Here is a 54,035-nt window from a genome sequence, read left to right as displayed (position 1 = left end):
TTTGACCAGTGTTATCCAAGTTGATACGGTCTCTCAACTAAATCGACTGCCAGAATTGGGGAAAGGGCAGCCATGAGCAAAAGCGCAACATTCTTGTCCACGCAAACACTTCTTTTGGGCACTGCCGGCGTTGCCGCCCTGATCGCGGGGCTTTATTTCGGTGGCGTGTTTGACCGCGCAGCGCCGACCGCGCCAGAAGCGATGCCCGCCGCGCAACCCGCTGAAACCGCTGTCGAAAAACCGCAAGAGACGATGGCAGAGACAGCCGCCAAACCCGCAGAGGCCAAACCCGACGCGCCTGCTGTTGCCCCCGAAAGCGCAGAGGCCGAAGCGCCAGCATTGGCCGAACCAGAACCCGCCGAGGCGGCCCCAGAGATGGCAGAGACCGCCCCAGCCCCAGCCCCAGCGCCGCGTTTTGACGTGGTACGTGTTGAGGCTGACGGCACCGCGCTGATTGCGGGCACAGGTCTGGCCGAGGCAGATGTTCGCATTCTTCTGGATGGTGATGTGCTGAGTGAAACACGCGCCGACGGGCGTGGCAATTTCACCAGCTTCGTGTCGATCGCGCCCAGCGATAAAGTGCGCGTTCTGAGCCTGGTTCAAATGCAGGGCGGGAGCGAAGTTGCCTCAGATGAAACCGTGATGATCGCGCCGATTACCCCGGTTGTGGTGGCAGAGGCCGCACCGGCTGCGGACAGCCCCGCGCCCGTTGCCCCAGCGCCCGCGGAAAACACCCCAGACAACAAGGCAGATGACACGGCACCGACGCAACGGGCCGAGACCGCGACAGACGTCGGGCTAGAGGCTGGGACGCAGGCTGAGGCAATTGTAGTTGCGGATGCGCCTGCGCCAGCCGCTGGGGAAACGCAAAGCACGCCAAGCGCCACTGCCCAAACAGCAAGCGCCGAAGGCGAAACAGACATTGCGCAGGCCGCAGAACCACCGGCCCAAGACACTCAACCCGCTGCAGAGACCGAGCAATCGGTGACCACGGATATGCCCACAGAGCCCCCAGCGGCAGCCGAGGCAAGCCCGGCACAAGCCCCGGCGGTCATCGTGACCAGCAAAGAGGGCGTGCGGGTTTTGCAGGCCCCGCAGGCCGCTGCTGCAGAGGCCGCGCCCGCCAGTGAAATTGCGCTCGATAGCATCAGCTATTCCGATGTGGGCAGCGTGGATCTTGCCGGGCGCGCCGGAAGCGGCGGCTTTGTGCGGCTTTATCTGGACAACGCGGCAACCGGCGAAGTGCAGATCGCCGAGGACAACAGCTGGGCGTTGGCCCTCAACGACGTGGCCGCGGGGATCTATACGCTGCGGCTTGATCATGTTGATGCGGCGGGCGCAGTGATTTCGCGGCTGGAAACGCCGTTCAAACGCGAGGCGGTGGACGAATTGGCTCCGGTGGCAGATGCGCTGGAGACAGAGCAGGTGGTTGTCACGGTTGTGGCGGGCAACACGCTTTGGGCCTTTGCTGAGAAATACTATGGCGACGGCATTCAATACGTGAAGGTCTTTGAAGCCAACAAAGATCGCATCCGCGACCCGGATCTGATTTATCCGGGCCAGATTTTCAACGTTCCACGCTAAGGCGCGCGCCGCAAAATTTACCATTGGGGTTTTCATTGCTGCGCAAGCGCTTAGGTTACTGAGCAACGTGCGCGAGCGGCGTGCGCCCCCAAATCAAAGAGGCGAGCATCCATGCAGAAATGGCGGACCGCATCCCCCGAAGAGCTTGAGCGCGCCAAGAACCGTTCTGGCTGGGACATTTTGCGCAGTGTTGCGCCATATCTTTGGCCGCAAGAGCACCCCTGGGTAAAACGTCGGGTGGTGCTGGCGATGCTGGCGCTGATCCTGTCCAAGGCCATCGCGGTCTATGTGCCGCAGATCTACAAGATGGCGGTGGATACGCTGGCCGAAGAAGGGACTTCGGTCCTGATGCTGGGTGCCGTGGGGCTGACAGTGGCTTATGGCATGGGGCGGCTGATGACGGTTCTGTTTCAGAACCTCAGGGATGCGATCTTCGCCAAGGTCGGGCAGCGGGCGCTGCGCCGCCTCGCATTGGAAACCTTTACCCATATTCACAACCTGTCGATGCGCTATCACATCACGCGCAAGACCGGTGGCCTCAGCCGCATTATCGAGCGGGGCGTCAAAGGCGTTGAGTTCCTGCTCCGGTTTATGCTGTTTTCCATTGGGCCGCTGATCCTTGAATTGCTGCTGATTGCCGCCATTCTCTATTTCACGCTCGATGTCTGGTATCTCGTGGTGATCATTGTCACCATTGCCGCCTATGTGACCTTTACCTTCAAGGTGACCGAATGGCGGGTGAAACTGCGGCGGGTGATGAATGACCAGGACACCGACGCCAATCAAAAGGCGATCGACAGCCTGCTGAACTTTGAAACCGTCAAATATTTTGGCGCAGAGACGCGCGAGGCTGCGCGTTATGACAGCTCCATGAAGGGTTATGAGGCGGCGGCGCTGAAAACGGCCTATTCGCTCGCTGGGCTGAATGTCGGGCAATCGTTCCTGATCACCGCCGGGTTGGTGGTTGTCATGGTGATGGCGGCCATGGGGGTTGAAAACGGCTCTTTGACCGTAGGCGATTTTGTCATGGTCAACGCCTATATGATCCAGATCACAATGCCGCTGAACTTTCTGGGCACTGTTTATCGCGAAATTCGCCAGAGCCTTGTCGACATGGGCGAAATGTTTGATCTGCTGGGGCAGCCGGCCGAGATTTCAGATGCGCCGGATGCCAAGCCGCTGAAGGTGGATGGCGGGCGCATTGAACTTGATAATGTCGAGTTCGGCTATGACGAGGCGCGTCCGATCCTGAAAGGTGTGTCCCTGACGGTTGGGGCCGGCCAGAACGTGGCGATTGTTGGGGCTTCTGGTTCTGGCAAATCCACGATCGGGCGGCTGCTGTTTCGGTTTTATGATGTCAGCGGCGGTGGTCTGCGGATCGACGGGCAGGATGTGCGCGACGTGACGCAGCAGAGCCTGCATGACGCCATCGGTGTGGTGCCGCAGGACACTGTGCTCTTCAACGATACCATCCGTTACAACATCGCCTATGGCCGCGATGATGCCACCGAAGAGGATGTGATCGCCGCAGCCAAAGCTGCGCAGATCCACGATTTTGTCATGTCGCTGCCCGAGGGCTATGAAACGGCGGTCGGCGAACGGGGGCTGAAACTCTCTGGCGGCGAAAAGCAGCGCGTTGGCATCGCCCGCACGCTGCTGAAAGACCCGCCATTGTTGCTGCTGGATGAGGCCACAAGCGCGCTTGATACTGAGACCGAGCAATCCATTAAAGATGCCTTGGCGCAAGCTGGCGAAGGGCGCACGGTGATCACCATCGCGCACCGTCTATCGACCATTGCCGAAGCAGACCGGATTGTCGTGCTGGAAGAGGGCCGGATTGTCGAAGAGGGCACTCATGCCGCCCTATTGGCCAAGGAAGGGCGCTATGCCCAGCTTTGGCACCGTCAGTTGAGCGAGGACGGCGTTGCCGCCTGAGCGGCGACGCATGCATCATCGCCCCAGGTCAGGGCAAATCCTTTGGTGCTGAGGCGCGCGATTTTCCAGCGCTCGTTTTGACGTCGCATGATATAGGACATGGTCCAGCGCGGGCCTTCGGTGCCATTGTTCAACGTCGCCTCAACGCGGGTGATCACCAGTGCCTCATCCGCGCCGGTCAGATGCACAAATTCGACAAAGCGATCAATATGCGCGATGCGGCTTGACGCAAACAGGCGGGTCACTGCCGCCATTTCGGTGGTCAGTTCCTGCGCCGTGAACATATGGCGTTTTCCCTGTGGTGTCGCCAACTCGCAGGGGAACCGCCAGAAATCGGCCACCACGGCCGGGTCAAACGCCGACAGGGCGTCATGGTAGGTCCCCATGAACGCCCTGATCTCTTTTTCCGTAATGGCTGCCAATGCTGTCACATCTGCCCCCTTACTCTGCGGCCTTAATGTCAGGCTCCGCGTTGGGGACCGAGGTTACGCGATGACCATCGGTTTCCCAAAGGATTTCTGGTGCCTTGATCTTTTTCGCCGCCTTGCGCAGCGCCCAGTCCTGTGCCGCGCGGCTGCCGCGGCCCCTAGAGAGGCGCGCAAACAGGCGGATCAACCAGCTGACATAGGTCCAGGTCCAGACCCGCAGCGCCAGCATCGATGGGGTAAAGACCAGCGTCAGCACCGTGGCAATGCCCAGACCAAAGACCACCGCAGTGGCCAGCTGTTTCCACCACAAGGCGGTTGGGCTGTCGATGGAATAGCCGCCGCCAACGAAATCAAGGCTGAGGCCAAACATCATCGGTGCAAGACCCGCCATCGTGGTGATCGTGGTCAACAGAACCGGACGCAGGCGGTCCTGCGCGGTGCGCACAATCGCCTCAATCCGGGGCATGAACTGGCTGTATTCCTGATAGGTGTCGATCAGAACAATGTTGTTGTTCACAACAATCCCGGCCAGCGCCACAATGCCGGTGCCGGTCATGATGATCGAAAACGCCTGATCCATCACCAGCATCCCGATCAATACGCCAGTGGTTGACAGGACCACCGCCAGCAGCACCAGCACAGAGTTGTAAAAGCTGTTGAACTGCGCCAGCAGGATGATGAACATCAGCCCCAGCGCGCCCAGGAACGCATTGGCAAGGAAGGCTTGGCTTTCTGCTTCGTCCTCCTGATCGCCGGTCCATTCCCATTCAATACCGGCCGGGAAGGGATCGGTTTCCTCAATCCAATTGGTGATCGTCTCGATCTGGACTGCGGGGGTCAGTGGCACGCCGGTAAAGCCGCGCGCCTCATAATCCTCTTTCAGGGCCGCATCATCTGACCATGCCTCAGCGGACACAAGCTCAACCGCGCCGGTGTCTGCGTTGCGCAGCAGAACCTGTCCCGCCATCACACCCGCTTTGACATCAAAGATGCGCGTCTGGTCCACACGGTTGATTTCGGCCAATTTCGGCACAGGTTTGCGGGTGATAAAATTGGACAGCGGCACCAGCCCATCCTGGGTGCGCACCTTTAGGGTGTCGAGGGTGGACAAGACGCGATCCTGCTCGGGCAGGCGGACGCGGATGTCGATCTCTTCGCTGTTGCCCTGCGGCGTGTAAGTGTCCAGCAGGATGCCACGTGTGACCAATTGCACCATCGCGCCCACGGTGGCCACATCGGCACCGTAACGCCCGGCTTTCTGCACATCCACGTCGATCTGCCAGTCAATGCCGGGCAGGGGGCGGGTGTCTTCGATCAGCTCCAGCCCCGGGGTTGCGTCAAACCTGTCGCGCGCGATGTCGATCGCTGTCAGCAGGTTTTCCCAGTTGTCGCCCTTGACCCGCAGATGCACGGGTTTGGCCGATGCAGGCCCACGGTCAGCCGCTAGGATTTCGATCCGCGCGCCCGGGATTTTTTCCAGCTCGGCGCTCAATTCATCAATGATCAGATCGCCATCAAAATCAGCGGCCTTGATCGCGCGATTGATGGTGATGCCGGTCAGCGGAATGGTGAACCAGGGTTCTCGCGCGTCCGGGCGGTCCTCCCATGGGATGGTTTCAAACTGCACCTGCCCGATGGTATCCTTGGGGGGCTGCGCGCCGCCGGTGTTGTTGTTGAGCCCGCCTTCGCCCGCAAAGCCAAAGGCGGTTTTCACGCCCGGGTGCGCCAGCACGATGTCTTCGGCCTGGCGTACAATCGCATCGCGTTGCTCAAGCGACAGGTTGCCGCGCGCAAGCACATAGACGATGGCCTGTTCCGGCTCGGATTCCACAAAGAATTCAACGCCTTTGTTGTTGGCCCCAAAGTAGGAAAAGACCGACATGACTACAGCCACGACCACACCGATCGACACCAGGGGCATGATCGGGTTGCCGGCAATCATCTTGATGAACCAGCCAAACGGCGACAGTTTGCGGCCCACACGAATGCGGCGCTCGCGGCGTTCATACATCACCGCATCCACGGTGATCGAGGCGGCAAAAGTCCCCAGCATGAAGATCACGAACCCAACCACAAAGGGGCCAAGGCCGCCGTCGGCACCTGCGCTGCCCAGCAAAAACTGCGGGTTCAGCACTTGCATGACGCCCAGATAAATGATGATGAGCGAAGGCGGCACCAACGCGGCCCGCACAATCCATCCGGTGCGCTTGCGCAGCGCGACAGAGGCATTGTGGAACGTGCGGCTCAGCCGCCCGGACACACCGCCCATGACCGGCAGATAGATCAGAGCCACGACCAGCGAGGCCGACAGAACAAAGATCAACGTGACCGGCAACATGCCCATGAATTGTCCCGGCACACCCGGCCAGAACAGCATCGGCAGGAAGGCACAAAGCGTGGTCGCGGTGGAGGACACCACCGGCCAGAACATGCGCTTGGCGGCCTCGACATAGGCGTGCATCGGGCCAACGCCCTGCGCAATGCGCTTGTCTGCGTATTCAACGACGACAATCGCCCCATCCACCAGCATGCCCACGGCCAGGATCAGACCAAACATGACAATGTTGGAAATGGTGATTTCCATCAGCGCAAGCAGCGCAAAACACAAAAGGAAAGACGTCGGGATCGCAAACCCGACCAGCAGCGCCGCGCGGGTGCCAAGGGCGGCCAGCACCACGATCATCACCAGCGCAATGGCTGTCAAAACCGAGCCTTCCAACTGGCTCACCATCGAGCCAACAATGCGGCTTTGGTCATTTGACGTGCCAACCTCGACAGCGGCTTTAAGCCCCTGCGGCCAATCGGCGGCGGCCTCTTCCACGGTCTGGCGCACCAGCTCTGCCGTATCGATCAGGTTGAAGCCCTTGCGCTTGACGACCTGCAAGGCAATCGTATTGACGCCATTGAACCGGGCCGTGCCCTCGCGGTCCTCAAAGGTCAGGTTGATTTCCGCCAGATCGCCCAGCGTCACCACCCGGTCGCCATTGGTTTTCACCGGCAGGGTGTAGACATCCAGCGCTTCGTCAAAGCTCGACGGGATCTTGACGGCAAATTTACCCTGGGCGGTTTCGATTTCACCGGCAGCAATCAGTTGGTTGTTATTGCGCACAACATTGATCAACTCGCCTGCGGTCACATTATAGCTTTCCAGCCGCAGCGGGTCGATCAGCACTTCGAGCATTTCATCGCGCTTGCCCGCGATCCCGGCTTCAAGCACCGCATCCAGAGATTCAAGCCGATCTTGCAGCGCATCGGCCACTTTGGACATGGTGCGTTCTGGCACCTGTCCGGTGAGGTTCACGATGATGATCGGGAATTCTGAAAAGTTGATTTCGTTGATCGAATATTTGTCAAACCCGGCCGGGAACTGGCTTTCTGCCGTGCTCATGGAATCGCGCACGTCGGCCATGATCTTGGTCTTGTCCCAGCCAAATTCAAATTCCAGCGCCACACCGGCATAACCTTCGGCAGCAGTCGAGGACATTTTCTTTAGACCGTCCAGATCCGCCAGCTCGGTTTCCATTGGCTTAACAAGCAGCGTTTCGGAGTCAGCCGCAGAAATGCCGGGGAAGGGCACCGATACAAACAGCGCCGGGATTTCAATGTCCGGCTCACCCTCTTTCGGGAGGTTCCAATAGGCAAAGCCGCCAACGGCCAATGACAGAACAATAAAGGCCAGCACCATGCGGGCGCGGGCGGCTGCCCAATCTACGACGCCAATCATTCGTTATGCTCCTGATAGCTCGCTTCCACCTGCACGCCAGACACGACGTACTCCTGACCGATGACAATCACATCTGCTTTGTCGGGCAAGCCCGTCACCCAGATGCCATCCACCGTGTCGCGCAGCACGACCACTTCGACGAATTCGGCTTGCGATGTGTCGCTCACGACGCGCACGCCAATGCGCCCTTCGTTGTTCAAGGTCAGCGCCGACTGCGGCACCAGATGCGCGGATTTGCCTTCGGCAGCGATCAGGATTTCAGCTGTTTGACCATCGCGAATGCGCAGATCCGGGTTTGGCACGTCCACTTCTACGCGGAAGGTGCGAGTGGCCGGGTCTGCCGCGCGCGAGATAAAGCTGACGGTGCCTCGTACCTCTTCGCCACTGGCCAGCCGGGCCCCGGCGAGCGCGCCGAGTTCCACCTGGTTCACTTCGGTTTCTGGCACAAAGCCCACGAGTTTGATCGGGTTGAGTTCGATGATGGTGGCACAATGCGCGCCGCTTGGCCCCTGCGCTTGCAACAGCGCGCCAAATTCGGCGGTGTCGGTCTCAAGCAGCCCCGCGAAAGGCGCGCGCACCGTCAGGCGGTCAATTTCCTTTTGCGCAGAGGCCACGCGGGCCTCGGCAGACTGAATGGCGGCGTGCGCGCTTTCCAGACCAGAGGTGGCCGATGCCACCGCGGCTTCGGCGGCGCGCACGTTGGCCTGAGCAGAGGCAACGCGGGTGTCAGAGGCGAACCCGCCTTGCGACAGTTTTGAGGCCGCGTTGTCGTTGATCATCGCTTCTTCAAGGCGGGCCTTGGCCTCTTCCAGACGGGCCTGCGCTGCGGGGACGCCAGCGCGCGCTTCGGCCAGACGCGCCTGCGCTTCGTTTAGGCTGGAGCCGCGGGTGCCGGGATCAATCTCACAGAGGATCTGGTCTTTCTGAACAAAGGTGCCTTTGCGCAGTGGGGTGGACACAACCAGCCCCGAGGTTTCCGCCATGACATCAATCTGGCGCTCTGCCTCGGTTTCGCCGCGCACGATAACCGCGCTGTCAATGGTGCGCGCCTCAGAGCGCAGCGCGACAACACGCACCAGCTCTTTGCTTGCGCCATCGCCTTCATCATTTCCTGGGGCGGCACCGGCCGTTTCGCTTTGCGCTGCGGTGTCATCTGTCGACGCCAAAGCCAGAAGCGTGTCCCGCTCAATAATAAACAGATACATGAATGCCGAAACCAGTACGGCGATAACCAGCGGAATGATACGCATCGGGATGACCCTAGTTTTGTTTCTTTTACCTACGCAGATAGCGGCTCAGATCACGTTTACAATGGTTCCGCGAAAAATTCTGAACCGTCCGGTTTAGTTTAGTTTTATAAACTAGTTTATTCAAGGGCGCTTGCTGGGCACTTGGTGCTCTTGGCAGTCGGAGGGCTTCGCGCTATGACTGGCGCAAATTACGAGGGATTGGGCCGTGAGCGACACCGACAGTTTTATTGATGAAGTGACCGAAGAGGTCCGCCGCGACAAGATGTTCGGCTATATGAAGAAATATGGTTGGATTGCGGTTGTTGCTGTGGTCGGCATTGTTGGCGCGGCCAGCTATGGAGAATACCAGAAGTCGCGGGACACGGCGGCGGCGCGGGCCTCGGGGGATGCGCTGCTGAATGCGCTGGCTGAGGATGATCCTGCGAATCGCGTGACCGCATTGCAGGATGCGACGCTTGAGGCCCCGCAGGCCCATGTGATCCGTCAATATCTGCTGAGCGCGCAGCAAGCGGCCGAAGGCGATGCTGAAGCAGCGGCGGCCGCGCTTGATGCTTTTCTGGCCAATTCCGGCGACAGCGCACAGATCTATCGTGATATTGCAGAGCTGAAGGCCCTTACGCTGGGCGCAGAAACCATGGACGTGGATCTGCGTCGCAGCCGTCTGGAGGCCATGGCGCAGCCGGGGCAACCTTTGGCGCTATTGGCGTCGGAACAACTGGCCCTGATCGAAATTGAGGCGGGCGAAACAGAGGCTGCGTTGACACGGCTTCAGGCGATCATATTGGATGCCGAGGTGACTGCAGGCTTGCGTCAGCGCGCGTCTCAGTTGATGGTGGCCTTGGGCGGCGAACCTGAAACCGCGCCGCAACTCAGCGTGACTCAATAAGCGCATAAAAACCGGAGGGCAGGGCGTGGCAGCACAGAACTGGATATTGGCGGCAGCAGTGGCTGGCCTGCTTGCGGGCTGCGCGGAGCGCGAAGTGATCCTGACCGGCGACCGCGAAGAACTGCGGGGGCAAGCACCGCAGATCGAATTGCCTTCGGAAACCCGCGCCATTCGGTTGGCAGCGCAGAGCAGCAATGCCGATTGGACCCATCGCATTGGCACGCCGCGCTATCGTACCGCGCATCCTGCGCTGTCCAGTGCGCCCACGTTGGCCTGGAGCGCGTCGATTGGCGAAGGTGACAAGCGCCGCCAACGCATTTCCACAGATCCCGTGGTGGCTGATGGCCGGATCTTTACCGTCGATAGCACCGCGATTCTGACCGCGACCTCAACGTCGGGCGCACGGCTTTGGTCGCTGGATATGACCCCTGAGGGGGATCGCGCGACCGATGCGTCTGGCGGCGGTCTGGCGGTCGCGGGCGGCAAGCTCTTTGTGTCCAACGGCTTTGGCCGCCTTTTGGCAGTGAACCCCGCCACCGGCGACATCCTGTGGGAACAGCGCCTTGGCGCGACTGGCAACAGCACCCCGACCGTTTATGGCGACCTTGTCTATCTTGTGTCCGGCGATGATCTGGGCTGGGCGCTGGATGTGAACACCGGGCGCATTGAATGGCAATTGTCCTCAACCCCAGATGTGAACAACCTTCAGGTGCCCTCGGCCCCTGCGGTTTCTGAGAAATTTGTTGTCTTTGCCTTTGGATCAGGCGAAGTGCAGACCGCCTTCCGCAAAGGTGGGCTGCGGTTCTGGGATGCGGGCATCCAAGGCGAACGATTGGGCCGGGCGCTGTCCACCATCAGCGATATTTCCGGTGATCCGGTGATCGTCGGTGATACGGTATTTGTCGCCAATCATTCCGGCCGCCTTGTCGCGCTGGATCTGAATACGGGCGAACGCAAATGGACGCTGGAAGAGGGCGCACTGAGCCCGGTCTGGCCTGCGGGCGATTCCGTCTTTCTGGTGAATGAGCAAAATCAACTGGTGCGGGTCGACGCCAATAGCGGCACCCGCATTTGGGCCAAGACCTTGCCTGATTTCACCAAGGATCGTCCGCGCCGTCAGGTGCGCCGCTATGCACATTTCGGGCCGATCATGGCCGGGGGACAGTTGATCGTCGCCTCCTCTGACGGGGTAATGCGCAGCTTTGATCCTACTTCGGGGGATCTGCTGCGGACCACGGAAATCCCGGGTGGCGCGACCTCGAACCCTGTGGTGGCCGGGCGCACGCTCTACGTGGTCAATAAAAAAGGCGATTTGCTCGCTTTCCGTTAAGCAAAAACTCCTGTATGGCGACGCCTTCGGAGTCTCTGGAGAGAAAGATGAGTTTCACACTCGCAATCGTGGGGCGCCCCAATGTGGGCAAATCCACCCTGTTCAACCGGTTGGTTGGCAAGAAACTGGCCCTTGTGGATGACCAGCCCGGTGTCACGCGCGATCTGCGCGAGGGCGACGCGCGGCTTGGGGATATTCGCTTTACGGTGATTGATACCGCCGGGCTAGAGGAAGCCACCGATGACTCCCTGCAAGGGCGCATGCGCCGCCTGACGGAACGCGCCGTCGATATGGCGGATGTGTGCCTTTTCATGATCGACGCTCGCGCCGGTGTAACCCCCACGGACGAAGTTTTTGCTGATATCCTGCGCAAGCGCTCTGCCCATGTGATCCTCGCCGCCAACAAAGGCGAAGGCAGCGCGGCAGATGCCGGCGTGATTGAAGCGTTTTCCCTGGGGCTTGGCGAACCCATTCGTTTGTCCGCCGAACATGGCGAGGGGCTGAATGATCTTTACGGGCAGCTTTTGCCCATTGAAGAAAAATTTGCAAAACAGACCGCGGCCCATGCTCCGGAAACCGATGTCTCGGTGGACGAAGACATTGAGGAGGGCGATGAGGCCATCCCGATGCCCACCGTCGAAAAGCCGCTGCAAATTGCTGTGGTGGGCCGCCCGAATGCGGGCAAATCCACTTTGATCAACCAGATCCTCGGTGAAGACAAAATGCTGACCGGCCCAGAGGCCGGGATCACCCGCGATGCGATTTCTTCGCGCACCGAATGGAACGGCACCCCGATGCGGATCTTTGACACCGCCGGGATGCGCAAAAAAGCCAAAGTGCAGGAAAAGCTGGAAAAGCTGTCCGTGTCCGATGGCCTGCGCGCGGTGAAATTTGCCGAAGTCGTGGTGGTCTTGCTGGATGCGGCCATTCCGTTTGAGCAACAGGACCTGCGCATCGCAGATCTGGCGGAACGCGAAGGGCGCGCCGTGGTGGTTGCGGTGAACAAATGGGACATCGAGGATGAAAAGCAGGAAAAGCTGCGCAATCTGAAAGAAGCGTTTACGCGCCTCTTGCCGCAATTGCGCGGCGCGCCTCTGATCACCGTGTCCGCAAAAACAGGGCGCGGCATGGACCGTTTGCATGACGCGATCATGCGGGCCTATGAAATCTGGAACCGCCGCGTGCCCACAGCCCAGCTGAACCGCTGGCTGATCGGCATGCTGGAGCAGCACCCGCCGCCCGCGCCGCAGGGCAAACGCATCAAACTGCGTTATATGACCCAGGCGAAATCGCGACCACCGGGGTTTGTTGTGATGTGTTCGCATCCGGACAAGCTGCCGGAAAGCTATTCGCGGTATCTGGTGAACGGGCTGCGCGAAGATTTCGACATGCCGGGCACACCGATCCGGCTGTTTATGCGCGGGCAGGGGGATCAAAACCCCTATAAAGGCACGCGCAAGAAAAACGCCGGCGCGCTGAAAAAGCACCTGACCCCGCGCGCGCAACGCAGCAAATAGCGCCGCGCTACAGATTTTGATCAGAATCGCCCCGCCTTGTGCGGGGCTTTTTCTTGCCGATTGACCCGGATTTGATGCGCGGGGAATGGATCATCTGTGGCGTGTATTTGGCCTCGGCCTTTTCCCGCCAAAATCATGCGCGGCATTCTGCGTGACGGTGTCAACTGACGCAGCCAAACGCGGAAATCAGCGCAAAATTTGCGCGGGTTATCGCCCGGTCTAAGCGCAGCTTTGCCGTGAGTTTATTATTTATTTTCAGATGGTTGTGGCGCGATTTTGTATGCGGGAATGTCATGGCACGGCGTTAGGCCGCATATCAACAAGGAGATACACCATGAAGAATTTCGCAGCCCTTTCTATCGCATTTTTCACCGCAGCCACCGCCCCGGCGCTGGCAGATGTGATGGTCGAAGACACCGATGGCAATGGCAGCTTCAGCCTTGAGGAACTGCAGGTGGCCTACCCGGCGCTCACCGAAGAGATCTTTGCTGAAATCGACACCAACGAAGATGGCACCATTTCCGCCGAAGAGCTGACCGCCGCCGCGGATGCGGATCTTTTGCCCAAGGAGTCGTAACCCCAAGCCCCACCAAACGTGTACCGTTTGCCAACTTGCGCCCCGTCATCCGTGTCGGGGCGTCTTTTTGCCGGGGCCGGGCGTTTGCTCATCTGCTGTTAACTTTGTTTTGGTCAGTCTGCCCTCAGCTTGATGTTGGGGGACAAGATGTCGGTACTGAAAGAAACACTGCCTTTTCGCACAATTGACAATCGTCGCGCCGCGGGAGAGCTGGCGCTCACGCTTTGTGCCTATGCCACCGCGCTACTGCTCGCGCTGTTCTGGCGTGGGCCGGGATGGATGGTCGGCCTGCCGGCTGCCTGCGCGGGTATTGCGGCTGTGCGGTTATATATGCTGCAGCACGATTGCATGCACCGCAGTTTCTGTCAGCCCCGCTGGCTGAATGATGTGATTGGCGTGGCGCTCTCGCCGCTGACGCTGACGCCGTTTTACGCCGGGCGCTACAACCACGGCCAGCATCACAGCCATGTCGGCGATCTGGACCAGCGCGATACTTTTGAGATCAACGTGCTGACCGTCGCGGAATATCGCGCGCGCGGGCCATGGGCGCGGCTGGCCTATCGGCTTTATCGCAGCCCTGTCGTGCTGGTTGCTATCGGGCCTATTTTGGTCTTTGGCCTGATCAACCGCTGCCCCCGCAACACGTTCAAAGCCGGGCTGTGGCGCGACGTGCTGCTGCATAATGCGCTGCTGGGGGGCTATCTTGCCGCGATCTATCTGCTTGCGGGCAGCGCCGGGCTATGGACGCTGCTGCTGGCCAATTACATTGGCGTGTCGCTTGGCGCGGTCATCCCCTATGTGGAGCATAACTTTGAAACCGTGGAATGGGGCCGCAAGCCTGAACTCAGCTTTGAGGATGCGGCGCTAAAGGGGTCGGCCGTGCTGGATTTCGGCGCGCTGTTCCACTTTGTCACCGCCAATATCGGCTATCACGATCTGCATCACCTCAACCCGCAGGTCCCCAGCTATCACCTCAAGGCCTGCCATGAGGCATTGGAAGCACGCGGCCATTTGAACTCCCGCAAGGTGGGCTGGCGCGCCGCACTACAGAGCTTTCGCTGGAAGCTTTGGGACGAAGAGGCGCAGCGCATGGTGACATTTGCAGCAGCGCATCCCCGCATGTCGTGGCCGCAAGCCGAATTGGGTTTCGCCCAAGAAAATTATCTTGCTCAACTGGGTTCCCACCGGAAGGGACAAAATAATTAGCGATTATTGACGGTTGGGTGCGATGCCAACTTGCACACTTCGATCTTCTTTAATTGAAATTACACCATAATGGTGCTATATGGCAGATAAACGAAGGCCAACATATGATCTCACGTCCATTCAGAGGTCGGCAGCAAGGATGACGATGACACGCGCAGCGCTTTCCGGTGCGGCGGACATGGGGATGACGCGCCAGGAAATGGAGGACGTCATTTGTGCATTGACGCGAAAGGATTTTTATAAGTCCACAACGAGCTTTCATGATCACAGAGTTTGGATGGATGTCTATTATGGGCGGACGGAAGACCACGAAATATACATCAAGTTTGTGCAGGATGCCGTGACGGAGTTCAGTTGCACGTCGTTCAAGGAGAATGACCCATGACCAACAAGGCTGAAATCAGGAGACACCCGGAAACAGGTGCCGAACTGGCGCGTGGCGTTCGGCCTGTGCGGTTGGCCTTCAAGTCACAGTCGATGGTTGTCGACATGCCTGGTTGGTATTCTAAAGACGACGCCAGCGGCGAGAGCGGCCTTTTTGACAAGAAAGATATGCTGGTATCAGACCGCGCGATAAATTTGATGAAAGCCAAAGAGCTGGGGCTGCTTTTGCCTGAGCAAATCAAGAAGGTCCGTCTGGCCCTTGGTCTTTCGCAGCGGGAGGCCGGGCGCTTGATTGGCGGCGGCCCCAATGCATTCCAAAAATATGAGAGCGGCGATGTATTGCTGAGCAAGTCAGCAGACACGGCGTTGCGCTTGCTGGCTGTTGATCCAAGAAGACTTCAAGAAATCCGGGATTGCGACGCGGCGTGACGAGCCACCATTTCGCTTTTGCTCCCGACGTTGCCCAAGACCTCGGCCATCCGCACTCCGGCGGCGCATAAAAAAATGGCCCCCGAAGGCGGGAGCCATTTGACAAAACTTGTCCGCGAGCGGGTTTAGCTTAGGCTGCCGTCTGCGTTCAGCGTGGTTTTGCCGCCCATATAGGGGGCTAGGGCCTCGGGCAGTTTGACCGACCCATCCGCTTGCTGGCCGTTTTCCAGCACCGCAATCAGGCAACGCCCAACGGCGAGGCCCGAGCCATTCAGCGTATGCACAAACTCTGGCTTGCCGCCCGCTTCGGGTTTGAACCGCGCATTCATGCGGCGCGCCTGAAAATCGCCGGTGGTCGAAACCGAGCTGATTTCGCGATAGGCGTTCTGGCCCGGCAACCAGGCTTCGATGTCAAAGGTGCGGCGCGCGCCAAAGCCCATGTCGCCTGTGCAGAGTACGACGGTGCGATAGGGGATATTCAACGCTTCCAGAATGCCTTCGGCGCAGCGCAGCATGCGCTTTTGCTCTTCGTCCGATTTGTCCGGGTGGGTCACGGCCACCATTTCGACTTTTTCAAATTGGTGCTGACGCAACATGCCCGAGGTGTCGCGCCCGGCAGAGCCCGCTTCGGAGCGGAAGCAGAGCGAATGCGCGGTGTAGCGGCGCGGCAGGTAGGATTCGTCGATGGTGTGACCGGCAACAATATAAGTCAGCGGCACTTCGGAAGTGGGGATCAGCCACATGCCTTCGCTGGTCTGATAGCTGTCTTCGCCGAATTTCGGCAACTTATCGGTGCCATACATTGCCTCATCACGCACCAGAACGGGTGGGTTCACCTCGGTCATGCCGTTGTCAGTGGTGTGGGTGTCCAGCATGAATTGCGCCAGGGCGCGATGAATGCGCGCCACAGCCCCAGACAGCAGCACAAAGCGGCTGCCAGAAATCTTGGCGGCGGTCTCAAAATCCATCGAGGCTGCAACAGATGCCAGCTCGTAATGCTCTTTGGGTTCAAAGTCGAAGCTCGGCACATCGCCCCAACGGTGGATTTCCACATTGTCCGCCTCATCCGCGCCATCTGGCACATCTTCGGCGGGCAAGTTGGGAATGCGTGCCAAAAGATCGGTCAGCTTGGCGTCCAGCTCTTTGGCTTCGGCCTGCATGGCGGCAACTTCGTTTTTCTTTTCGCCCACCAGCGCGCGCAGTCGCTCAAATTCCGCGTCATCGCCGCGCGCCTTGGCGGCCCCGACATCTTTGGCCGCTTTTTTCTGGTCCGACTGCGCCTGCTCTGCGGCGGTGATCTTGGCGCGGCGCTCGGCGTCCAGCTTGAGCAGCGCATCGGACAGAGGGGCATCCCCACGGCGGGAGAGAGCGGCATCAAATGCGGCTGGGTTCTCGCGGATGGCACGAATGTCATGCATGGGATTTCGTCCTCTGGAAGTGATTCATCTTTGTTCTGCTTATGGCGCATTTGTTGGGCTGTGGTAAACCAACTAGCGGTTTTTCTGGCGCGGGTGCGGCCTGACCGATGCCATGGCGGCGCGGCGCGGTTTTGCTGGGCGCAACTTCTCGTTCCTGCAGTGGTTTCCTGCCTTGCATATATGGCCCCGGGCACATAGGTTCCCTGCAAAATTCGCGGCCAGACCGCCCAATAAAGGATCCTCCGATGGAAGCCATGACACAATTCATTCCTCTTATTCTGATCTTCGGTATCATGTATTTCCTGCTGATCCGCCCGCAGCAAAAAAAGGTCAAAGAGCATCAGGCAATGGTGGCCTCTGTGCGCCGCGGGGATGAGGTTGTGACCCAGGGTGGCCTGATTGGCAAAGTTGTAAAAGTCAAAGAAAACAACGAGATCGAAGTGGAACTGGCGGAAGGCATCAAGGTGCGCGTTGTGCAATCCACTCTGGCGCAGGTTGTCTCTAAGACCGAACCTGTCAAATCCTGATCTCCCCTCATTGAAAAGGCAGGCGCATCATGCTGCAAATCGACCTATGGAAACGGGTCCTGATCTGGAGCCTCTGTGCGCTGGGTCTGATCATGGCGCTGCCCAACGGGTTTTACCCGCGGGTAGAGGCGCATAACGACGCAACCGCATCGCTGGAAGCGGGCTTTTCCGGCAATGGGCTGGAAGAGCAGGCCGCGATGTGGCCGAATTGGATGCCATCCGCGCTTGTCAATCTGGGTCTTGATCTGCGCGGCGGTGCGCATTTGCTGGCCGAAGTGCAGGTGGAAGATGTCTATGAAACCCGCATCAAGGCGCTCTGGCCCGAGGTGCGCAACCTTCTGCGCGCTGAACGTGCCACGGTGGGCACGATCCGTCTGCAGCCGTCTGACGTCAGCGAGCTGCGCGTCAAAATCTCAAATCGCGACGCGATCCAAGAGGCCGCCACATTGGTGCGCGGTCTTGCCCAGCCGGTGGTCTCGCTGACCGGGGCGGGCACGACCGATCTGGTTGTCACCACCGAAGGCGACGAGATTGTGGTCACGCTGTCGGATGCCGAAAAACTGGCCACAGATGAACGCACCGTGCAGCAGGCGCTGGAAATTATCCGCCGCCGGATCGACGAAGTGGGCACGCGCGAGCCGACCATTCAACGCCAGGGCGCGGATCGTATTCTGATCCAGGTGCCGGGCATCGGCTCGGCGAGCGAGCTTAAGGATATTATCGGCACCACAGCGCAGCTGACGTTCAACCCTGTGGTTGGTCGGGCAGGCTCTGCCGATGCAGCGGCGGGCGCAGGCAACGAAGTTGTGCCTTCGCTTGACGAAGAGGGTGTGTATTACATTCTGGAAAGCGCGCATGTCGTTAGCGGCGAAGAGCTGGTGGACGCGCAGCCCTCCTTTGACCAAAACGGCCGTCCGGCGGTTTCTTTCCGCTTTAACCCATCAGGCGCACGCAAGTTTGGCGACTATACCGCTGAAAACATCGGCTCCCCCTTTGCGATTGTTCTGGACAGCGAAGTGATCAGCGCCCCGGTGATCCAAAGCCATATTCCCGGCGGCTCCGGCATCATCACCGGGAATTTTTCGGTTGAGGAAAGCACCAATCTGGCCGTGTTGCTGCGGGCAGGGGCGCTGCCTGCTGGGCTGAACTTTCTGGAAGAACGCACCATTGGCCCAGAGCTGGGTCAGGACAGCATCGAAGCAGGGCGCATTGCCTGTATTGTCGCCTTTGCCGGTGTGCTGGTCTTCATGTTCCTCAGCTATGGCACCTTTGGCCTCTTTGCCAATATTGCGCTCATCATCAATGTGGGCCTGATCTTCGGGCTCTTGTCGATGGTCGGGGCCACACTGACCCTGCCGGGCATTGCTGGCATCGTTCTGACGATTGGTATGGCGGTGGATGCCAACGTGCTGGTGTTTGAACGGATCCGAGAAGAGGTCAAGGCTGGGCGTGGCCCGGCCCGCGCCATTGATCTGGGTTATGAGAAAGCTCTTAGCGCGATTGTGGATGCCAATATCACCACCTTCATCACGGCTGTGATCCTCTTTGCCATGGGCTCTGGCCCGGTGCGCGGTTTTGCGATTACGCTGGGCCTGGGCATTCTGACGTCTGTCTTTACTGCGATCTACGTGACCCGCCTCATCGTTGTGATGTGGTTTGAACGCCGTCGCCCCAAAACGCTGGAGGTATGATCATGCGTCTGAGACTGGTTCCCCAAGAGACCAAGATTGATTTCTTCGGCAAGACAAAGCTGAGCCTGGGTTTTTCCGGCCTGATGGTCGTGCTTTCGGTGGTGTTCTTCTTTGTGCAAGGGCTCAACTTTGGCATCGATTTTCGCGGCGGGACAACCATCCGCACCGAAAGCGCGCAGACCGTGGAGGTTGGCGCGTATCGCACGGCGATTGAGCCACTGAATCTGGGCGATGTGAGCATCACCGAGGTGTTTGACCCCAATTTTGACGACGATCAAAACGTCACCATGATCCGCATTCAGGCCCAGGACGGGCAAGAAGCGGTGACAGCTGATGTGATCCGCAACGTCGAGGTCGCGCTGCAGGGCGTCGCGCCCGATATCACTTTTGTTTCCGTCGAATCCGTTGGCCCGAAAGTGTCCGGAGAGTTGATCCAGACCGCGGTGATTGCCGTGCTTTTGGCGATTGGTGCGGTTCTGGTTTATATCTGGCTGCGGTTTGAGTGGCAGTTTGCGGTCGGCGCTGTGGCGGCGCTGGTGCATGACGTGGTGCTGACAATCGGCGTGTTCTCGATTGTGCAGATCCGCTTTGATCTGGCCATTATCGCGGCGCTGCTGACCATTGTCGGCTATTCGCTGAACGATACGGTGGTTGTGTTTGACCGCGTCCGGGAAAATCTGCGCAAGTTCAAAAAGCTCGAACTCAAAGAGGTTCTGAACCTTTCGATCAACGAAACGCTCGCGCGGACGATGATGACCTCTGTCACCACGCTTCTGGCGCTGATTGCGCTGTTTGTGCTGGGCGGTGATGTGATCCGTGGCTTTGTCTTTGCCATGATCTGGGGGGTGGTTGTCGGGACCTATTCGTCGGTCTTTGTGGCCTCGACCGTGCTGCTTAAGCTGGGCGTGAAACGCGACTGGTCCAAGCCGGACGCGACAGTCGGCAACCAGTTCTCAAATATTGATGCCTGAGTTTTTACAGACAGCCCTGGCGACGCCGGGGCTGGTCTGGTTGGCATTGACACTCTTGGCCGCGGGCGTTGTCCGCGGCTTTGCTGGTTTTGGGTCTGCTCTGATCTTTGTGCCCATTGCGAATATATTTTTGCCGGCGGCCGATGTGATCGCGATCATGATCGTCGGGGGCGCGACGGGCACTGTTTCGCTCTTGCCGCGCGCTTTGAAACAGGCCGAGATCAAAGAGGTGGTCAGCATGGCCGCCGCTGCAGCGCTGACCGTGCCATTGGGGCTTTGGGTGCTGAGCATCGCGCCGCAGGACACCATACGATGGATTGTGTCGGGCTGCGCTGCGGCGATGGTTGGCGCGCTGATATTTGGCTGGCGCTACCACGGACGGCTGGATCTGATGCGTATTGTGGCCATTGGCGCAATGGCGGGTGTCATGGGGGGAATGACCGGGCTGACCGGCCCCGTTGTGATCTTGTTTTACCTCGCCAGTGGGGCAAAGGCCGTGGTGGTGCGTGCCAACACGATTCTTTATCTGGCGCTCTTGGATGTCATTGTAATTGCGAGCATGCTGCTTGGCGGGCTCATCGGCTGGCATGTCTTGGGCGTTGCGCTTCTGCTCAACCTGCCATATTTCCTTGGCACACAGGCCGGGCAGGCCATGTTTGTACCGCGCTATGAAAACCTGTACCGCCGGGTGGCCTATGGGGTGATCTGTTTGGCGGTTCTGACCGGACTGCCCATTTGGGACTAGGGGACATGAGATGCTGCTGAACGAAATTGAATATGCCGATGCGCAGCCGATCGAAAGCTATGGCGCGGATTTCTTTCGCATCGCGGGTGAAAAAGTATCCGCCCCCGCCATTGTCCACGCCGAAGGGGCGTATCACTGGGCCGGGCTGGACGACGCCGAGGCTATTCTTGCGCTCAAGGATCGGGTGGATTTCATTCTGCTGGGCACCGGCGATCAATTGATGCACGCCCCGGCGGCGTTGCGCGCCACTTTGGAAGCGGCGGGTATTGGCGTTGAGGTGATGAAAACCGACAGCGCCTGCCGCACCTATAATGTGCTGGTCTCAGAAGGCCGGCGCGTGGCCGCCGTTTTGTTGCCGATGGCCGGATAGGTTATGCTGCGCGTCTCGGATCTTGCAGTTGCACGCGGCGGCGTGCCGATCCTGTCGGGGGTCAGCTTTGATGTCGCGGCGGGCGAGGCGCTGGTGCTGCGCGGTCCAAACGGGTCGGGCAAGACAACGCTGCTGCGCACTCTCGCGGGGTTGCAGCCGCCACTCGCGGGCGCTGTGAGCTGCGCAGAGGACAGCATCGCCTATGCCGCCCATTCCGATGGCATCAAGGCCAACCTGAGCGTTGCAGAAAACCTGGCCTTCTGGGCGGCGGTCTTTGGGACGTCTGGAACACAAGAGGCGCTGAGCGCCTTTGATCTCACCGATCTTGCCACGCGGCAGGCTGGCGCGCTCTCGGCGGGTCAAAAACGCCGCCTTGGGCTGGCGCGCCTGGTTGTGACAGGGCGACCGATCTGGATTTTGGATGAACCGACTGTGTCTCTGGATGCAAGCGCTGTGGCGCTATTTGCAGGCGTTATCGAGCGGCACCTGACCGCAGGAGGCGCGGCAGTGATCGCGACGCATATTGATCTCGGACTGACCGCGCGCACGCTGGACGTGGCCCCGTATAAGGCGCGCGCCGCCAACCTGCGCGCAGATTTTGACGAGGGATTTTTATGATCGCCTTGCTGCTGCGTGACCTCAAACTGGCGATGCGGGCGGGCGGAGGCTTTGGCCTGGGCCTCTCGTTCTTTCTGATCGTTTCGGTGCTGGTGCCTTTTGGTGTCGGACCGGAAAACGCGCTGCTGGCGCGGATTGCGCCGGGTATCCTTTGGATCGGGGCGCTGCTGGCCTGCCTGTTGTCACTGGACCGGATTTTTGCCCTTGATTGGGAAGACGGTTCGCTGGATCTGCTTGCCTGCGCGCCGCTGCCGCTTGAGGCGGTGGCCGCCATCAAAGCCTTGGGGCATTGGATCACCACCGGCCTGCCGCTGACCTTGGCCGCACCCATTCTGGGCCTTCTGCTGCAATTGCCCGCCAGCGGTTATCTTTGGCTGGTGCTCTCGCTGCTGATCGGGACACCCGCGCTGTCGGTGATCGGCACCTTTGGCGCGGCGTTGACGGTGGGGATCAAGCGTGGCGGGCTCTTGTTGTCGCTGCTGGTGCTGCCGCTTTATGTGCCGACGCTGATTTTTGGGGCCGAAGTGGCCCGGCGCGGGGCCGAGGGGCTGAGCCTTGGCGCGCCGCTTTTGTTGCTAGCGGGGATCTCTTTGGGTGTGCTCGCGGTGCTGCCCTTTGTCAGCGCCTTGGTCTTGCGTATGAATTTGCGCTAAACCACATCCATAACATCACCGGGTTTGACCCGGATCAAAGTGCCGCAGTCCACTCTCTGAGATGTGAGGTGCAGCGCAATCAAGAGGCAACTAGAAAGACGCCATGGCTTCTATTTGGGAATATGCGAATCCGGTGAAATTCATGCGCCTGTCCGGCCAGGTTTTGCCATGGGTCAGCGGCGGCGCGGCAGTGGCGCTGGTGATCGGGCTGTTCTGGGGGTTTTTCCTGACGCCGGATGACTTCCGCCAGGGCTCCACCGTCAAGATCATCTATCTGCATGTGCCTGCGGCGCTGATGGCGATCAACGCCTGGTTCATGATGCTGGTGGCGTCGCTGATCTGGTTGATCCGCCGCCATCACGTCAGCGCGTTGGCCGCCAAGGCAGCCGCGCCGGTGGGGGCGGTGATGACGCTGATTGCCTTGATCACCGGGGCCTTTTGGGGGCAGCCGATGTGGGGCACCTGGTGGGCCTGGGATCCGCGGCTAACATCGTTTCTGATCCTGTTTTTGTTTTACTTGGGCTACATCGCGCTTTGGGCGGCGATTGAGGATGCGGACACGGCCGCTGATCTGACATCGGTGCTGTGCCTTGTTGGCTCGGTCTTTGCGGTGCTCAGCCGCTATGCAGTAAACTTCTGGAACCAGGGCCTGCATCAGGGGGCGTCGCTCAGCCTTGATAAGGAAGAGAACGTCGCCAATGTCTTTTACCTGCCGCTGCTGGTCTGTATCGGCGGCTTTATCTTGTTGTTTCTGGCGCTGGTGCTGTTGCGCACGCGCACCGAAATTCGCCAGCGCCGCACCCGCGCGCTGATCCGACGGGAGAATATGGCATGATGCCGGACCTTGGAAAATACGCCTTTACGGTTCTGGCGGCCTATGGCGCGTCGTTGGCGCTGCTGCTTGGGTTGATCTGGATGAGCCTGCGCGCCGCACGCCGCGCCGCGCGTGATTTGGCAGAAGTGGAGCAACGCAATGGCTAAGGTTTCTGCGCTGATGATCGCACCGCCTGCCGTATTCCTGGGCTTGGCGACCTTGTTTTTGGTGGGCATGCAGCGCGAGAACCCGGATGAGCTGCCCAGCAGCATTGTCGGGCAGGCTGCACCGCCGATCACTGTTGAAACCCTGCCCGGGGTCACACCCTTTACAGATGCCGACCTGCGCGCCGGGCAACTGACGCTGGTGAATTTCTGGGCCTCATGGTGCGGGCCATGCCGGGTTGAGCATCCGACGCTGATGCAGCTCAAGGACGAAGGTATCGACATCCTCGGGGTCAACTACAAAGACGTGCCCGCCAATGGCGCGGCATTCCTGGCGGAGCTTGGCAATCCATTTGCCAAAGGCGGCGCTGATCCCAATGGCAAGATGGCCCTGACCTGGGGCGTCTATGGCGTGCCAGAAACCTATTTGATTGATGCGGACGGCACGGTCCTGGCCCGTGTGGCTGGGCCAGTGACCCAACGAGAGCTGACAACCCGTCTGCGCCCCGTTTTGGATGCCGCGCGGGCCGGCGGCGGGTCCTGAGGCAACACCTTACATTCGGTCAAAGATGGTCAGATCGAGCGGCAGCCCGGCACCCAGCCAGATGCCGTGATCGCGATGATTTTCAAGTTCCGCCCCGGTTTCGGGGTGGGCAAAGACGACCAGCCCCTCACGGTTCAGGGCCAGCCAGGGCAACAGTTTTGAAAATTGCTCGGGCGTTGCGCGCAACTGGCAAGAGGGCATGGGGTGCGGGCCAATGGGCCGCGGGATCATCCGCCCCATTTCGACGCCAAAGGCGTCAACGGCCGCACGGCACAGCGTCTCGGCTTGCTCAAACTGATCTTGGCGGAAATAGACATGCGCATGATAGCTGTGGATGGTGTCGATCTGATTCATACCCCCAAAGATGCGCAGTTCCGCGAGGATGTGCAATTGGCTTCTGGGCAGGTTTTCTGCCCGAAGGCGCGGAGATTGGGGGAGGGGGCTGCGTGGCGCTTTCAGAAGGGATCCGAAGAGCTTTTGAACGGGTCGGCATTGTCCTTCAGGATGGCGCGCCAGCATTCGTTGAGCTTGAGCAGCGCTGCCTTTGATCCGGCAAGCGAAAAAGTCGCCAGCCGCCGTTCATCCCGATTGTAAAGCGCAACGGCGCTGCCCTCGGCGATGTCGGTGATGAATTCGCCGAGTTTCGGGCCGGGCTGCATCAGCACACTGACCGCGATGCCGTCGCCCGTGCCATTGATGACCCATCGGCTGTAGTCCACATCAAGGATGAATTCCAGATCACGCGGGGTGAGCGCCCAGTCGTGGTCAAAGACGATCACTGCCAATTCACCGCTTTGATAGGCGACAATCGAAAAGGTCTGCGCAGATTTGTTCTTGGTGCTGGCTTCGCACCAGAAATCGCTGTCGTCATTGTCATAGGTCAGTTCAACCGACCAGGATTTGTGCCGCAAGAGCACATCGGAATCATAACGCTCGGCTCCGGCGCTGCCGGCGATGAAACTGGCCACAAGAAACGCCAACCCATAACGACAAGATTTTCTGGTCAAAAATGTCATAAGCGCTCCGGTCTTTTCGCGCCATGATTGCATGACATCACCGGACTGTGAAGGCATCCCAGGTGGATTTGGCCGGTGAGCCGGTGCAGACTTGGCGCAATCGACTTGGCCACAGAGGAGGAGCCCGCGATGTCAGAGCCGCGCCGCGACAATCAGCAAGAGGCGGTCGATGCCTGGATGGCCGCCTATGATAATCCGCAAAAAGAACTGGTGCAGGCCGTGCGCCTCGCGATTCTGGATGTGGATCCGCGCATTGGGGAATGCATCAAATGGCAGGCCCCGACCTTTACCTACAAGGGCAATATCGCGTCGTTTTTCCCCAAGGCCAAGAAACATGCGAGCCTGATGTTCCACAAAGGGGCCGAGATCCCGGGCGATTTTGCTGCATTGGAAGGGGACGGCAAAGAGGCACGGTCCATGAAATTTGCCGATATGGCGGACCTTGAGGCCAAGCGCGATGAGCTGACCGCTGTTGTCAGAGCATGGATCAACCTGAAAGGCTGACCGCCAAACGAAAAAGAGGCCCCGCAGGGGGCCTCTTTCTATTCGATTTCAAAACCTCTTAGGATTTTGCCAGGTTGCGCAGCACATAGTGCAGAACGCCGCCGTGTTCGATGTATTCGATTTCAGGCGCTGTATCGATGCGGCACTTCAAAGTGATTTCTTTGACTGTACCATCCGCCATGGTGATGGTGCAGGGCACCTCTTGCAGCGGCTCGATTGTATCCAGACCAGAGATCGACACGGTTTCTTCGCCGGTCAGACCCAGTGTTTTGCGGCTGTCCCCCCCGGTGAATTCAAACGGGATCACCCCCATGCCAACGAGGTTGGAGCGGTGGATACGCTCAAAGCTCTCGGCGATGACGGCTTTGACGCCCAAGAGCGCGGTCCCTTTGGCAGCCCAGTCGCGGGACGAGCCCGCGCCATATTGCTCACCACCGAAGACCACCAGCGGTGTGCCCGCTTCTTGGTGCGCCATAGAGGCGTCGTAGATCGAGGTTTGCTGACCATCTGGGCCTTTGGTGTAGCCACCTTCAACGCCATCCAGCATCTCGTTCTTGATGCGGATGTTGGCAAAGGTGCCGCGCATCATAATCTCGTGGTTGCCACGGCGCGAGCCGTAGGAGTTAAACTCCCGTGGCTGTACCTGACGCTCCAGAAGGTATTTACCGGCAGGGGTGGTTTCCTTGAAGGACCCGGCAGGAGAGATGTGGTCGGTTGTGACCATGTCACCGAGGATCGCCAGCACTTTCGCGTCTTCGATATTGGAGATGGTGCCCGGCTCGCTGCCCATACCCTGGAAGTAAGGTGGGTTCTGGATATAGGTCGAATGTGCGGGCCAGTCGTAGGTTTCCGCCTCGGTGGTTTCAACCGCCTGCCATTTCTCATCGCCTTTAAAGACGTCGGCGTATTTCTCAAGGAAGGCTTCGCGGGTCACGGTCTTTTCGACCAGCTCCGCCACTTCCTGTTGGGTTGGCCAAAGGTCTTTCAGGTAAACGTCATTGCCGTTTTTGTCCTGTGCAATTGGGTCTTTGGTAATGTCGATGTTCATGTCACCGGCCAACGCATAGGCCACGACCAGTGGCGGCGAGGCAAGGTAGTTGGCCCGGACATCAGGCGAGATCCGGCCTTCAAAGTTGCGGTTGCCTGACAGAACAGATGTCGCCACAAGGTCGCCTTCGGCGATGGCTTCGGACAGTTCTTTCTGGATCGGACCGGAGTTACCGATACAGGTGGTGCAGCCATAACCAACAAGGTTAAAGCCGATGGCATCCAGATGCTCTTGCAGGCCCGAGGCCTCAAGATAGGCAGACACAACCTGCGAGCCGGGGGCCAGCGAGGTTTTGACCCAAGGCTTGCGGTTCAGACCCAGTTCGTTGGCTTTCTTGGCCACCAGACCCGCGCCGATCATCACATAGGGGTTGGATGTGTTGGTGCACGACGTGATCGACGCGATGACAACAGAGCCATCACGCAGTTCATACTCCTCGCCCGAAACCGGGTGGGATTTGCGTGGATCAGCAGGGGCGGTTGGCGCAGGGCCTTCGTCTGCCATTTCGGTTGCCGCATCAGAAGCATCGACACCGCGGTAGTCAGACACAACCTGTTTGAAGGCATCCGCCGCTTCGGTCAGCGCCACATAGTCCTGTGGACGTTTCGGGCCAGAGATCGCAGGCACGATGGTGCCCATATCCAGGCTCAGCGTGTCGGTATAGATTGGTGCATAGTCAGGACCACGCCAGAAACCGTTTTCTTTGGCATAGGCCTCGACCAGCGCAATGCGGTCTTTGTCGCGGCCGGTGTTTTCCAGATAGCGCAGGGTTTCGCCATCAATCGGGAAGAAGCCACAGGTTGCGCCATATTCTGGGGCCATGTTGGCGATGGTCGCGCGGTCTGCCAGCGGCAGTCCATCCAGACCTTTGCCGTAGAATTCGACGAATTTGCCAACCACGCCTTTTTCGCGCAGCATTTCAACCACTTTCAGAACCAGGTCGGTGCCGGTGGTGCCTTCGACCAACGCGCCGGTCAGCTCAAAGCCAATGACTTCCGGGATCAGCATGGAAATCGGCTGACCCAGCATTGCGGCTTCGGCCTCGATGCCGCCAACACCCCAGCCCAGAACCGCCATGCCATTGACCATGGTGGTGTGGCTGTCGGTGCCAACCAGCGTATCAGGATAGGCGACTTCTTCGCCGGATTGATCGGTGTCGCTCCAGACGGTCTGCGCCAGATATTCCACGTTCACCTGGTGACAGATGCCGGTGCCGGGGGGCACAACGCGGAAGTTGTTGAACGCGCCCTGACCCCACTTCAGGAACTGATAGCGCTCCATGTTGCGCTCATATTCGCGGTCCACGTTCATTTGGAACGCACGTGGGTTGCCAAATTCGTCAATCATGACCGAGTGGTCGATAACCAGATCCACAGGCACCAGCGGGTTAATCTTGGAGGCAGAGCCCTTCAGGCCCACAATCCCATCGCGCATCGCGGCCAGATCAACAACGGCAGGTACACCGGTAAAGTCCTGCATCAGCACGCGGGCCGGGCGATAGGCGATCTCGCGCGGGTTCTTACCGCCGTTCACGCCCCATTCGCCAAAGGCTTTGATATCGTCAACAGAGACGGAAAAACCGCCGTCCTCAAAGCGCAGCAGGTTTTCCAGTACCACTTTCAGCGATGCTGGCAGGTTGGAAAAGTCACCAAGACCGGCCTCTTGCGCGGCGGGAATGGAATAATAAGAAATGGATTTGCCGTTTACCGTAAGCGTCTTACGGGATTTGGCGTTGTCCTGACCGACAGTGATGGGCATTTTGGCCTCCCTCTGAACAGAAAATAGGGTCTCGCTGAGCCTGCTTTTGACCTATGTTGCCGTGGCAATCAAGAGGGATTGTCGTCTTTTGTATACCGTTGCACACAATATTTCACGCAAGAGAACGAATTCTCGCAAATGGTTGATTGGCGTTTCATCTAAAATCTGGGGTAAGCAGGTAGAAAGCCGATAGGAAATCGATTTATGACATACCTTGCACGTTGGTTTGCCGCTGCCGCCCTCAGTCTCAGCGCGGGCCTCTCCGTTTTTGGCACCGGCACCGCCGCCGCAGAGCCCTATCCGGTGGTGGTGGAGCTCTATACCTCGCAAGGTTGCAGCAGCTGCCCACCGGCGGATGCGTTTTTTGCCAAAGATCTGGTGGGGCGCAGTGATGTGATCGCGCTGGCGCTGCATGTGGACTATTGGGACTATATCGGCTGGAAAGATGACCTGGCAGATCCGGCCTATACCAAACGCCAGCGCGCCTATGCCCGCGCGGCGGGGCACCGGTCGGTCTATACACCGCAGATGATTATTGGCGGTAAGGATCACGTGATTGGCACAAAGCCACGCGATGTGACCGCGCATCTGCGCGATCACGCGGCGAAACCCTCGCCCGTCGCGATGCAGGCGACCCTGAAAGACGGGCAATTGACCGTCAAACTAGCCCCTGAGGGCGAGGCGCTCGCGCCGATGGTGGTGCATCTGGTGCGCTATTCGCCTAAGGACACCCGCGACGTCAAACGCGGCGAAAACGCCGGCAAGACTCTCAGCTACGCCAATACCGTTACCAGCTGGGAAACCCTAGGGGAGTGGCGCGGCAACCGGGCCAAGACGTTCCGCAGCAAAGTGGCTGGCAACGCTCCAGTGGTTGTCTTGGTGCAACACAAAAACCACGGGCCAATTGTGGCGGCCGCTGAGCTGCGCTGAGGGCATCGCCCGACCTGGAGGGCGTTGCGGCGTTCTGTCATCGCAGAACGGCGCAGAGAGCATTACTTTGAGAATTTCGAAACCTGGCATAATCGCCCTCCTGGGGGAGGTCGGGCGATGCCCGGCGCTCTGCACCGGGCGGTGGCTTATGTGAGCAACAAAAAGCCCGCCTGATGGCGGGCTTTTCTACGTACAATTCAGTGTCAGCTTAGTCGCCGAAGACACGTTTGAAAATCGTATCAACATGTTTGGTGTGGTATTCCATGTTGAATTTTTCGTTGATCCCATCGGTGCCAAGCGCTTTGACAACGTCTTCGTCAGCCAGCAGCTCTTCGCGGAAATCTGTGCGGAATTCCCAGACCTTCAGCGCGTTGCGCTGCACCATCACATAGGCGTCTTCACGTGACACACCGGCTTGAGTCAGGGCCAGCAGCACGCGCTGTGACATCACCAGACCGGGGAATTTGTTCATATTGTCCAGCATGTTCTCTGGGAAGATCAGCATTTTGTCGATCACACCTGTCAGACGCGCCAGCGCAAAGTCGAGCGTGACGCAAGAATCTGGGCCAATCGCGCGCTCAACAGAAGAGTGTGAGATATCACGCTCGTGCCACAGCGCGACGTTTTCCATCGCTGGGATCACCGACATGCGTACCAGACGCGCCAGACCTGTCAGGTTTTCGGTCAGCACCGGGTTCTTTTTGTGCGGCATCGCAGAGGAGCCTTTTTGCCCCATGGAGAAGAATTCCGCGCCTTCCAGCACCTCGGTGCGCTGCATGTGGCGAATTTCGATGGCCACGTTTTCAATCGACGAGGCAATCACACCCAGCACCGCAAAGAACATCGCATGACGATCGCGCGGGATCACCTGCGTGGAAATCGGTTCTGGTTTCAGGCCCAGTTTGGCGCAGACATGCTCTTCGACCGCAGGGTCGATATTGGCAAATGTGCCCACAGCGCCGGAAATCGCGCCGGTGGCGATCTCTTCACGCGCAGCTTTGAGGCGCGCAAGGTTGCGGTCCATCTCGGCGTAGAAACGCGCGAAGGTCAGCCCCATGGTGGTCGGCTCAGCGTGAATACCGTGCGAGCGGCCAACGCGGACCGTGTCTTTGTGCTCAAGCGCACGTTTTTTCAGCGCGGCCAGCAGCCCGTCCATATCTTTGATCAGAATATCTGCCGAACGCACAAGCTGCACATTCAGGCAGGTGTCCAGCACGTCAGAAGAGGTCATGCCCTGATGCACAAAGCGCGCCTCGTCAGAGCCGACATGTTCCGCCAGATGGGTCAGAAAGGCGATGACGTCATGTTTGGTGACCGCTTCGATTTCATCAATGCGCGCCACGTCGAACTCAACGTCCTTGGCCTTCCACACCGCCTCGGCGTTTTCGCGCGGGATCACGCCCAGATCGGCCTGGGCATCGCAGGCATGCGCCTCGATTTCGTACCAGATCTTGAACTTGGTTTCCGGGGACCAGATGGCCACCATTTCAGGGCGGGAATAACGGGGGATCATAGCGCAGCCTTATGTCACAGCAGGAAGTCAGGCGCGGTATAGACCGACCCAGCGCAGGGAACAAGAGAGCAAGCTGCCGCGCTGTGCTTCATCTTTTCCTAAATACTCATTCTGCGGTATTTGACCGGGCGCTTGGTCAGCTTTCGGCCAATTCGGTGATCACCTTGCTGGATTTCTCCAAGGTCCGGTGCACCGGGCAGCGGTCGGCAATTTCCATCAGCCGCGTGCGCTGCGCAGCGTCCAGCGCGCCCGCCAGATGAATGACCCGCGTGAAACTGTCGATCCGGTCGCCAGAGCCGGTCCCAGCATCCTGCGCATGCACCTTGTTGTGGCGCACATCCACCCAGACATGATCCAGCGGCCAGCCCTTGCGGCGGGCATACATGCGGATCGTCATCGACGTGCAGGCCCCAAGACCAGAGGACAGGAACCCATAGGGCGACATGCCTTTGTTGGTGCCGCCATAGGCCAGCGGCTCATCCGCCAGCGTGTGATGAAAGGGGCCGGAATTCACATCTTGCAAGAACCCGTTGGGGTCGGCCTCAGAGACACGCACAACGCCTTCGGGCGCGCCAATGGGCGGGGCGGGGGGCGCAAGGTGCAAATAGCGCGCGGCCCAGGCCGCGATGACCTCGGCGGCATATTCCGCGTCCTCGGGGCGGCTGATCAAATGGTCGGCGTCATCCAAGGTAACAAAGCTTTTGGGATGTTTCGCGGCCTGAAATATTGCGGCGGCATTGTCGATATCCACAACGGAGTCGCGCGGTGCATGCATGATCAAGAGCGCGCGGCCCAGTTTTTCTATGATCGGCGCGAGGTTCTGGGCCGACACATCTTCGACAAAGGCTTTGGCGATGGTAAAGGGCCGCCCGCCTAGGCAAACCTCGGCCCGGCCCTTGGCCTTGATGGTTTCCAGCGCGCCATCAAAGTTATGTGTGACGTGGCCGGGTTCAAACGGTGCGCCTAGGGTGGCGACCGCGCGCACGCTGTCCATATCCGCTGCTGCGCGCAGCACCGCCGCGCCGCCTAGAGAATGGCCAATCAGCATGTCAGGCGCCATGCCGCGCTCGGTCAGATAGGTGGCGGCGGCGTGCAGGTCCTGCACATTGGAGGAAAAGGTAGTGTTGGAAAACTCTCCTTCGGAATGCCCCAACCCGGTGAAGTCAAACCGCAGCACCGCCAGCCCCATGGCCGCAAGCCGCCCGGCAATGCGCCGCGCGGCGGGAATGTCTTTGGAACAGGTAAAACAATGCGCAAACAACACCGTGGCCAGATGCGGGCCATCGGGCAGGTCAAGCCGGGCGGAGAGTTTCTCGCCGCTGTGGCCGGTGAATGTGATACGTTCGGTTGTCATGCGCAAAGCTGCCTTTTTCGTCTGTTCCCCCAATTTGGCTGAGAAGGTCGCCCAGTCCAAGGGGGCTGAAACCGGGGTCACGGCAAGGTGAGGGCGCGCGAGCGGGCCGTGCGCGCCATCGCGCAACCTCAGCGCGCGCAATATGGCGCGGATTTGCACGCGATGGTCGCAAAATTGATATAAGCACGATTTCTTTGCTGCGCGTCCCTTGAAAACCCCGCCAGAACGCAGGAATTTGCATGTCACACTAAAGACTATCAGGAGTCGCCATGCCCGTCACAGTCGTCGCGCTGACAAGCATCAATGATGATGAACCGCTTGCTCTTGCGGAATATCTGGCTGTCACGGGGCCATTGCTGGCGCGCGCCGGGGCGCGGATTCTCAAGCGGTTCACCGTGAACGAGGTTGTGGTCGGCCATCGCCCGGCGAAAACCGTCTTTATTGTCGAATACCCAGATCGCGCCGCGCTCGACAGCGTGTTTGAAAGCGCAGAATACCAAAGCATCATTCCGGCACGCGACCTGGCCTTTAATGAATACAGCGTCACGGTCGCCGCAGACGAAAGTGAGGCGCTGGCGACAGCGTTCAGCGCCCGCTAGGGCGTCTTGCGTTTCGGGGGCCGGGTCTCGCTTGCACGTGCGGTCATTTGCATAAGTGCCAGAACGGCCAGCGCAATTACAGCGCCCAGACAGGCAAAATATAGCACGGTTTGAAAGCTTTGGTGAAAGGCAACAAGCCCAACCACCGGCCTGGCGATGAGGCCACTGACCATCAGCGCGTTCCAATAGAGTGCGGAGGCGCGGCCTATTTGGCCCGCAGCATATTTTTGCACAAAGCTGATCGAAAGACTGGCAAACAGCCCGTCATACAGCCCTTCAAATCGAAAGAAGCCCATGAAGGGCACAAAAAAAGGCGCTCAAAAGAGCGCCTTTTTCAAATCTTTTAAGCTGAATTAGCAGCTGTAGTACATGCCAAACTCAACAGGGTGTGGCGTGTGCTCATAGAGTTCAACTTCTTCCATCTTGAGGTCAATGTAGCCCTCGATCTGGTCTTTGGTGAAGACGTCGCCTGCGGTCAGGAAGTCCATGTCTTTTTGCAGCTCGTCCAGCGCTTCGCGCAGGGAGCCACAGACGGTTGGGATACCGGCCAGCTCTTCGGCAGGCAGATCATAGAGGTTCTTGTCCATGGCTTCGCCTGGATCGATCTTGTTCTTGATGCCGTCAAGGCCAGCCATCAGCAGCGCTGCAAAGCACAGGTATGGGTTGGCAGACGGATCAGGGAAACGGGCCTCAACGCGCTTGGCTTTTGGCGATTCTGTCCATGGAATACGGACACAGCCAGAGCGGTTGCGGGCGGAGTAGGCGCGCAGAACTGGGGCTTCAAAGCCCGGGATCAGACGCTTGTAAGAGTTGGTGGATGGGTTGGTGAAGGCGTTCAGCGCTTTCGCGTGCTTCAGGATACCACCGATGAAGTACAGAGCTTCTTGGGACAGATCCGCGTATTTGTCGCCTGCGAACAGTGGTTTGCCGTCTTTCCAGATCGACATGTTCACGTGCATACCTGTGCCGTTGTCGCCGTAGATGGGCTTTGGCATGAAGGTTGCGGATTTGCCGTAAGACTGCGCCACGTTGTGGATCACATATTTATATTTCTGCAGCTCGTCCGCTTGTTTGGTCAGGCTGTCAAAGATCAGGCCAAGCTCGTGCTGACAGGACGCTACCTCGTGGTGGTGCTTGTCCACTTTCATGCCCAGACGCTTCATGGTGGAAAGCATCTCAGAACGGATGTCCTGTGCGTCGTCGGTTGGGTTTACTGGGAAGTAACCACCTTTGAGGCCAGGACGGTGGCCGGTGTTGCCCATTTCGTATTCTGTGTCGGTGTTCCAGGAGGCGTCCTGCGCATCAACTTCGTAAGATACTTTGTTGATAGAGTTGGAGAAACGCACGTCATCAAACAGGAAGAATTCTGCTTCTGGGCCCATGTAGGCCGCGTCGCCGATTCCGGAAGATTTCAGGTAGGCTTCGGCTTTCTGCGCGGTGCCGCGTGGGTCACGCTCATAGGCTTCGCCTGTGTCTGGCTCAACGATAGAGCAGTGAATGCAGATGGTTTTTTCAGCATAGAACGGATCCACATAAACAGACTCGGTGTCTGGGATCAGTTTCATGTCGGAGTTTTCGATCGACTTCCAGCCCGCGATGGAGGAGCCGTCAAACATGAAGCCTTCTTCCAGGAAGTCTTCGTCCACCAGATCAACGTCTACGGTGACGTGCTGGAGTTTGCCGCGGGTGTCAGTGAAACGAATGTCGACATAGGCCGCTTCTTCGTCTTTGATCAGCTTGAGAACTGCATCTGCGCTCATGCTCTGAATTCCTTCTGATATACTTTATAGATTGATTACAGCGCGTCCGAGCCGGACTCGCCGGTACGAATGCGGATGGCTTGTTCGATCGTGCTTACAAAGATTTTGCCGTCGCCGATCTTGTCGGTTTTGGCGGCGTCCACGATGGCTTCGATGGCCTGATCGACCATGTCGTCATCCAGCACCACTTCGATTTTCACCTTGGGGAGAAAATCGACCACATATTCAGCACCACGATAGAGTTCGGTGTGGCCCTTCTGGCGGCCAAAGCCTTTGACCTCAATGACGGAGAGGCCCTGAATGCCCACGTCTTGCAACGCTTCTTTGACTTCGTCCAGCTTGAATGGCTTGATGATCGCTTCGATCTTTTTCATCTCATGGGTCTCCTCGCCTGAGTTCCTTTGTGCTGATCCCACTTTAAAGAAGGGGCCACAATCAGCTACGATGACGCATGCCTTACGGCTGCATGGGTTTCGAATATTGTGACTAAAAATTGGGCAAGTTGCACGTGAAATGTGCTGAATTGAATCGCATAAGGGTGAAGAAATGACCGAATTGCTGACCTCTGCCCAAATGCGCGCCATTGAGCAAGCCGCCATTGATTCCGGGCAGGTCACGGGGCTTACGTTGATGGAACGGGCCGGGGCGGGCGTGGTTCAGGCGATATGTGACACATGGCCCGAGTTTGCTGCGGCGGATGTCAGGGGCGCTGCCCCTCGGCCTGCGGCCTCACCCCGGAGTACTTTGGAAAAGGCGAAACGGGCAGCGGTTTTGTGCGGGCCGGGCAACAATGGCGGCGACGGTTTTGTCGTGGCGCGGCTGCTGGCCGAGCGCGGCCTTACGGTGGATGTCTTTTTATATGGGGATGCTGAAAAGCTGCCGCCTGACGCCAAGATCACCCATGATCGCTGGAGCGCGGCACACCCGGTGGCACCGGCCAGCACACTAAAGGGCTGGACCGGGCAGTGTTATGATCTGGTGGTGGATGCGCTTTTTGGAACCGGCCTGTCGCGGCCGCTTGATGCGGAGGTGCTGGCCATCCATAAATTTCTGTCGGTGCATCCCAAGGCCAAGGTGGTTGCGGTGGATGGGATCAGCGGCATTGATCTGGACAGTGGCAAGGCGCTGGTTGTGGATGAGGCGTTGTTTTTTGCTGCGGCCGATCTGGTGGTGACATTTCACAAAAGCAAACTGGGGCATTTTTTGGGGCCTTATGTCGCCGACCAAAGCCAACAAATATGCGTAGATATTGGTCTTGAAGCTTTTGACGATGGCGCGGGGCAAGTTGCCGTGGTGGACATGTCCTGTGGCGGATTTCAGCTGCGCAAAGGTGGTGAGAGCGGCGGAGCGCATAAATTTGACAGCGGTCATGCGCTGGTGCTGGCGGGACCTGCGGGGCAGACCGGGGCCGCCCGGCTGTCGGCGCGCGGGGCCTTGCGCAGCGGGGCCGGGTTGGTGACGCTGGGGGTGCCGCCGGAGGCGCAGCAAGAGGCGGCGGCGCAGGTGACGGCGATCATGCTCCGGTCCCTTGAGACCGCTGATGATCTGACGGCGACCTTGCAAGATCGGCGGATCAACGCGCTGTGTTTGGGGCCTGCGCTTGGGCTCGATCGTGCCAAGGCGCTTGTCTTGGCGGCACTGGATGGCGGGCTGGGTGCGCGTCCGACGGTGCTGGATGCAGATGCTTTGTCGGCGTTCGCAGCAGCCCCCGAGGCGCTGTTTGACCTTGTGCACGAACAATGCGTGCTGACGCCCCATGGCGGTGAATTTGCGCGATTGTTCCCGGATATTGCGGCAAAACTCTGCGCCGCGCCCCTGGCGGGCCCAGCCTATTCCAAGGTCGATGCCACGCGCGAGGCGGCGAAGCGGGCAGGGTGTGTTGTGCTCCTCAAAGGCGCGGCGACCGTGATCGCGGCACCAGATGGGAGATGTTCTCTTCATTCTGCGCATTATGCGCGCGCTGCGCCCTGGCTTGCGACCGCCGGGGCCGGAGACGTGCTGGCGGGGATTATGACCGGCCTTATGGCGCGCGGTCTGACACCCTTTGACGCGGCCGAAACCGCCGCTTGGTTGCATGTGGAATGCGCACTGAAATTCGGCCCCGGCCTGATTGCCGAAGACATTCCCGAACAGCTGCCAGCGGTGTTCAAAGATTTAGGTCTTTAGGCTACATTTTTCCTCTTACATCCGATTGTGACCTTTGCTAGGAACGCCGGACGAAACGGCCAGAGAGTCGTTTCCACAGGTTGCGGGTGTGGCGAAATTGGTAGACGCACCAGATTTAGGTTCTGGCGCCGCGAGGCGTGGGGGTTCAAGTCCCTCCACCCGCACCACTTTTCATAAAGATTAACAAGTCCTTGGTGCGCCTGTACGCGGGTCTCAGGCTTCGTTTACCCTGCGATTTCATTCTTAGCGCGAGTTTGCCTCTGCAGAAGGATGAGATGATGAAAATCTATGATGAGACGCTGAAGATGAACCGCAGTCTGGCCGGCACATTTGCGGGGCTGCGCGATGTGGTGCCTGATGATGCGGCGGATCTGCCGGAAACCGCAGTTAAGCTTTATGTCGAAACCGCCGGCGCGGTGCGCTTGATGCCGCTGGATGGCACCGGGCCGATCACCGTGCAACTGCCCGATTTTTCCGAACTGCCGCTGAATGTCAGCCGCGTTTATGCCAGTGGCACCACCGCCGCGGGCATCAAGGCGTTTGTGATCTGACATGATTGATCTTGGTTCAGATATCAGCATTCGCGCCGGGCAGGCTGCTCGGCAGAGATCCAACATCGCGCCCGGATTGCTGCCGATCCGCGCCGCCAGCCTCAAGGACAGCAGCCATTTGGTCGATACCTCGGGCAGCGTCAGTTTTGCGCCCGGTCAGGTGACGCTGGGCGAGCTGAGCGGCGCAGGGGACAGCGCCAATTACGAGGGTCACATCTGGGTGCATACCGAGGTGAGCAACCTTTCCGGCACTTACCGTCCGCGGTTTCTGAGCCCGGTCTATGCGCCCGAAAGCACACGCACCCGCGATGGGCTTCAGACCTGGAAATTTCCGGCGGCGAGCGCGCAGACGGGGCTGGAGCTGATCACAGGCACCGGCGGCGCAGCAACGCTGGGGACATTTCAGGCCTATCAGATGGACGATATCCTCAGCCGTCCGGCCTATGTCATTGTGGCGGGCGGACAATCGTTGATGGAATGTTCGCACAATGCATACGGCATTGACCCCGCGCATGATTTCTGGCCGGGGCCGCGCTGCCTTTGTGTGCCGGGCTATAGCTATGCGGGTTTTGGCACCACACGCGGCGCGCTGCACGCCATGCATGCGCCGCTGCTGTTCAAAAGCCAGTCTTCGGGTGTGTCCCCGGCGATCGCCTTTGCGCAGGAACTGATGCCCTTCGTGCCCGAAAGCCACAATCTGGTGATCGTCTGCGCGGCCTATTCGGCGACCACACTGGTCGGATCGGATGGGGATTGGAACCCGGCGGGCAGTGGGCAAAATGTCGATGCCTATCAGAACGCGGTCGACCTGATCGCGGACACTATGGCTGCGCTGCCTGCGGGCAGTGAGATCAAAGCCTGGCTGTGGGCGCAGGGGCAGGGGGATCTGAGCCCGACGATGGATGTGGCGTACCCCGCTGCCTTTGCCGCGATGCGCAATGCGATGGAAAGCGATACAGGTTCTGGCCAAGTCCCGTGGATGTTGTTTGGGCCACCGCCGGATGCCACGAGCATTCATACGGACCTCTTTGTTGAGACATTTGCCAACATGGATCAGGACAGCGGCCATGCCACGGCGCAGCCCATGGCGCATACGGTGGCCCATCCCCCGGGTTATATGGAGGACGCGGCGCATGTGACCGCCTGGGGCAGCCGCGTGATGGGCAAGCTGGTGGCGCGGCGGTTCATTGAAGAAGGCTACCTCTGAAACCGGGCGATTCTCGGACCTCGGATTTGACAACAGACACCCGGCGTTCCGCGCCGGGTTTTTCTCGGGGGGCACCTTTGGCAGACCGGGGGCGCAGCGCGCCGTGATCGCGGGAATAGCCTTGTCAATGCAGCGTCGTATCTATAAGGACCGCAGGCAGCATAATTGGATAGGTGCGCGGTGCTTTTTGACCCGCACAAATGTTGAAAAGAAGGACAACACCATGCAGGTCACTGAGACCCTGAATGAAGGCCTGAAGCGCGGCTATGACATCACCGTGACAGCCGCTGAGCTGGACGCGAAAGTGAACGAAAAACTGACCGAAGCGCAGCCTGAAATCGAAATGAAAGGCTTCCGCAAGGGCAAGGTGCCAATGGCCCTGCTGAAAAAGCAATTCGGTCAGCGTCTGTTGGGCGAAGCCATGCAAGAAGCCGTTGACGGCGCGATGAACGAGCATTTTGAGCAATCCGGTGAGCGTCCTGCGCTGCAGCCAAAAGTCGAAATGAAAAACGGCGAAGAGTGGAAAGAGGGCGACGACGTTCAGGTCGAAATGTCCTATGAGGCGCTGCCTGAGATCCCTGAAGTGGATCTGAAATCCATCTCGCTGGAAAAGCTGGTTGTCAAAGCCTCCGACGCGGATGTCGACGAAGCGCTGGCCAACCTCGCGGAAACCGCGCAGGATTTCAAAGACCGCAAAAAAGGCACCAAAGCCAAAGACGGCGATCAAGTGACCATGGATTTCGTGGGCAAAATCGACGGCGAAGCCTTTGATGGCGGCGCAGGCGAAGACTTCCCGCTGGTTCTGGGCTCAGGTCAATTCATCCCGGGCTTTGAAGAGCAGCTGGTTGGCGTGAAAGCGGGCGAAGAAAAAGACGTCACTGTTTCCTTCCCGGAAGAGTATCAGGCCGAGCATCTGGCAGGCAAAGAAGCTGTGTTCTCTTGCGTCATCAAAGCGGTGAAAGAGCCGGTTGCCGCTGAGCTGAACGACGAGCTGGCCAAGAAATTTGGTGCCGAGGATCTGGCCGCGCTGAAGGGTCAAATCTCCGAACGTCTGGAAGCGGAATACGCGGGCGCTGCGCGTCAGGTTCAGAAGCGCGCTCTGCTGGACGCACTGGATGATCTGGTCTCCTTTGACCTGCCACCATCGCTGGTCGAAGCGGAAGCGGGCCAGATTGCTCATCAGCTGTGGCACGAAGAAAACCCAGAGGTTGAGGGCCACGATCACCCAGAGATCACCCCGACTGACGAACACAACAAACTGGCAGAGCGTCGCGTGCGTCTGGGCCTGTTGCTCGCAGAGCTGGGTCAGAAAGCCGAAGTTGAAGTGACCGACGCTGAAATGACTCAGGCGATCATGAACCAGGCGCGTCAGTACCCGGGCCAAGAGCGTCAGTTCTTTGAATTCATTCAGCAGAACCAGCAGATGCAACAGCAACTGCGCGCGCCACTGTTCGAAGACAAAGTGGTCGATTATGTGTTTGAACTGGCACAGGTTTCCGACAAAGAAATCAGCAAAGACGATCTGCAGAAAGCTGTTGAGGCTCTGGACGAGGAGTGATCCTCGGCCCGCGCCGCCTTTTGCGGGCGGCGCGCTGATCGCAAAATGCTGATTGCAAAAAATAAAGGGCTGCCATCTCTGGCAGCCCTTTTTCGTATTTAAATGTTCTCACTCACGTTTTGAAAAGTCTTGATAAAAAACTGGGTCCGAAATTTCTTCCGGTATCGTTGGGAGGGGGTCGCCCGGAGTTGGGAGGCAACCCCCACCATGTTGCGTGGGCACGCAACCCGCCTGGGGGATGAACAGGCGGTAACTTTACCAGCGATCAGGCGGTGCCTGAAACGCAGGTTTTGGTCTCCTCTTGTTGACGGGACAGGCCGGCGGCGAGGCGCTGCAATTCTGCGACATCGCTTGTGCCCAATTTGTCCTTGAGAACCTCCATCAACATCAGCGCGGCTTCGGCTTCTTTTTTGCTGTCGGCGCTTGCGAGCAGGTCGAAACAATAATTCTGCAATTCCGCAAGTGAGGGGGCGGGCTTGGACATCACTGCGCCGGTTACGCCCATCTCTGCGCGGGCCTTGCGGGCCTGCAGTTTTTCGGCGGCCAGAGTTTCCGGGATAAAGATCTCGCCTTTGATATCAGCAAATTCGCGCACACGCTGAATGCGTTCGTCGGTACAATCCAGGAGCGCTGCAAGGGCTTTCACTTTGCCCATCGGAACCGTTTGGCCAACATAGCCGTGCGGCGCGTTGTTGGAGCGCTTCAGAACGCGGTCCATGATCGGGTCAATCACCGTGATGATGTCAGTGATACCAGAGGCCTGGGCGTATTCCAGGATCCCCAGCATCAACTCGCTTGTCGCGCGGGACACTGCGGTTTTGCTTTCGCGGTTTTTCAAGCGCTCGGTATCGACGCAGAACCGGGTGGATTCCCAAATGTTGGCGCTGCGCACGGGCGGCTCTCCGCAGAGGATGGCGCTGAACACATCGCTAAGCATATGTGGCCCCGTCGTCTGTAGAACCCGCGCACAGGAGATGACGTTCATCTCGTCGTCCACGCCAATAATATAAGCCGGGTCCATGCGATCGAACTGGTCGATCTCCATGTCGTTTTCAATATTCACCTCCCAACCGAGGCGCCCGGAAAAGACCCGAGCCCGCAGCCGAAACATGTCGTCCAGCAGGGGCTGGAAGAGGTGCTTGTTTAGTCCGTCTACCGTAATAATCATGTTAGTCCCCATCCTTTCGAATTTTATGAAAATCATTTCTAAAGTTTCAGAAAATTTTCTCTATTGGGGAAATCCCGTAGTTGATTTGATGGCAAAGATCGCGCATGCGCGCGCCCGCGGTGCGATGCAGGAAGGCACCGCAGCCACGATTTTGCCGCGCAGCGGGGGGCTGCGGGAATCAGATGGTCAGAAAAAAATCAGCTGGGATAGATAAGCGACAGGCCGATGGCGCGCCCAACAGCCTGGGCTGTGGTCAAAGCAACCAGCTTTTCGCGCGCCGAGCGCAGGTGCACCTCGACCGTGCGATTGGAAATCGACAGGATGTCTGCAATATCCTGTTGCGACTTGCCGGCGGCAATCCATTGCAGAATTTCGATTTCGCGCAGCGAGAGGTTCGGATGGTGCAGAATGCGGGTCAGGGGTTCTGACTGCATGATATGGTCATGCACATGCGAAGCCACAGGCTGCAACTCTGCGAGCACATTGCGTTTCAGCTTGGCCCACTCCGCCTCGCTGCATTTGCGCGTGACGCTCAGCATGCCGAATTCGCCATACGGGCCGCGAATGGGAATGGTCAGGCCGCATTCGCCGATGCCAAAGTCCCTGGCCTGATCAAAGACGGCGCGAAAATTGCTGTCATGGCGCAGACGCATCCAATCGACCGGTGCCACACTGCGCATCGCCGCCTGCAGCGTTGGATCCAGATTGTGCAACTCCTGGTCCTGATAGTGGTCTTGCCAGTCTTTGTCGTAGGTCACGATCGCATGCATGGTGCCGCTGGCCGGATTCACCCCTGCATAAGCCGCATCATCAAACTCGAAGGTATCGCAGATCCCCTTGAGGTAGCCTGTGAACCGCTCTTCGGAATGCGGGACATCATGTAGGCTGTGCAGTTTCAATGCGGCTCTCCTTTCGCCCGGTAGGGCGGGGAATTGATTTATGAGCTTGCGACGCTCAACGGCCCATTGCGCCCATCCTGGGCCATGGACCGCATGAAAGCCAGAACAGCGCTGCGCTGGCTTTGCGGCAGTTTCCGGTAGAGTTCCATCATCTCGATCGCTTCACGATCCGAGAGAAACTCCATCTGGTCAATAGGATCAACAGCAACCCCATCGGCATCATCAGTACGGCGAATACCTTCGAAGAAATAGACAACATCCACGCCCAGTTTTTCCGCAACCGCCCAAAGGCGCGACGCGCTGACCCGGTTCGCACCGGTTTCATATTTCTGGATCTGCTGGAACTTCACTCCGATAGCATCCCCCAGTTCAGTCTGGCTGATCCCCATCGCGTGACGACGGGCGCGGATCCGCTTGCCGACCAAAACATCAATCTTATTCATAACTCACCTGCGACTTCACACTACTAGTTCAACGCAACTTTGCACTTCCGCGCAAATCGCATTGAGGCGACATTTACTAACACAAGCCAATCTGCCCTAAATATGGCGCGGGGGCAAATTCTTCGCCTTAAAGTAGTCTTATGCTGAGTTTTTCAGCATTGGCTTGTGTGCGAAGCGCGCCCAGGGCGCGCCTCGCCAGATCATGAACCCGGTCTTAAGACGCGGAATCTTCGTCAGACTCGACCTCAACATCCGCAGCAGCGGCGAGATCTTCATCGTCAGAAGCGGCAGAGCCGATATCGTCGAACAGTTCGGCGATTTCGAATTCTGCAGCGGCTTCTTCTTCAGCAGCCAGTTCCTGAATGGATTTGCCCGAGGCCTGAAGTTCCGCTTCCTCAGCAGAGCGCGCAACGTTCAGTTCAATTTCGACAATCACTTCAGGGTGCAGGCGGACTTCAACCGCGTGCAGGCCCAGGTCTTTGATCGGAGCGATCAGAGCGACCTGTTTGCGGTCAATGGTGAAGCCAGCTTCGGTTGCAGTTTCAGCTGCGTCACGTGGTGTGACGGAGCCGTAAAGTGCACCCGCGTCTGAAGCGGAACGAATCACAACGAATTGCTGGCCAGCCAGCTTTTCGCCCATCGCTTCTGCTTCTTTCTTGGTTTCCAGGTTGTGTGCTTCCAGCTGGGCTTTTTGAGCTTCGAACTGTGCCACATTGGCGTCCGATGCTGTCAAAGCTTTGCCTTGTGGCAGCAAGAAGTTGCGTGCGTAGCCAGGCTTCACATTCACAACTTCGCCCATTTGGCCCAGTTTGGCCACGCGTTCGAGAAGGATAACTTGCATGTCAGTCGCTCCTTATTTCACAGCGTAGGGCAGCAGCGCGAGGAAGCGGGCACGTTTGATAGCGCGCGCAAGTTCACGTTGCTTTTTCGCGGAAACCGCGGTGATACGAGAAGGCACGATTTTGCCACGCTCAGAGATGTAGCGTTGCAGCAGTTTCGTGTCTTTATAGTCGATCTTAGGCGCATTCTCACCGGAGAATGGGCAGACCTTGCGACGGCGGAAAAACGGTTTTGCAGCCATGACTTACAGTCCTTTCTTCACGCAATCAGTTGCGGCGCTCGCGGCGGTCGCCACGGTCGTCACGTTTTTGCATTTGGATCGATGGGCCTTCAGCGTGCTCATCAACTTTGATGGTCAGAATGCGCATCACATCATCATGCAGGCGCATCAGGCGCTCCATTTCCTGGATCGCGGCCACAGGGGCTTCGGTCTTCAGGAAGGCGTAGTGGCCTTTGCGGTTTTTGTTGATCTTATACGCCATTGTTTTGACGCCCCAGTACTCGGATTCAACCAGCTTGCCGCCGTTGTCCGAAAGGACGGTACCAAAATGTTCGATAAGACCTTCAGCTTGCGTGTTGGACAAGTCCTGACGCGAGATGAAAACATGCTCATATAGTGGCATGTGCTCTCCATTTCATTTCAAGCGCATTTCAAAGAGCAGGGCATTAACCTTAATGCGCCCCACCCACGAGAGACTGCGCGGTTCTAAATCAGTGCAAAAAGGATGGCGCTGTATACCCAACTGGCCCGATAAAACAACCCCGATCCGCATCGTCAACAAACTGTTTCCGCCACATTTGGCGGGACAGTGGCCGCATTTCTGCCGCTTTTGCTGCGCAGCTTCGGAATTGCGCATCAACCGCACAGAACACTCAAGAGCAGGACAGGCCCTATGCAGATCAAAATTACACGGACCGCGGCCGCATCAGCGGCGCAGCGTTGGGCCCCCACTTTGCTGCGCTTGACGGCGCTGTCGGCCGCCGCGGTGATCTGCGTTGCGGGCGGCGGGCTTGTGCTGCTCAGCATTTCAGAACCTGCCTTGGGCAGCCTTGTCTGCCTGATGGGGGTCTGCGTTTTCCTTATCGGGCTTATGGTCGCCAAAGCCGGTGGGCGCAGCGAAGAATGCGTCTTGCGCTATGACCGCACCGTTGCGGCCTGGACTGTCACGCGCGGCAGCGCAGATGGCCCGATTCTGGATCGGTTTTCGCAGGCCCGCGCTGACACCATTGAACTGGCCCCGGATCATGCCGTCGTGCGGGATCTTGCATCGCGCCGCCTGGTGCGGTTGCGCTATGCGGCCCCCGTGCTGAGCACGTGACCTAGGCGTCAGGCCCCGGCGCGCCCCGCGCTCAGCGCCACGCTGATGCGCACCTCATGGCCCAGCGTGTCCGCTTCTGGGTGATTGGCCCCAATGCCAAAGGCCAGCCGGCTGACGCGCGTTTCCCCGCGCATCCGGGCCGTGCGCCCATCGCTTTCCAGATCAAAAGGCAGGGTGAGCGGCACCTCAACGCCGCGCAAGGTCAGGGTGCCTTGGGCCAGATACCCTTCGTCGGCAGGCAGGATATCTGCGGCAAATATGGCTGCGGGAAAGGTCGCAGCATCAAAGTAGTCACTGCCCATCGCTTGCCGCGTCACGGACCCTAGGTGCAGCGAGGGGATGTCGATTGTCACCCGCACCCGGCCATGCCGCCCATTCACCAATGTGTCGCGAAAGGTAATCTCGGCCTGCCAACTGGCGAAACTGCCCTGCAACTCTTGGCCGAACTGCGTGACCGTAATGTGTAATGTGCCGCTCTCCACTTCCCAAAGGTCCGCGGCGCGCGTGGGGTTGGCGACGGGCCGTTGCGCTGCCAGTGATGGCGCAGCGCCGCGCTGGGTCGGCAGCGGCGCGGCCTGCGACACCACCAGCGCAATCACCAGCGCCCATACCCCGAGGGCCGCTAACATCGGCCCGCGCTGTGGCGCGCGGTTGGTCGGCAGCGGCGCACCCTGCGCGTCAGGCATGCCGGGCAGCATACGCCGCAGGGTCTGATCACGATCTATCAGCGCATGTTTGAGCGCCCCGGCCACATGGGCCAGAATCGCCGCGCCCAGTGTCAGCATGGCGTAAAAATGCAGCGTTCCCGCCCATGTGGCCACCGCCGCCGCTTTCGGAACGAAGGGCAGGGATTGCCCAAAAGGCCACCAGATCGGTGCAAATCCGTCGGTGGCGGCATGGTGGACCCAGCCGCTGAGCGGCACCAGCAACATCCCGCCATATAGGATGGCTTGCGTCAGCCGCGCCGCAAATATTGCCTTGGGGCGCGCGCCAGGCGGCGGGGCTGGCGCGCCCTCAATCAGGGCCCAGATCACCCGCAGCAGGGCGGTCACAAACACTGCGAGTCCAAGGGTTTTATGCAAAGAGAACAGCTGCGCCTTATGGGCGAGTTCGCTGCCCGTTTCCATAGGGGCTTGGTGGGCGATATAGCCAATCGGAAAGGTCGCGAAGATCAGCAGCGCCGTCAGCCAGTGGAAGGCTTTGGTGATCGCGCCATAGTGGCGGGCCGTATTCATCAGTGGCATAGGCTGTCCCTAGGGTCTGGCGGTGCGCCCGAGGATACTACGGCCCGCTTCGGCAACAAGGCGCAAAACGAAGGGCCATGACGCAAGGTGATTGCGCCTGCGCACAGGGCAGGCTATTCCGGTTCAAACGTTAAGAAATAGGGGGGCTTTCATGAGCCGAGCATTCGTTTTTCCGGGGCAGGGCGCGCAGACCATTGGCATGGGCAAAGCCCTGGCAGAGGCATATCCTGCCGCCAAAGCTGTGTTTGACGAGGTGGATGACGCGCTGGGTGAAAAGCTGAGCATATTGATCTGGGAAGGGGAGCAAGACACGCTGACCCTGACCCAAAACGCCCAGCCTGCTCTGATGGCGACGTCTTTGGCCGCGATGAAAGCTTTGGAAGCGGAAGGCGTTTCCATCGAAGCGGCCGCTTATGTCGCGGGCCACTCTCTTGGCGAATATTCGGCCCTCGCAGCAGCTGGTGCGCTGTCGATCGCTGATACCGCACGGCTGCTGCGCACCCGCGGGCAGGCGATGCAGGCGGCTGTGCCTGTGGGCGTTGGCGCAATGGCGGCGCTGCTGGGCCTTGATTTTGCGACCGCCCGCGCCGTGGCTGAAGAGGCCGCACAGGGCGATGTGTGCCAAGCCGCCAATGACAATGATCCGGGGCAGGTTGTGGTGTCAGGCCACAAAGCAGCGGTTGAACGCGCGGTTGAGATTGCCAAGGAAAAGGGCGCGAAACGCGCGGTTCTGCTGCCGGTCAGCGCCCCGTTCCACTGCGCTCTGATGCAGCCTGCGGCAGATGTGATGGCCGAGGCGCTGGATGATGTTGATATCAACCGCCCGGTGGTGCCACTGGTGGCCAATGTGCGCGCACAGGCGATTTCCGACCCCACCACCATTCGCTCGCTTTTGGTAGAGCAGGTGACAGGCTCTGTACGCTGGCGCGAATCCGTGGCGTGGATGGCCGCGCAGGGCGTGAGCGAAATCTACGAGATCGGCGCAGGCAAGGCGCTGTCGGGCATGGTGCGCCGGATTGAGCGCAGTATTGCCTGCACCGCCGTTGGCACCCCCGAGGATGTCAAAGCTGCCGCAGAAAAACTGGCCTAAGCCAGACACTTAGAGAGTTTCAGGAGACATTATGTTTGATTTGACAGGGAAAGCGGCGCTGGTCACCGGCGCCTCTGGCGGCATTGGCGGCGAGATCGCCAAAGCGCTGCACGCTGCTGGCGCGACTGTTGGCCTTTCCGGCACACGGGTTGCCCCACTTGAAGCGCTGGCCGCTGAACTGGGTGAACGCGCCCACGTCTTGCCATGTAATCTTGGCGATGCCGAGGCTGTGGCTGCACTGCCCAAACAGGCGATCGAAGCGATGGGCAGTCTTGATATTCTGGTGAACAACGCCGGGATCACCAAAGACCAGATTTTCATGCGCATGTCGGATGAAGAATGGCAGCAGGTTCTGGATGTGAACCTGACCTCTGCCATGCGTCTGTGCCGCGCGGTGATGCGCCCGATGATGAAGGCGCGCTGGGGCCGGATCATCAACATCAGCTCCATCGTGGGCGCGACCGGCAACCCGGGGCAGGCGAACTATGCGGCCTCCAAGGCGGGCATGGTTGGCATGACCAAATCCATCGCCTATGAGGTGGCCAGCCGCGGGATCACCGCAAACGCCGTGGCCCCCGGTTTCATTGCCACCGCGATGACCGACGCGCTGAACGACGATCAGAAAGAGGCGATCAACAAGCAGATCCCGTCCAATCGCATGGGCACACCGGCGGAAATTGCGGCCGCTGTGCTTTATCTGGCGAGCGACGAAGCCGGTTATGTCACCGGTTCGACCTTGCACGTGAATGGCGGTATGGCCATGCTGTGATCAGATCGCCGGTGACTCGCGGCTTTGCGCTGCGGGCATAGGGGGTTTGACACCAAGAGGCGCGAAAGCGTTTGCGTTGCCTGTAACATGTGCTATAGGCGGCGCAGTTTTCCGGGTGAGCCATCTGGCACGCCGGACTATCCGGGGGAGCCGGAAATAAGAGCCGCCCAAACGGGCATTACTTAATTTCCTGCCCTGAAGGCGGGAAAATCAAAGGCCAGATGGCCTGTACGAATGAGGAAATGATATGAGCGACGTCTCTGACCGCGTAAAAAAGATCGTTGTTGAGCACCTGGGTGTTGAAGAAGACAAAGTTGTCGAAAGCGCATCCTTCATCGACGACCTGGGCGCAGACTCCCTGGACACCGTTGAGCTGGTAATGGCCTTCGAAGAAGAGTTCGGCATCGAGATCCCTGATGATGCAGCCGAAACCATCCAAACCTTCGGCGACGCAGTGAAATTCATCTCCGAAGCTTCCTAAGTTTCGTCTGAGAGAATTTTGGAAAACCCCTCGCGCAAGCGGGGGGTTTTTTGTTTGGGTCAAGCCGCTTCGTTGTTTTCGCTGATCGCTGGCAAGGGTTTGATGGCAGACACGTCGACCTCATCCTTTGCCATGGCAAGGTCGTAAGTGTTCTGCATGGTCAGCCACATTTCCGGCGTCGTTTGCAGGGCCTTGGCCAGACGGAAGGCGGTATCAGGCGTGATCCCGCAATCACCACGCACCAACCGCTCAACACGGCTGCGTGGCACCTGAATGGCTTCGGCGAATTTGATCGACGAAAGACCGAGTGGCTTGAGGTATAGCTCTTTCAGCACCTCTCCGGGGTGCATTGTGAAGTCTAGTAAGCTCATATCACGTTCCTTACGCCGCCAATCTTAGTGGTAATCGACAATCTCAACATCTGCTGGGCCATTCTCCGTCCAGACAAAACAAATGCGCCATTGGCCATTGATCCTGATCGAATGCTGCCCGGCGCGGTCGCCTTTTAGAGTTTCCAGTTGGTTCCCCGGCGGGCTGCGCAGGTCGGTCAGGTCTTTGGCGCTGTCTAAGACAATCAAGAGGGCTTTGATGCGTTTTGTGAGGTCAGAGGGGAGGCCTTTGAGGTTGCCCCTGATCGCGTTTCTTACCCGTTTGCCTTTGACGCTTTGAATAGTCATATAGGGAAATGTACCATGTTGCGCAACATGGCGCAAATTTTGGATTAATAATCAGCGTGTGTTTGGCTGATATAGAACCGCCGCGGTTGAAGACGAGTTAATGAGACCGGCGGCGAAGTGAAATTCATCTCCTAAGCTTCGTCTGAGAGAATTTCGGAAACCCCCTCTCGGGAGCCAGAGGAGTTGGGAACATGCCCGCTTGAATTGTCAGCCAAATTCCACCATCGCGCCAACCCACTCTTGCCCCTCAACCCCAACCCAAGGTATGAGCATTCAAAGAATTGAGGAAAGGGCAGCACTATGCGTCGCGTCGTCATTACAGGTCTGGGTCTTGTCACCCCATTGGCATCCGGTGTCGAAGAAAGCTGGTCACGCATTCTGGATGGCCAGTCCGGGGCCGGGCCGATCACCCGGTTTGATGCCTCCGCCGTAACCACGAAATATGCTTGCGAAGTGCCTTTGGGCGATGGCAGCGATGGCACGTTTAATGCCGATGACTGGATGGCCCCCAAAGAGCGCCGCAAAGTGGATGATTTCATCCTTTACGGCATCGCGGCGGCGGAACAGGCCGTCAAGGACGCGGGCTGGACCCCTGAGGACGAGGAGAGCCTGCTGCGCACCGGTGTGATGATCGGCTCGGGCATTGGCGGTCTGAATTCGATTGCCGAGACCGCTGTTCTGATCAAAGAACGTGGCCCGCGCCGTGTCTCGCCGTTCTTTATTCCCGGGGCGCTCATCAACCTGATCTCGGGTCAGGTGTCGATCCGCTTTGGCTTCAAAGGCCCGAACCACGCAGTTGTCACGGCCTGCTCCACCGGGGCGCATGCCATTGGCGATGCCTCGCGTCTGATCAAGGCCGGCGATGCAGACGTGATGGTCGCTGGCGGCGCGGAAGCGGCCATTTCCGAAATTGGTATTGCCGGCTTTAACGCCTGCAAAGCGCTGTCCACCAAACGCGCGGATGACCCCAAGGCCGCGAGCCGCCCCTATGACGCGGACCGCGACGGGTTTGTCATGGGCGAGGGTGCCGGCGTTGTGGTGCTGGAAGAATACGAACACGCCAAAGCGCGCGGCGCAAAAATCTATGCCGAGGTTCTGGGCTATGGTCTGTCAGGCGATGCCTATCACATCACCGCCCCCTCTGAGGATGGCGAAGGCGGCGAGCGTTCGATGCGTGCGGCGCTGAACAATGCTGGCCTGACGCCCGCGGATATTGATTACATCAACGCCCACGGCACCTCGACCATGGCGGACACCATCGAACTTGGCGCGGTTGAGCGCATGATGGGCGATGCGGCCAGCAAAGTGACCATGAGCTCAACCAAATCTGCGACGGGCCACCTTTTGGGGGCGGCGGGTGCCATTGAGGCGATCTTCTCGATCCTTGCGATCCGCGATCAGGTCGCTCCGCCGACCATCAACCTGGATAATCCCGCCGTGGAAACCACCGTTGATCTGGCCCCCAACAAAAAGGTTGAGCGCGAGATCAATGTGGCGCTGTCAAACTCCTTTGGCTTTGGCGGCACCAATGCTTCGGTGATCTTCGGAAAGGTCTGATACCATGTGGCGCAGCGTCGCTTCGAACGCGATTACTCTGTTGATTGTCGCGGTGTTTCTCATTGGCGGCGTGATCCTCTGGGGCAAGGGGCAATACACCTCTGCCGGTCCGCTGGACGAAGCGATCTGCGTGCGTGTTGCGCCCGGATCGACCATGCGCCGCGTGTCCGAAAATCTTGAGGAAACCGGTGCCGTCACCAATGGGGCATTGTTCCGCCTTGGCACGGATTACACCGAAAAGGCCAACCTGCTGAAAGCCGGGTCATTCCTGGTGCCAGCCGGTGCCTCTATGGAAGAGATTGCAGACATCGTCACCCGTGGCGGGGCCTCGACCTGTGGCACCGAAGTGGTGTTCCGCGTCGGTGTCACCCAGGCCAATGTGCAGGTGCGCGAGCTTGACCCGGCCACCAACCGCTATGTCGAGGTGGCGGAATTCACCCCCGCCGAAGGCGAAGCGCCGCAGGAATATATTTCTGTGCGTCAGCAAGCGGACACCCGCTATCGCATTGCGGTGGCCGAGGGCGTCACCAGTTGGCAGGTGGTGGATGCGCTGGGGCGCATTGACCTTCTGAGCGGCGAGGTCGCGGTGCCGAGCGAAGGCTCCCTTGCGCCGGACAGTTATGAGGTGCGCGAAGGCGACAGCCGCGCCGATGTGATCACCCGCATGCAAGAGGCGCAGGCCGAATTGATCGCTGCGGCCTGGGAGGCACGTGATACCTCGATCCCGCTGCAAAGCCCGGAAGAGCTGCTGATCATGGCCTCGATCATCGAAAAGGAAACTGGCGTGCCCGAAGAGCGCGGGCAGGTGGCCAGCGTCTTTACCAACCGGCTGAACCAGGGCATGCGCCTGCAGACCGACCCGACGGTGATCTATGGCATTACCCAGGGCGAAGGCACCCTGGGCCGTGGGCTGCGCCAAAGCGAGCTGCGCCGCGAAACCCCGTGGAACACCTATGTGATCTCTGGCCTGCCGCAGACGCCCATCGCCAACCCGGGCCGCGCCAGCCTTGAGGCAGCGGCCAACCCGGATGAAACAGAGTTTCTGTTCTTTGTGGCCGATGGCACCGGCGGGCACGCCTTTGCCGCCACGCTCGCTGAGCACAACCGCAACGTTGCTGAATGGCGCAAAATCGAAGCCGACCGCGCCAGTCAGTGAGTTTGCTTGAGATTCTCTAAAAAAGAACCCCGCCACTGGCGCCAGCCCTTTGCCATAAGTGTTGCAGGCCGCGGGGGTCGCTGGTCCCCGGAAGGCACACAAGAAAACACCCGCGCCGGATTGCTCAGCGCGGGTGTTTTTCTATTGTCGGAGAAGGGCGTATCAGGCCGCTACAGGGATTCGATTTTTGGAAGTTGCGACACTCAGCGCACCAGTAGTTGAGGCTGATTTCCTTTTTTTGATAACAATATCAACATCGCGTCCAAGTTTCAGTAGCATGCGAAGTAGCCTTTCGGCAGAGAAGCTGTCCAACTTCCCATTTAGCAGCTTGGAAACATGCGGTTGGGGAATGTCGAGGACTTGCCCGGCCTCTTTTTGAGTGAGGTGGCGATGTTTTATGATAGACGCAACTTGCATAGCAAGCGTGGCTTTCAAGCTGAGCTCTTCGGCGTCTTCCAGCCCAAGATCTGCGAATACATTGCCAGAGCTTTCAATAATTTGTTCTGTCATTCTTCGATTTCCTTCTTGAACTCTTCGTAGTCATTCTCTGCGAGCTTGATCCTGGACTTGATCAGTTTCTTATCTTGCGGCGGGGTCTTGATTCCAGATTTCGATTTTTTCTGAAATGCGTGCAGGATATACACAACCCCCTTTAGCCTAAGAAGATAAACACACCTGTAAGTGTCTCCATCATGATCATCCACCACCTCCAGAACTCCTGAGCCCATCCCAGAGAGTGTTTTTACATTTCCAGCTCGGCCACCACCTTGTGCATACATCAAGGCAGTGCCCATCTCTTTCCTAACTGCGGTTGGGAATGCCCTCATATCCTTCTGAGAGCTGCCTACCCACCTACATGGTTTGAGGTCTGGTTTTGATTTCTTTCTTATACTCATTTAGGTATATCCTGTCAACATTCAAACCAAACTGACGATTTCTCTTATTTTAGCAGTTCCTGCAAGTCAGGGTTGCAACTTATGAGAACAGATCTTTCGCATTGACCTTGCCTCGGGCCAACCCCAGCTTCATCGCTGGGGTTTCCTTTGTTGTGCGCTTGCCCATCCAGTTGTGCGTGACGCGGTAGATATCGACGATTTTCACCATGGTTTCAGGGTTGTAGAGATAATGTCGATGCCAAGCGCGGCCGTTGGCGCTTGGTGTATGCGAGGGGCGCTCAGCGAACTTCAGATTGCTCCGTATCTTGTGGAAATAGGCATCAACGCTGCGTAGAGTTGCCAGACGCATGAGGCGCGCGCGGCGGTCCGGCGCCATGCTCTCTCGATCGGTCAGAATGCGCATGCAGCGATGCGGCTCTGACTTCGTATGGTAAGGCCATTCAAAGGTTGCTGCCAGCGGCAGCTCCTCCAGCATGCTTTCCACCAGGATGTCCTTGATCTCGTCTTTCGTGTTTGGGTCGAAGTCATCGAAGATATGACGAGGCACATTGCTGTCATTTTCCAACTGCTTGCGGCCTTCGTTCATCAACATGTTGCGCTGATCGTTGGACTGGTTCTTATCGAACTCCACGACGATGACATCTGCTCGGCCATCTTGGATCCTTCTGGCAAATGCTGAGATGAAGGACATCGACAGCCCGGGGTCAGCGTCCAGGACGAACACGAAGCGCTCAGAGCCCTTGCCGAGGAAATGACGCATCTGGAAGGCGTGGGCCATCTGCATGGCGTCCTGGCGGACCAGAGCGCCGCTGTGGGGCAGCTGCAGCCCCAGATCGACCTCTGGGGCCTCATCGGGGTGAATGGCCACATTGTGGGTCATTTTGTTGAGGTAGCCTTTGAACTCCGGTTCAGACCATAGGCGAGCCTGATCCCGAAACGCCCTTGGCAGACTGAAATCCCCGGCAGCGACCATCCTCGCCTCAATGTCTGGCAGCTCGATCGCTGGATCCAACTGCAGGTGAGCGGCCATGATGTAGCCGGAGTTGGCGTGGGCTGTGCAAAGATGCTGAACAGCGATTTGCGCCCTGGTCCGCTTGTTCGGCCAATTCAGATGGAGGGTTTGAGAATCTGAAGCAAAACGACGGTCAACTTTCTCCCACTGCACGCGCTTGAACTCCGCTTCCCGCTTGGCGGTGAAGTCGATGACGCGGTCATGTATGAAGTCGATCTTCCGATAGACATCCCGCGGGGATAGCTCCGTGAAATCGCAGATCTTGGTGATCGGCACGCCATTGGTGATCATCCAGAGGACATCACGGTTCGTGTGGCTACGCTTCTGACGACCCAGGCGCGTTCCCGTCGAGAATGTCTTCAGACAGGATTTGCATTTCCAGCGTTGTGTGCCTTTCTTCGTCGTCCCCGCCTTGCGATACAGCTCCGGATTCTCGGATTGGGCCTTCCCGTGATTTGCGCACTCTTCGGTGGAGCAGGCATCTCTTGGAAATTCTGGGCGGAATTTCCGACGAAGGCGGCGATATTCTTCGATGATCGCCTTGTTGTTCTTGATGATCGAGGTTTTTCCACACCCGCCACACTGGAAGGTCTTTTCATCACCGGATCCGATGACCCGACCGCGCGGCGTTAGGTAATCCCCCCGAACATTAGGGGTGTTTGAAAGTAGAATTTTCTCGAATGATGAAAGAGGAGATTCTGATGAAGAAATCGAAATATAGCGACGCTCAGATCATGAGTATTTTGAAGCAGGCC

General features: G+C 58.7%; 57 protein-coding genes, 1 tRNA gene and 1 pseudogene. 34 read left to right on the top strand and 25 right to left on the bottom strand.

Features of this window, described 5'->3' with window-relative positions; translation table 11 throughout:
* Positions 1–72 precede the first annotated feature (72 nt).
* Together N6L24_RS09645 and N6L24_RS09640 are read left to right on the top strand one after the other, a co-directional pair.
* On the top strand, positions 73–1,584 hold the full coding sequence (locus tag N6L24_RS09645; protein ID WP_271844473.1) for a LysM peptidoglycan-binding domain-containing protein: 1,512 nt from the start codon (positions 73–75) through the stop codon (positions 1,582–1,584).
* A gap of 111 nt (positions 1,585–1,695) precedes the next feature.
* Entirely contained in the window at positions 1,696–3,519 is a 1,824-nt protein-coding gene (locus tag N6L24_RS09640) for an ABCB family ABC transporter ATP-binding protein/permease (RefSeq protein WP_271844472.1), read from the top strand.
* Here the strand turns inward: N6L24_RS09640 and N6L24_RS09635 are convergent.
* The 3 genes from N6L24_RS09635 to N6L24_RS09625 are packed head-to-tail and all read right to left on the bottom strand — an operon-like array spanning position 3,489 to position 8,921.
* Positions 3,489–3,950, bottom strand: coding sequence for a DUF4440 domain-containing protein (locus N6L24_RS09635; RefSeq protein WP_271844471.1), 462 nt, complete (start codon positions 3,948–3,950; stop codon positions 3,489–3,491). The two genes, N6L24_RS09640 and N6L24_RS09635, sit on opposite strands and share 31 nt — an antisense overlap.
* 10 nt (positions 3,951–3,960) lie before the next feature.
* On the bottom strand, positions 3,961–7,671 hold the full coding sequence (locus N6L24_RS09630; RefSeq protein ID WP_271844470.1) for an efflux RND transporter permease subunit: 3,711 nt from the start codon (positions 7,669–7,671) through the stop codon (positions 3,961–3,963).
* Entirely contained in the window at positions 7,668–8,921 is a 1,254-nt protein-coding gene (locus N6L24_RS09625) for an efflux RND transporter periplasmic adaptor subunit (RefSeq protein ID WP_271844469.1), read from the bottom strand. Before N6L24_RS09625 ends, N6L24_RS09630 begins: the two co-directional genes overlap by 4 nt.
* A gap of 205 nt (positions 8,922–9,126) precedes the next feature.
* On the opposite strand from N6L24_RS09625, the gene N6L24_RS09620 reads away from it, so the two are divergent.
* The 7 genes from N6L24_RS09620 (at position 9,127) to N6L24_RS09590 (ending at position 15,250) form a co-directional block, all read left to right on the top strand.
* Positions 9,127–9,807 carry a hypothetical protein gene (locus tag N6L24_RS09620; protein ID WP_271844468.1) on the top strand — a complete coding sequence of 227 codons (681 nt, stop codon included), beginning with the start codon at positions 9,127–9,129 and terminating at the stop codon, positions 9,805–9,807.
* A gap of 25 nt (positions 9,808–9,832) precedes the next feature.
* Positions 9,833–11,137, top strand: coding sequence for a PQQ-like beta-propeller repeat protein (locus N6L24_RS09615; protein WP_271844467.1), 1,305 nt, complete (start codon positions 9,833–9,835; stop codon positions 11,135–11,137).
* A gap of 47 nt (positions 11,138–11,184) precedes the next feature.
* A complete protein-coding gene (gene der, locus N6L24_RS09610; protein WP_271844466.1) occupies positions 11,185–12,654 on the top strand; it encodes a ribosome biogenesis GTPase Der in 1,470 nt (489 codons plus the stop codon).
* A gap of 334 nt (positions 12,655–12,988) precedes the next feature.
* Complete coding sequence (locus N6L24_RS09605) at positions 12,989–13,231, top strand: EF-hand domain-containing protein (RefSeq protein WP_271844465.1); 243 nt, start codon at positions 12,989–12,991, stop codon at positions 13,229–13,231.
* A gap of 147 nt (positions 13,232–13,378) precedes the next feature.
* Positions 13,379–14,437, top strand: coding sequence for a fatty acid desaturase (locus tag N6L24_RS09600; RefSeq protein WP_271844464.1), 1,059 nt, complete (start codon positions 13,379–13,381; stop codon positions 14,435–14,437).
* A gap of 79 nt (positions 14,438–14,516) precedes the next feature.
* On the top strand, positions 14,517–14,822 hold the full coding sequence (locus tag N6L24_RS09595; protein WP_271844463.1) for a type II toxin-antitoxin system MqsR family toxin: 306 nt from the start codon (positions 14,517–14,519) through the stop codon (positions 14,820–14,822).
* Complete coding sequence (locus tag N6L24_RS09590) at positions 14,819–15,250, top strand: type II toxin-antitoxin system MqsA family antitoxin (RefSeq protein ID WP_271844462.1); 432 nt, start codon at positions 14,819–14,821, stop codon at positions 15,248–15,250. The genes N6L24_RS09595 and N6L24_RS09590 overlap by 4 nt, the downstream gene beginning before the upstream one ends.
* 125 nt (positions 15,251–15,375) lie before the next feature.
* Here the strand turns inward: N6L24_RS09590 and serS are convergent, their stop codons facing one another.
* Complete coding sequence (gene serS, locus N6L24_RS09585) at positions 15,376–16,668, bottom strand: serine--tRNA ligase (RefSeq protein WP_271844461.1); 1,293 nt, start codon at positions 16,666–16,668, stop codon at positions 15,376–15,378.
* A gap of 245 nt (positions 16,669–16,913) precedes the next feature.
* On the opposite strand from serS, the gene yajC reads away from it, so the two are divergent.
* The 10 genes from yajC (at position 16,914) to N6L24_RS09535 (ending at position 23,765) form a co-directional block, all read left to right on the top strand.
* Positions 16,914–17,195 (top strand): preprotein translocase subunit YajC, encoded by a 282-nt coding sequence (yajC, locus tag N6L24_RS09580; protein ID WP_271844460.1) that lies wholly within the window; start codon positions 16,914–16,916, stop codon positions 17,193–17,195.
* 29 nt (positions 17,196–17,224) lie between these two features.
* Positions 17,225–18,886 (top strand): protein translocase subunit SecD, encoded by a 1,662-nt coding sequence (gene secD / locus N6L24_RS09575; protein WP_271844459.1) that lies wholly within the window; start codon positions 17,225–17,227, stop codon positions 18,884–18,886.
* Between the two features lie 2 nt (positions 18,887–18,888).
* Complete coding sequence (gene secF / locus N6L24_RS09570; protein WP_271844458.1) at positions 18,889–19,857, top strand: protein translocase subunit SecF; 969 nt, start codon at positions 18,889–18,891, stop codon at positions 19,855–19,857.
* A complete protein-coding gene (locus tag N6L24_RS09565) occupies positions 19,850–20,602 on the top strand; it encodes a sulfite exporter TauE/SafE family protein (RefSeq protein ID WP_271844457.1) in 753 nt (250 codons plus the stop codon). Before secF ends, N6L24_RS09565 begins: the two co-directional genes overlap by 8 nt.
* Before the next feature lie 10 nt (positions 20,603–20,612).
* Positions 20,613–20,972 (top strand): Mth938-like domain-containing protein, encoded by a 360-nt coding sequence (locus tag N6L24_RS09560; RefSeq protein WP_271844456.1) that lies wholly within the window; start codon positions 20,613–20,615, stop codon positions 20,970–20,972.
* A 3-nt stretch (positions 20,973–20,975) separates the two neighbouring features.
* On the top strand, positions 20,976–21,590 hold the full coding sequence (gene ccmA, locus N6L24_RS09555; protein ID WP_271844455.1) for a heme ABC exporter ATP-binding protein CcmA: 615 nt from the start codon (positions 20,976–20,978) through the stop codon (positions 21,588–21,590).
* Positions 21,587–22,243, top strand: a complete 657-nt coding sequence (gene ccmB / locus N6L24_RS09550; protein ID WP_271844454.1) for a heme exporter protein CcmB — start codon at positions 21,587–21,589, stop codon at positions 22,241–22,243. The genes ccmA and ccmB overlap by 4 nt, the downstream gene beginning before the upstream one ends.
* Before the next feature lie 103 nt (positions 22,244–22,346).
* Positions 22,347–23,078 carry a heme ABC transporter permease gene (locus N6L24_RS09545; RefSeq protein WP_271844453.1) on the top strand — a complete coding sequence of 244 codons (732 nt, stop codon included), beginning with the start codon at positions 22,347–22,349 and terminating at the stop codon, positions 23,076–23,078.
* Entirely contained in the window at positions 23,075–23,224 is a 150-nt protein-coding gene (gene ccmD, locus N6L24_RS09540) for a heme exporter protein CcmD (RefSeq protein ID WP_271844452.1), read from the top strand. The genes N6L24_RS09545 and ccmD overlap by 4 nt, the downstream gene beginning before the upstream one ends.
* Entirely contained in the window at positions 23,217–23,765 is a 549-nt protein-coding gene (locus N6L24_RS09535) for a DsbE family thiol:disulfide interchange protein (protein WP_271844451.1), read from the top strand. Before ccmD ends, N6L24_RS09535 begins: the two co-directional genes overlap by 8 nt.
* Before the next feature lie 9 nt (positions 23,766–23,774).
* Here N6L24_RS09535 and N6L24_RS09530 read toward each other — a convergent pair whose 3' ends face one another.
* Together N6L24_RS09530 and N6L24_RS09525 are read right to left on the bottom strand one after the other, a co-directional pair.
* Positions 23,775–24,119 (bottom strand): DOPA 4,5-dioxygenase family protein, encoded by a 345-nt coding sequence (locus tag N6L24_RS09530; protein ID WP_271844450.1) that lies wholly within the window; start codon positions 24,117–24,119, stop codon positions 23,775–23,777.
* Positions 24,120–24,220: 101 nt separating this feature from the next.
* Positions 24,221–24,781 carry a hypothetical protein gene (locus tag N6L24_RS09525; protein WP_271844449.1) on the bottom strand — a complete coding sequence of 187 codons (561 nt, stop codon included), beginning with the start codon at positions 24,779–24,781 and terminating at the stop codon, positions 24,221–24,223.
* Between the two features lie 129 nt (positions 24,782–24,910).
* On the opposite strand from N6L24_RS09525, the gene N6L24_RS09520 reads away from it, so the two are divergent.
* Positions 24,911–25,285 carry a DUF1801 domain-containing protein gene (locus tag N6L24_RS09520; protein WP_271844448.1) on the top strand — a complete coding sequence of 125 codons (375 nt, stop codon included), beginning with the start codon at positions 24,911–24,913 and terminating at the stop codon, positions 25,283–25,285.
* A 58-nt stretch (positions 25,286–25,343) separates the two neighbouring features.
* On the opposite strand, the gene acnA is transcribed toward N6L24_RS09520, so the two are convergent.
* Entirely contained in the window at positions 25,344–28,091 is a 2,748-nt protein-coding gene (gene acnA, locus N6L24_RS09515; protein ID WP_271844447.1) for an aconitate hydratase AcnA, read from the bottom strand.
* Positions 28,092–28,295: 204 nt separating this feature from the next.
* Here acnA and N6L24_RS09510 point away from each other — a divergent pair, with 204 nt between their 5' ends.
* Complete coding sequence (locus tag N6L24_RS09510; protein WP_271844446.1) at positions 28,296–29,021, top strand: DUF1223 domain-containing protein; 726 nt, start codon at positions 28,296–28,298, stop codon at positions 29,019–29,021.
* A 208-nt stretch (positions 29,022–29,229) separates the two neighbouring features.
* On the opposite strand, the gene purB is transcribed toward N6L24_RS09510, so the two are convergent.
* Both purB and N6L24_RS09500 read right to left on the bottom strand, forming a co-directional pair.
* A complete protein-coding gene (gene purB / locus N6L24_RS09505) occupies positions 29,230–30,534 on the bottom strand; it encodes an adenylosuccinate lyase (protein WP_271844445.1) in 1,305 nt (434 codons plus the stop codon).
* A 136-nt stretch (positions 30,535–30,670) separates the two neighbouring features.
* Positions 30,671–31,888 carry a bifunctional alpha/beta hydrolase/OsmC family protein gene (locus N6L24_RS09500; RefSeq protein WP_271844444.1) on the bottom strand — a complete coding sequence of 406 codons (1,218 nt, stop codon included), beginning with the start codon at positions 31,886–31,888 and terminating at the stop codon, positions 30,671–30,673.
* A gap of 269 nt (positions 31,889–32,157) precedes the next feature.
* Here N6L24_RS09500 and N6L24_RS09495 point away from each other — a divergent pair, with 269 nt between their 5' ends.
* The gene (locus tag N6L24_RS09495; RefSeq protein WP_271844443.1) at positions 32,158–32,487 is read left to right on the top strand and encodes a DUF1330 domain-containing protein; all 330 of its coding nucleotides are present in this window, start codon (positions 32,158–32,160) and stop codon (positions 32,485–32,487) included.
* On the opposite strand, the gene N6L24_RS09490 is transcribed toward N6L24_RS09495, so the two are convergent.
* Genes N6L24_RS09490 through N6L24_RS09480 form a run of 3 tightly spaced genes read right to left on the bottom strand, consistent with a single transcriptional unit; the run spans position 32,484 to position 34,621 of the window.
* Complete coding sequence (locus N6L24_RS09490) at positions 32,484–32,783, bottom strand: hypothetical protein (protein WP_271844442.1); 300 nt, start codon at positions 32,781–32,783, stop codon at positions 32,484–32,486. The genes N6L24_RS09495 and N6L24_RS09490 overlap by 4 nt on opposite strands.
* Positions 32,784–32,840: 57 nt before the next feature.
* Positions 32,841–34,247, bottom strand: coding sequence for a type I glutamate--ammonia ligase (gene glnA / locus N6L24_RS09485; RefSeq protein WP_271844441.1), 1,407 nt, complete (start codon positions 34,245–34,247; stop codon positions 32,841–32,843).
* A 35-nt stretch (positions 34,248–34,282) separates the two neighbouring features.
* Positions 34,283–34,621 (bottom strand): P-II family nitrogen regulator, encoded by a 339-nt coding sequence (locus tag N6L24_RS09480; RefSeq protein WP_271844440.1) that lies wholly within the window; start codon positions 34,619–34,621, stop codon positions 34,283–34,285.
* 172 nt (positions 34,622–34,793) lie between these two features.
* On the opposite strand from N6L24_RS09480, the gene N6L24_RS09475 reads away from it, so the two are divergent.
* The 5 genes from N6L24_RS09475 to tig all read left to right on the top strand — a co-directional run bounded on the left by N6L24_RS09475 (position 34,794) and on the right by tig (position 39,729).
* Positions 34,794–36,413, top strand: a complete 1,620-nt coding sequence (locus tag N6L24_RS09475) for an NAD(P)H-hydrate dehydratase (RefSeq protein WP_271844439.1) — start codon at positions 34,794–34,796, stop codon at positions 36,411–36,413.
* An 82-nt stretch (positions 36,414–36,495) separates the two neighbouring features.
* A tRNA-Leu gene (locus tag N6L24_RS09470) sits at positions 36,496–36,580 on the top strand.
* A gap of 111 nt (positions 36,581–36,691) precedes the next feature.
* Positions 36,692–36,964, top strand: coding sequence for a spike base protein, RCAP_Rcc01079 family (locus tag N6L24_RS09465; RefSeq protein WP_271844438.1), 273 nt, complete (start codon positions 36,692–36,694; stop codon positions 36,962–36,964).
* A 1-nt stretch (position 36,965) separates the two neighbouring features.
* Entirely contained in the window at positions 36,966–38,171 is a 1,206-nt protein-coding gene (locus N6L24_RS09460) for a sialate O-acetylesterase (RefSeq protein ID WP_271844437.1), read from the top strand.
* Between the two features lie 223 nt (positions 38,172–38,394).
* Positions 38,395–39,729 carry a trigger factor gene (gene tig / locus N6L24_RS09455; RefSeq protein ID WP_271844436.1) on the top strand — a complete coding sequence of 445 codons (1,335 nt, stop codon included), beginning with the start codon at positions 38,395–38,397 and terminating at the stop codon, positions 39,727–39,729.
* Positions 39,730–39,994: 265 nt separating this feature from the next.
* Here tig and N6L24_RS09450 read toward each other — a convergent pair whose 3' ends face one another.
* Positions 39,995–40,897, bottom strand: a complete 903-nt coding sequence (locus N6L24_RS09450) for an acyl-homoserine-lactone synthase (RefSeq protein WP_271844435.1) — start codon at positions 40,895–40,897, stop codon at positions 39,995–39,997.
* Between the two features lie 25 nt (positions 40,898–40,922).
* Between N6L24_RS09450 and N6L24_RS09445 the strand changes: the two genes are divergently transcribed.
* Entirely contained in the window at positions 40,923–41,111 is a 189-nt protein-coding gene (locus tag N6L24_RS09445) for a hypothetical protein (protein ID WP_271844434.1), read from the top strand.
* On the opposite strand, the gene N6L24_RS09440 is transcribed toward N6L24_RS09445, so the two are convergent.
* The 5 genes from N6L24_RS09440 to rpsF form a co-directional block, all read right to left on the bottom strand.
* Complete coding sequence (locus N6L24_RS09440; protein WP_334312320.1) at positions 41,095–41,796, bottom strand: autoinducer binding domain-containing protein; 702 nt, start codon at positions 41,794–41,796, stop codon at positions 41,095–41,097. The genes N6L24_RS09445 and N6L24_RS09440 overlap by 17 nt on opposite strands.
* 38 nt (positions 41,797–41,834) lie before the next feature.
* Positions 41,835–42,239 carry a helix-turn-helix domain-containing protein gene (locus tag N6L24_RS09435; RefSeq protein ID WP_271844433.1) on the bottom strand — a complete coding sequence of 135 codons (405 nt, stop codon included), beginning with the start codon at positions 42,237–42,239 and terminating at the stop codon, positions 41,835–41,837.
* A gap of 214 nt (positions 42,240–42,453) precedes the next feature.
* The gene (gene rplI, locus N6L24_RS09430; RefSeq protein WP_271844432.1) at positions 42,454–43,080 is read right to left on the bottom strand and encodes a 50S ribosomal protein L9; all 627 of its coding nucleotides are present in this window, start codon (positions 43,078–43,080) and stop codon (positions 42,454–42,456) included.
* A 12-nt stretch (positions 43,081–43,092) separates the two neighbouring features.
* Entirely contained in the window at positions 43,093–43,320 is a 228-nt protein-coding gene (rpsR, locus tag N6L24_RS09425; RefSeq protein ID WP_009805008.1) for a 30S ribosomal protein S18, read from the bottom strand.
* Positions 43,321–43,345: 25 nt separating this feature from the next.
* Entirely contained in the window at positions 43,346–43,702 is a 357-nt protein-coding gene (gene rpsF / locus N6L24_RS09420) for a 30S ribosomal protein S6 (protein ID WP_271844431.1), read from the bottom strand.
* A 270-nt stretch (positions 43,703–43,972) separates the two neighbouring features.
* On the opposite strand from rpsF, the gene N6L24_RS09415 reads away from it, so the two are divergent.
* On the top strand, positions 43,973–44,398 hold the full coding sequence (locus N6L24_RS09415; protein ID WP_271844430.1) for a hypothetical protein: 426 nt from the start codon (positions 43,973–43,975) through the stop codon (positions 44,396–44,398).
* A gap of 8 nt (positions 44,399–44,406) precedes the next feature.
* On the opposite strand, the gene N6L24_RS09410 is transcribed toward N6L24_RS09415, so the two are convergent.
* The gene (locus N6L24_RS09410) at positions 44,407–45,642 is read right to left on the bottom strand and encodes a cytochrome b/b6 domain-containing protein (protein ID WP_271844429.1); all 1,236 of its coding nucleotides are present in this window, start codon (positions 45,640–45,642) and stop codon (positions 44,407–44,409) included.
* Positions 45,643–45,793: 151 nt separating this feature from the next.
* Here N6L24_RS09410 and fabD point away from each other — a divergent pair, with 151 nt between their 5' ends.
* The 3 genes from fabD to N6L24_RS09395 all read left to right on the top strand — a co-directional run bounded on the left by fabD (position 45,794) and on the right by N6L24_RS09395 (position 47,982).
* Positions 45,794–46,732 carry an ACP S-malonyltransferase gene (gene fabD / locus N6L24_RS09405; RefSeq protein ID WP_271844428.1) on the top strand — a complete coding sequence of 313 codons (939 nt, stop codon included), beginning with the start codon at positions 45,794–45,796 and terminating at the stop codon, positions 46,730–46,732.
* A 31-nt stretch (positions 46,733–46,763) separates the two neighbouring features.
* The gene (gene fabG / locus N6L24_RS09400) at positions 46,764–47,501 is read left to right on the top strand and encodes a 3-oxoacyl-[acyl-carrier-protein] reductase (RefSeq protein WP_271844427.1); all 738 of its coding nucleotides are present in this window, start codon (positions 46,764–46,766) and stop codon (positions 47,499–47,501) included.
* Between the two features lie 247 nt (positions 47,502–47,748).
* Positions 47,749–47,982, top strand: coding sequence for an acyl carrier protein (locus tag N6L24_RS09395; RefSeq protein ID WP_271844426.1), 234 nt, complete (start codon positions 47,749–47,751; stop codon positions 47,980–47,982).
* 59 nt (positions 47,983–48,041) lie between these two features.
* Here the strand turns inward: N6L24_RS09395 and N6L24_RS09390 are convergent, their stop codons facing one another.
* Positions 48,042–48,353: a HigA family addiction module antitoxin gene (locus N6L24_RS09390; protein ID WP_271844425.1), complete on the bottom strand. Its 312-nt coding sequence runs from the start codon at positions 48,351–48,353 to the stop codon at positions 48,042–48,044.
* A gap of 24 nt (positions 48,354–48,377) precedes the next feature.
* Entirely contained in the window at positions 48,378–48,659 is a 282-nt protein-coding gene (locus N6L24_RS09385; protein WP_271844424.1) for a type II toxin-antitoxin system RelE/ParE family toxin, read from the bottom strand.
* 300 nt (positions 48,660–48,959) lie between these two features.
* Here N6L24_RS09385 and fabF point away from each other — a divergent pair, with 300 nt between their 5' ends.
* Positions 48,960–50,216 carry a beta-ketoacyl-ACP synthase II gene (fabF, locus tag N6L24_RS09380; RefSeq protein ID WP_271844423.1) on the top strand — a complete coding sequence of 419 codons (1,257 nt, stop codon included), beginning with the start codon at positions 48,960–48,962 and terminating at the stop codon, positions 50,214–50,216.
* A gap of 4 nt (positions 50,217–50,220) precedes the next feature.
* The gene (gene mltG, locus N6L24_RS09375) at positions 50,221–51,372 is read left to right on the top strand and encodes an endolytic transglycosylase MltG (RefSeq protein WP_271844422.1); all 1,152 of its coding nucleotides are present in this window, start codon (positions 50,221–50,223) and stop codon (positions 51,370–51,372) included.
* 162 nt (positions 51,373–51,534) lie between these two features.
* Here mltG and N6L24_RS09370 read toward each other — a convergent pair whose 3' ends face one another.
* The 4 genes and pseudogenes from N6L24_RS09370 to N6L24_RS15580 all read right to left on the bottom strand — a co-directional run.
* On the bottom strand, positions 51,535–51,882 hold the full coding sequence (locus N6L24_RS09370) for a helix-turn-helix domain-containing protein (RefSeq protein ID WP_271844421.1): 348 nt from the start codon (positions 51,880–51,882) through the stop codon (positions 51,535–51,537).
* Positions 51,879–52,268 carry a type II toxin-antitoxin system RelE/ParE family toxin gene (locus N6L24_RS09365; protein ID WP_271844420.1) on the bottom strand — a complete coding sequence of 130 codons (390 nt, stop codon included), beginning with the start codon at positions 52,266–52,268 and terminating at the stop codon, positions 51,879–51,881. Before N6L24_RS09365 ends, N6L24_RS09370 begins: the two co-directional genes overlap by 4 nt.
* A gap of 79 nt (positions 52,269–52,347) precedes the next feature.
* Entirely contained in the window at positions 52,348–53,571 is a 1,224-nt protein-coding gene (locus N6L24_RS09360; RefSeq protein WP_271844419.1) for a hypothetical protein, read from the bottom strand.
* A gap of 63 nt (positions 53,572–53,634) precedes the next feature.
* A pseudogene (locus tag N6L24_RS15580) lies at positions 53,635–53,703 on the bottom strand (IS1/IS1595 family N-terminal zinc-binding domain-containing protein); the annotation flags it as partial.
* Positions 53,704–54,035: the final 332 nt, after the last annotated feature.

Source organism: Cognatishimia sp. SS12, from assembly GCF_028369055.1.
GTDB lineage: Bacteria > Pseudomonadota > Alphaproteobacteria > Rhodobacterales > Rhodobacteraceae > Cognatishimia.
This window is presented reverse-complemented; position numbering and strand designations above follow the sequence as displayed.

What these genes read in the sequence shown, in the direction of transcription:
- N6L24_RS09370 (WP_271844421.1), bottom strand. Translation starts at nt 51,882, where the DNA reads ATGACAGAACAAATTATTGAAAGCTCTGGCAATGTATTCGCAGATCTT.
- N6L24_RS09480 (WP_271844440.1), bottom strand. Translation starts at nt 34,621, where the DNA reads ATGAAAAAGATCGAAGCGATCATCAAGCCATTCAAGCTGGACGAAGTC.
- ccmA (WP_271844455.1), top strand. Translation starts at nt 20,976, where the DNA reads ATGCTGCGCGTCTCGGATCTTGCAGTTGCACGCGGCGGCGTGCCGATC.
- rplI (WP_271844432.1), bottom strand. Translation starts at nt 43,080, where the DNA reads ATGCAAGTTATCCTTCTCGAACGCGTGGCCAAACTGGGCCAAATGGGC.
- N6L24_RS09410 (WP_271844429.1), bottom strand. Translation starts at nt 45,642, where the DNA reads ATGCCACTGATGAATACGGCCCGCCACTATGGCGCGATCACCAAAGCC.
- N6L24_RS09595 (WP_271844463.1), top strand. Translation starts at nt 14,517, where the DNA reads ATGGCAGATAAACGAAGGCCAACATATGATCTCACGTCCATTCAGAGG.
- secD (WP_271844459.1), top strand. Translation starts at nt 17,225, where the DNA reads ATGCTGCAAATCGACCTATGGAAACGGGTCCTGATCTGGAGCCTCTGT.
- N6L24_RS09475 (WP_271844439.1), top strand. Translation starts at nt 34,794, where the DNA reads ATGACCGAATTGCTGACCTCTGCCCAAATGCGCGCCATTGAGCAAGCC.
- N6L24_RS09510 (WP_271844446.1), top strand. Translation starts at nt 28,296, where the DNA reads ATGACATACCTTGCACGTTGGTTTGCCGCTGCCGCCCTCAGTCTCAGC.
- N6L24_RS09630 (WP_271844470.1), bottom strand. Translation starts at nt 7,671, where the DNA reads ATGATTGGCGTCGTAGATTGGGCAGCCGCCCGCGCCCGCATGGTGCTG.
- N6L24_RS09390 (WP_271844425.1), bottom strand. Translation starts at nt 48,353, where the DNA reads ATGAGCTTACTAGACTTCACAATGCACCCCGGAGAGGTGCTGAAAGAG.
- N6L24_RS09460 (WP_271844437.1), top strand. Translation starts at nt 36,966, where the DNA reads ATGATTGATCTTGGTTCAGATATCAGCATTCGCGCCGGGCAGGCTGCT.
- yajC (WP_271844460.1), top strand. Translation starts at nt 16,914, where the DNA reads ATGGAAGCCATGACACAATTCATTCCTCTTATTCTGATCTTCGGTATC.
- N6L24_RS09360 (WP_271844419.1), bottom strand. Translation starts at nt 53,571, where the DNA reads ATGATCACCAATGGCGTGCCGATCACCAAGATCTGCGATTTCACGGAG.
- der (WP_271844466.1), top strand. Translation starts at nt 11,185, where the DNA reads ATGAGTTTCACACTCGCAATCGTGGGGCGCCCCAATGTGGGCAAATCC.
- mltG (WP_271844422.1), top strand. Translation starts at nt 50,221, where the DNA reads ATGTGGCGCAGCGTCGCTTCGAACGCGATTACTCTGTTGATTGTCGCG.
- acnA (WP_271844447.1), bottom strand. Translation starts at nt 28,091, where the DNA reads ATGCCCATCACTGTCGGTCAGGACAACGCCAAATCCCGTAAGACGCTT.
- N6L24_RS09560 (WP_271844456.1), top strand. Translation starts at nt 20,613, where the DNA reads ATGCTGCTGAACGAAATTGAATATGCCGATGCGCAGCCGATCGAAAGC.
- N6L24_RS09445 (WP_271844434.1), top strand. Translation starts at nt 40,923, where the DNA reads ATGAAAATCATTTCTAAAGTTTCAGAAAATTTTCTCTATTGGGGAAAT.
- N6L24_RS09600 (WP_271844464.1), top strand. Translation starts at nt 13,379, where the DNA reads ATGTCGGTACTGAAAGAAACACTGCCTTTTCGCACAATTGACAATCGT.
- N6L24_RS09545 (WP_271844453.1), top strand. Translation starts at nt 22,347, where the DNA reads ATGGCTTCTATTTGGGAATATGCGAATCCGGTGAAATTCATGCGCCTG.
- fabG (WP_271844427.1), top strand. Translation starts at nt 46,764, where the DNA reads ATGTTTGATTTGACAGGGAAAGCGGCGCTGGTCACCGGCGCCTCTGGC.
- ccmB (WP_271844454.1), top strand. Translation starts at nt 21,587, where the DNA reads ATGATCGCCTTGCTGCTGCGTGACCTCAAACTGGCGATGCGGGCGGGC.
- N6L24_RS09395 (WP_271844426.1), top strand. Translation starts at nt 47,749, where the DNA reads ATGAGCGACGTCTCTGACCGCGTAAAAAAGATCGTTGTTGAGCACCTG.
- N6L24_RS09535 (WP_271844451.1), top strand. Translation starts at nt 23,217, where the DNA reads ATGGCTAAGGTTTCTGCGCTGATGATCGCACCGCCTGCCGTATTCCTG.
- rpsR (WP_009805008.1), bottom strand. Translation starts at nt 43,320, where the DNA reads ATGGCTGCAAAACCGTTTTTCCGCCGTCGCAAGGTCTGCCCATTCTCC.
- N6L24_RS09500 (WP_271844444.1), bottom strand. Translation starts at nt 31,888, where the DNA reads ATGACAACCGAACGTATCACATTCACCGGCCACAGCGGCGAGAAACTC.
- serS (WP_271844461.1), bottom strand. Translation starts at nt 16,668, where the DNA reads ATGCATGACATTCGTGCCATCCGCGAGAACCCAGCCGCATTTGATGCC.
- ccmD (WP_271844452.1), top strand. Translation starts at nt 23,075, where the DNA reads ATGATGCCGGACCTTGGAAAATACGCCTTTACGGTTCTGGCGGCCTAT.
- N6L24_RS09495 (WP_271844443.1), top strand. Translation starts at nt 32,158, where the DNA reads ATGCCCGTCACAGTCGTCGCGCTGACAAGCATCAATGATGATGAACCG.
- N6L24_RS09465 (WP_271844438.1), top strand. Translation starts at nt 36,692, where the DNA reads ATGAAAATCTATGATGAGACGCTGAAGATGAACCGCAGTCTGGCCGGC.
- N6L24_RS09590 (WP_271844462.1), top strand. Translation starts at nt 14,819, where the DNA reads ATGACCAACAAGGCTGAAATCAGGAGACACCCGGAAACAGGTGCCGAA.
- N6L24_RS09525 (WP_271844449.1), bottom strand. Translation starts at nt 24,781, where the DNA reads ATGACATTTTTGACCAGAAAATCTTGTCGTTATGGGTTGGCGTTTCTT.
- rpsF (WP_271844431.1), bottom strand. Translation starts at nt 43,702, where the DNA reads ATGCCACTATATGAGCATGTTTTCATCTCGCGTCAGGACTTGTCCAAC.
- N6L24_RS09450 (WP_271844435.1), bottom strand. Translation starts at nt 40,897, where the DNA reads ATGATTATTACGGTAGACGGACTAAACAAGCACCTCTTCCAGCCCCTG.
- N6L24_RS09415 (WP_271844430.1), top strand. Translation starts at nt 43,973, where the DNA reads ATGCAGATCAAAATTACACGGACCGCGGCCGCATCAGCGGCGCAGCGT.
- fabD (WP_271844428.1), top strand. Translation starts at nt 45,794, where the DNA reads ATGAGCCGAGCATTCGTTTTTCCGGGGCAGGGCGCGCAGACCATTGGC.
- N6L24_RS09565 (WP_271844457.1), top strand. Translation starts at nt 19,850, where the DNA reads ATGCCTGAGTTTTTACAGACAGCCCTGGCGACGCCGGGGCTGGTCTGG.
- N6L24_RS09530 (WP_271844450.1), bottom strand. Translation starts at nt 24,119, where the DNA reads ATGAATCAGATCGACACCATCCACAGCTATCATGCGCATGTCTATTTC.
- secF (WP_271844458.1), top strand. Translation starts at nt 18,889, where the DNA reads ATGCGTCTGAGACTGGTTCCCCAAGAGACCAAGATTGATTTCTTCGGC.
- purB (WP_271844445.1), bottom strand. Translation starts at nt 30,534, where the DNA reads ATGATCCCCCGTTATTCCCGCCCTGAAATGGTGGCCATCTGGTCCCCG.
- N6L24_RS09385 (WP_271844424.1), bottom strand. Translation starts at nt 48,659, where the DNA reads ATGACTATTCAAAGCGTCAAAGGCAAACGGGTAAGAAACGCGATCAGG.
- tig (WP_271844436.1), top strand. Translation starts at nt 38,395, where the DNA reads ATGCAGGTCACTGAGACCCTGAATGAAGGCCTGAAGCGCGGCTATGAC.
- N6L24_RS09365 (WP_271844420.1), bottom strand. Translation starts at nt 52,268, where the DNA reads ATGAGTATAAGAAAGAAATCAAAACCAGACCTCAAACCATGTAGGTGG.
- N6L24_RS09625 (WP_271844469.1), bottom strand. Translation starts at nt 8,921, where the DNA reads ATGCGTATCATTCCGCTGGTTATCGCCGTACTGGTTTCGGCATTCATG.
- N6L24_RS09490 (WP_271844442.1), bottom strand. Translation starts at nt 32,783, where the DNA reads ATGGGCTTCTTTCGATTTGAAGGGCTGTATGACGGGCTGTTTGCCAGT.
- fabF (WP_271844423.1), top strand. Translation starts at nt 48,960, where the DNA reads ATGCGTCGCGTCGTCATTACAGGTCTGGGTCTTGTCACCCCATTGGCA.
- N6L24_RS09645 (WP_271844473.1), top strand. Translation starts at nt 73, where the DNA reads ATGAGCAAAAGCGCAACATTCTTGTCCACGCAAACACTTCTTTTGGGC.
- N6L24_RS09520 (WP_271844448.1), top strand. Translation starts at nt 24,911, where the DNA reads ATGTCAGAGCCGCGCCGCGACAATCAGCAAGAGGCGGTCGATGCCTGG.
- N6L24_RS09435 (WP_271844433.1), bottom strand. Translation starts at nt 42,239, where the DNA reads ATGAATAAGATTGATGTTTTGGTCGGCAAGCGGATCCGCGCCCGTCGT.
- glnA (WP_271844441.1), bottom strand. Translation starts at nt 34,247, where the DNA reads ATGAGCGCAGATGCAGTTCTCAAGCTGATCAAAGACGAAGAAGCGGCC.
- N6L24_RS09605 (WP_271844465.1), top strand. Translation starts at nt 12,989, where the DNA reads ATGAAGAATTTCGCAGCCCTTTCTATCGCATTTTTCACCGCAGCCACC.
- N6L24_RS09640 (WP_271844472.1), top strand. Translation starts at nt 1,696, where the DNA reads ATGCAGAAATGGCGGACCGCATCCCCCGAAGAGCTTGAGCGCGCCAAG.